Annotated in this window: 50 protein-coding genes and 2 tRNA genes (2 of these 52 running past the window's edge); 33 read left to right on the top strand and 19 right to left on the bottom strand. The window is 63.9% G+C overall.

The genetic code is table 11. From position 1 onward, the window contains the following. The 3 genes in view from ACXZ1M_RS12620 to ACXZ1M_RS12610 are tightly spaced (at most 53 nt apart) and all read left to right on the top strand, a layout consistent with a single transcriptional unit that may run on beyond the window. Positions 1-1474: the 3' portion of a UvrD-helicase domain-containing protein gene (locus ACXZ1M_RS12620; protein ID WP_459053495.1), read on the top strand. Its footprint begins 590 nt before the window's first position; the window shows 1474 of its 2064 coding nt (coding positions 591-2064); the start codon falls outside the window, past its left edge; it ends in the stop codon at positions 1472-1474. 53 nt (positions 1475-1527) lie between these two features. After that, positions 1528-1983, top strand: a complete 456-nt coding sequence (locus tag ACXZ1M_RS12615) for a cache domain-containing protein (RefSeq protein WP_459053494.1) — start codon at positions 1528-1530, stop codon at positions 1981-1983. Between the two features lie 38 nt (positions 1984-2021). After that, positions 2022-2234 carry a SlyX family protein gene (locus tag ACXZ1M_RS12610; protein WP_459053493.1) on the top strand — a complete coding sequence of 71 codons (213 nt, stop codon included), beginning with the start codon at positions 2022-2024 and terminating at the stop codon, positions 2232-2234. On the opposite strand, the gene ACXZ1M_RS12605 is transcribed toward ACXZ1M_RS12610, so the two are convergent. Continuing rightward, positions 2235-2702 carry a heme-degrading domain-containing protein gene (locus ACXZ1M_RS12605; RefSeq protein WP_459053492.1) on the bottom strand — a complete coding sequence of 156 codons (468 nt, stop codon included), beginning with the start codon at positions 2700-2702 and terminating at the stop codon, positions 2235-2237. It abuts the gene before it with no gap. Between the two features lie 124 nt (positions 2703-2826). Here ACXZ1M_RS12605 and ACXZ1M_RS12600 point away from each other — a divergent pair, with 124 nt between their 5' ends. From ACXZ1M_RS12600 to ahpF, 15 genes are all read left to right on the top strand, one after another. Beyond that, positions 2827-3945, top strand: coding sequence for a GGDEF domain-containing protein (locus ACXZ1M_RS12600; RefSeq protein WP_459053491.1), 1119 nt, complete (start codon positions 2827-2829; stop codon positions 3943-3945). 88 nt (positions 3946-4033) lie between these two features. After that, positions 4034-4480, top strand: coding sequence for an SRPBCC family protein (locus ACXZ1M_RS12595; RefSeq protein WP_459053490.1), 447 nt, complete (start codon positions 4034-4036; stop codon positions 4478-4480). Positions 4481-4597: 117 nt separating this feature from the next. Continuing rightward, on the top strand, positions 4598-5167 hold the full coding sequence (locus ACXZ1M_RS12590; protein ID WP_459053489.1) for a TMEM175 family protein: 570 nt from the start codon (positions 4598-4600) through the stop codon (positions 5165-5167). Positions 5168-5332: 165 nt separating this feature from the next. Next, positions 5333-7456 (top strand): M3 family metallopeptidase, encoded by a 2124-nt coding sequence (locus ACXZ1M_RS12585; protein ID WP_459053488.1) that lies wholly within the window; start codon positions 5333-5335, stop codon positions 7454-7456. A gap of 28 nt (positions 7457-7484) precedes the next feature. Then, positions 7485-9614, top strand: a complete 2130-nt coding sequence (locus ACXZ1M_RS12580; protein ID WP_459053487.1) for a M3 family metallopeptidase — start codon at positions 7485-7487, stop codon at positions 9612-9614. Positions 9615-9692: 78 nt separating this feature from the next. After that, positions 9693-9908 carry a VF530 family protein gene (locus tag ACXZ1M_RS12575; protein ID WP_459053486.1) on the top strand — a complete coding sequence of 72 codons (216 nt, stop codon included), beginning with the start codon at positions 9693-9695 and terminating at the stop codon, positions 9906-9908. Between the two features lie 13 nt (positions 9909-9921). Further along, positions 9922-10197 (top strand): DUF4404 family protein, encoded by a 276-nt coding sequence (locus tag ACXZ1M_RS12570; protein WP_373989609.1) that lies wholly within the window; start codon positions 9922-9924, stop codon positions 10195-10197. A 184-nt stretch (positions 10198-10381) separates the two neighbouring features. Further along, the gene (locus tag ACXZ1M_RS12565) at positions 10382-12733 is read left to right on the top strand and encodes a YgiQ family radical SAM protein (protein WP_459053485.1); all 2352 of its coding nucleotides are present in this window, start codon (positions 10382-10384) and stop codon (positions 12731-12733) included. Positions 12734-12911: 178 nt separating this feature from the next. Next, entirely contained in the window at positions 12912-14408 is a 1497-nt protein-coding gene (locus ACXZ1M_RS12560; RefSeq protein ID WP_459053484.1) for an RCC1 domain-containing protein, read from the top strand. Positions 14409-14464: 56 nt separating this feature from the next. Continuing rightward, positions 14465-17242, top strand: a complete 2778-nt coding sequence (locus ACXZ1M_RS12555) for an EAL domain-containing protein (protein ID WP_459053483.1) — start codon at positions 14465-14467, stop codon at positions 17240-17242. A 90-nt stretch (positions 17243-17332) separates the two neighbouring features. Further along, complete coding sequence (locus ACXZ1M_RS12550) at positions 17333-17527, top strand: TreTu family toxin (protein ID WP_459053482.1); 195 nt, start codon at positions 17333-17335, stop codon at positions 17525-17527. 2 nt (positions 17528-17529) lie between these two features. Further along, complete coding sequence (locus tag ACXZ1M_RS12545; RefSeq protein ID WP_459053481.1) at positions 17530-17661, top strand: TreTu family toxin; 132 nt, start codon at positions 17530-17532, stop codon at positions 17659-17661. Between the two features lie 12 nt (positions 17662-17673). Next, entirely contained in the window at positions 17674-17970 is a 297-nt protein-coding gene (locus tag ACXZ1M_RS12540; protein ID WP_459053480.1) for an immunity protein TriTu family protein, read from the top strand. 141 nt (positions 17971-18111) lie between these two features. Then, positions 18112-18675: an alkyl hydroperoxide reductase subunit C gene (gene ahpC / locus ACXZ1M_RS12535; protein WP_459053479.1), complete on the top strand. Its 564-nt coding sequence runs from the start codon at positions 18112-18114 to the stop codon at positions 18673-18675. Between the two features lie 96 nt (positions 18676-18771). Further along, complete coding sequence (ahpF, locus tag ACXZ1M_RS12530) at positions 18772-20370, top strand: alkyl hydroperoxide reductase subunit F (protein ID WP_459053478.1); 1599 nt, start codon at positions 18772-18774, stop codon at positions 20368-20370. Positions 20371-20666: 296 nt separating this feature from the next. Here the strand turns inward: ahpF and ACXZ1M_RS12525 are convergent, their stop codons facing one another. The 6 genes from ACXZ1M_RS12525 to ACXZ1M_RS12500 all read right to left on the bottom strand — a co-directional run bounded on the left by ACXZ1M_RS12525 (position 20667) and on the right by ACXZ1M_RS12500 (position 24370). Further along, a complete protein-coding gene (locus ACXZ1M_RS12525) occupies positions 20667-21797 on the bottom strand; it encodes an AI-2E family transporter (protein ID WP_459053477.1) in 1131 nt (376 codons plus the stop codon). After that, positions 21794-22276, bottom strand: a complete 483-nt coding sequence (locus tag ACXZ1M_RS12520; RefSeq protein ID WP_459053476.1) for a cyclic nucleotide-binding domain-containing protein — start codon at positions 22274-22276, stop codon at positions 21794-21796. Before ACXZ1M_RS12520 ends, ACXZ1M_RS12525 begins: the two co-directional genes overlap by 4 nt. 93 nt (positions 22277-22369) lie before the next feature. Then, positions 22370-22975 carry an ABC transporter ATP-binding protein gene (locus ACXZ1M_RS12515; protein WP_459053475.1) on the bottom strand — a complete coding sequence of 202 codons (606 nt, stop codon included), beginning with the start codon at positions 22973-22975 and terminating at the stop codon, positions 22370-22372. Continuing rightward, positions 22966-24027 carry a hypothetical protein gene (locus tag ACXZ1M_RS12510; RefSeq protein ID WP_459053474.1) on the bottom strand — a complete coding sequence of 354 codons (1062 nt, stop codon included), beginning with the start codon at positions 24025-24027 and terminating at the stop codon, positions 22966-22968. Before ACXZ1M_RS12510 ends, ACXZ1M_RS12515 begins: the two co-directional genes overlap by 10 nt. Before the next feature lie 169 nt (positions 24028-24196). Next, positions 24197-24273, bottom strand: a tRNA-Asp gene (locus ACXZ1M_RS12505). A 21-nt stretch (positions 24274-24294) separates the two neighbouring features. Continuing rightward, positions 24295-24370: transfer RNA gene (locus ACXZ1M_RS12500), tRNA-Val, on the bottom strand. A 149-nt stretch (positions 24371-24519) separates the two neighbouring features. On the opposite strand from ACXZ1M_RS12500, the gene ACXZ1M_RS12495 reads away from it, so the two are divergent. Then, entirely contained in the window at positions 24520-25782 is a 1263-nt protein-coding gene (locus ACXZ1M_RS12495; RefSeq protein WP_459053473.1) for an MFS transporter, read from the top strand. Here ACXZ1M_RS12495 and ACXZ1M_RS12490 read toward each other — a convergent pair. Continuing rightward, positions 25779-26621: a substrate-binding periplasmic protein gene (locus ACXZ1M_RS12490; protein ID WP_459053472.1), complete on the bottom strand. Its 843-nt coding sequence runs from the start codon at positions 26619-26621 to the stop codon at positions 25779-25781. The two genes, ACXZ1M_RS12495 and ACXZ1M_RS12490, sit on opposite strands and share 4 nt — an antisense overlap. Before the next feature lie 81 nt (positions 26622-26702). Here ACXZ1M_RS12490 and dinB point away from each other — a divergent pair, with 81 nt between their 5' ends. From dinB to ACXZ1M_RS12470, 4 genes are all read left to right on the top strand, one after another. After that, complete coding sequence (gene dinB, locus ACXZ1M_RS12485; RefSeq protein ID WP_459053471.1) at positions 26703-27851, top strand: DNA polymerase IV; 1149 nt, start codon at positions 26703-26705, stop codon at positions 27849-27851. Positions 27852-27897: 46 nt separating this feature from the next. After that, positions 27898-29430, top strand: coding sequence for a sensor histidine kinase (locus ACXZ1M_RS12480; RefSeq protein ID WP_459053470.1), 1533 nt, complete (start codon positions 27898-27900; stop codon positions 29428-29430). Between the two features lie 59 nt (positions 29431-29489). After that, a complete protein-coding gene (locus ACXZ1M_RS12475) occupies positions 29490-30386 on the top strand; it encodes a recombination-associated protein RdgC (RefSeq protein WP_459053469.1) in 897 nt (298 codons plus the stop codon). Between the two features lie 152 nt (positions 30387-30538). Next, entirely contained in the window at positions 30539-37354 is a 6816-nt protein-coding gene (locus ACXZ1M_RS12470; protein WP_459053468.1) for a beta strand repeat-containing protein, read from the top strand. 116 nt (positions 37355-37470) lie between these two features. On the opposite strand, the gene ACXZ1M_RS12465 is transcribed toward ACXZ1M_RS12470, so the two are convergent. Further along, on the bottom strand, positions 37471-37956 hold the full coding sequence (locus ACXZ1M_RS12465) for an asparaginase domain-containing protein (protein WP_459053467.1): 486 nt from the start codon (positions 37954-37956) through the stop codon (positions 37471-37473). A gap of 107 nt (positions 37957-38063) precedes the next feature. Between ACXZ1M_RS12465 and ACXZ1M_RS12460 the strand changes: the two genes are divergently transcribed. After that, the gene (locus ACXZ1M_RS12460; protein WP_459053466.1) at positions 38064-38831 is read left to right on the top strand and encodes an L-asparaginase; all 768 of its coding nucleotides are present in this window, start codon (positions 38064-38066) and stop codon (positions 38829-38831) included. Here the strand turns inward: ACXZ1M_RS12460 and ACXZ1M_RS12455 are convergent. Next, positions 38828-39823 (bottom strand): D-2-hydroxyacid dehydrogenase family protein, encoded by a 996-nt coding sequence (locus ACXZ1M_RS12455; RefSeq protein ID WP_459053465.1) that lies wholly within the window; start codon positions 39821-39823, stop codon positions 38828-38830. The genes ACXZ1M_RS12460 and ACXZ1M_RS12455 overlap by 4 nt on opposite strands. 280 nt (positions 39824-40103) lie before the next feature. On the opposite strand from ACXZ1M_RS12455, the gene ACXZ1M_RS12450 reads away from it, so the two are divergent. Then, a complete protein-coding gene (locus tag ACXZ1M_RS12450; RefSeq protein WP_459053464.1) occupies positions 40104-41978 on the top strand; it encodes a phosphoenolpyruvate carboxykinase (GTP) in 1875 nt (624 codons plus the stop codon). Between the two features lie 96 nt (positions 41979-42074). Continuing rightward, a complete protein-coding gene (locus tag ACXZ1M_RS12445) occupies positions 42075-42677 on the top strand; it encodes a TetR/AcrR family transcriptional regulator (protein WP_459053463.1) in 603 nt (200 codons plus the stop codon). Positions 42678-42937: 260 nt separating this feature from the next. On the opposite strand, the gene ACXZ1M_RS12440 is transcribed toward ACXZ1M_RS12445, so the two are convergent. Continuing rightward, positions 42938-44374, bottom strand: coding sequence for an aldehyde dehydrogenase family protein (locus ACXZ1M_RS12440; RefSeq protein ID WP_459053462.1), 1437 nt, complete (start codon positions 44372-44374; stop codon positions 42938-42940). 192 nt (positions 44375-44566) lie between these two features. Here ACXZ1M_RS12440 and ACXZ1M_RS12435 point away from each other — a divergent pair, with 192 nt between their 5' ends. Next, entirely contained in the window at positions 44567-46369 is a 1803-nt protein-coding gene (locus ACXZ1M_RS12435; protein WP_459053461.1) for a DUF885 domain-containing protein, read from the top strand. On the opposite strand, the gene ACXZ1M_RS12430 is transcribed toward ACXZ1M_RS12435, so the two are convergent. The 3 genes from ACXZ1M_RS12430 to uvrA are packed head-to-tail and all read right to left on the bottom strand — an operon-like array spanning position 46317 to position 50951. Then, positions 46317-47204, bottom strand: coding sequence for a hypothetical protein (locus ACXZ1M_RS12430; protein ID WP_459053460.1), 888 nt, complete (start codon positions 47202-47204; stop codon positions 46317-46319). The genes ACXZ1M_RS12435 and ACXZ1M_RS12430 overlap by 53 nt on opposite strands. After that, entirely contained in the window at positions 47201-48103 is a 903-nt protein-coding gene (locus tag ACXZ1M_RS12425; protein WP_459053459.1) for an AraC family transcriptional regulator, read from the bottom strand. Before ACXZ1M_RS12425 ends, ACXZ1M_RS12430 begins: the two co-directional genes overlap by 4 nt. 1 nt (position 48104) lies before the next feature. Continuing rightward, a complete protein-coding gene (gene uvrA, locus ACXZ1M_RS12420; RefSeq protein ID WP_459053458.1) occupies positions 48105-50951 on the bottom strand; it encodes an excinuclease ABC subunit UvrA in 2847 nt (948 codons plus the stop codon). A gap of 246 nt (positions 50952-51197) precedes the next feature. Between uvrA and ssb the strand changes: the two genes are divergently transcribed. The 5 genes from ssb (at position 51198) to ACXZ1M_RS12395 (ending at position 53974) form a co-directional block, all read left to right on the top strand. Next, the gene (ssb, locus tag ACXZ1M_RS12415; protein ID WP_459053457.1) at positions 51198-51701 is read left to right on the top strand and encodes a single-stranded DNA-binding protein; all 504 of its coding nucleotides are present in this window, start codon (positions 51198-51200) and stop codon (positions 51699-51701) included. 344 nt (positions 51702-52045) lie between these two features. Then, a complete protein-coding gene (locus ACXZ1M_RS12410; protein ID WP_459053456.1) occupies positions 52046-52444 on the top strand; it encodes a HipA domain-containing protein in 399 nt (132 codons plus the stop codon). Next, on the top strand, positions 52444-52737 hold the full coding sequence (locus ACXZ1M_RS12405) for a helix-turn-helix domain-containing protein (protein WP_459053455.1): 294 nt from the start codon (positions 52444-52446) through the stop codon (positions 52735-52737). Before ACXZ1M_RS12410 ends, ACXZ1M_RS12405 begins: the two co-directional genes overlap by 1 nt. A gap of 75 nt (positions 52738-52812) precedes the next feature. Further along, positions 52813-53388, top strand: a complete 576-nt coding sequence (locus tag ACXZ1M_RS12400) for a TetR/AcrR family transcriptional regulator (protein ID WP_459053454.1) — start codon at positions 52813-52815, stop codon at positions 53386-53388. A 94-nt stretch (positions 53389-53482) separates the two neighbouring features. Beyond that, positions 53483-53974 (top strand): hypothetical protein, encoded by a 492-nt coding sequence (locus ACXZ1M_RS12395; RefSeq protein WP_459053453.1) that lies wholly within the window; start codon positions 53483-53485, stop codon positions 53972-53974. A gap of 15 nt (positions 53975-53989) precedes the next feature. Here the strand turns inward: ACXZ1M_RS12395 and ACXZ1M_RS12390 are convergent, their stop codons facing one another. The 5 genes from ACXZ1M_RS12390 to ACXZ1M_RS12370 all read right to left on the bottom strand — a co-directional run bounded on the left by ACXZ1M_RS12390 (position 53990) and on the right by ACXZ1M_RS12370 (position 57266). Further along, complete coding sequence (locus tag ACXZ1M_RS12390) at positions 53990-54205, bottom strand: DUF2783 domain-containing protein (RefSeq protein ID WP_459053452.1); 216 nt, start codon at positions 54203-54205, stop codon at positions 53990-53992. 9 nt (positions 54206-54214) lie between these two features. Beyond that, positions 54215-55204, bottom strand: a complete 990-nt coding sequence (locus ACXZ1M_RS12385) for an SLAC1 anion channel family protein (protein WP_459053451.1) — start codon at positions 55202-55204, stop codon at positions 54215-54217. 76 nt (positions 55205-55280) lie between these two features. Beyond that, positions 55281-56240 carry a GlxA family transcriptional regulator gene (locus tag ACXZ1M_RS12380; RefSeq protein WP_459053450.1) on the bottom strand — a complete coding sequence of 320 codons (960 nt, stop codon included), beginning with the start codon at positions 56238-56240 and terminating at the stop codon, positions 55281-55283. Between the two features lie 52 nt (positions 56241-56292). Beyond that, entirely contained in the window at positions 56293-56589 is a 297-nt protein-coding gene (locus ACXZ1M_RS12375; protein ID WP_459053449.1) for a putative quinol monooxygenase, read from the bottom strand. Beyond that, positions 56586-57266: a type 1 glutamine amidotransferase domain-containing protein gene (locus tag ACXZ1M_RS12370; protein ID WP_459053448.1), complete on the bottom strand. Its 681-nt coding sequence runs from the start codon at positions 57264-57266 to the stop codon at positions 56586-56588. The genes ACXZ1M_RS12375 and ACXZ1M_RS12370 overlap by 4 nt, the downstream gene beginning before the upstream one ends. Before the next feature lie 122 nt (positions 57267-57388). Here ACXZ1M_RS12370 and ACXZ1M_RS12365 point away from each other — a divergent pair, with 122 nt between their 5' ends. Next, positions 57389-57671: the beginning of a LysR family transcriptional regulator gene (locus ACXZ1M_RS12365; RefSeq protein WP_459053447.1), read on the top strand. The gene runs 617 nt beyond the window's last position; the window shows 283 of its 900 coding nt (coding positions 1-283); it begins with the start codon at positions 57389-57391; the stop codon falls past the right edge of the window.

The raw sequence follows: 57671 nt of genomic DNA, 5'->3' as shown, positions 1-57671 counted from the left end.
ACTGTTCCGCGACCACGACGCCGTGCGCGACAAGTGGCAGCGCCGCCTGCGCTATCTGCTGATGGACGAGTACCAGGACACCAACACCTGCCAGTACGAGCTGGTGAAACTGATGGTGACGGGCATCGGCAAGAAGCCGATGTTCACCGCCGTGGGCGACGACGACCAGGCCATCTACGCCTGGCGCGGCGCGTCGGTGGAAAACCTGAAGACCCTGCAGACCGACTTCCCCGACCTGCAGGTCATCAAGCTGGAGCAGAACTACCGCTCGACCACGCGCATCCTGCAGGCGGCCAACGCGGTGATCGGCAACAATCCCAAGCTGTTCGAGAAATCGTTGTGGTCGGAGCACGGCCTGGGCGAGCCGATCAACGTGCTGGGCATGGCCAACGATGACCAGGAAGCCGAGCAGATCGCCATCATGATTTCGGCCGACCATTTCCAGCGCAAGAACAAGTGGTCGGACTATGCGATCCTGTATCGCGGCAACCACCAGGCGCGCATCATCGAGCAGGCGTTGCGCAAGGAACGCATTCCGTACACGATTTCCGGCGGCCAGTCCTTCTTCGACAAGGCCGAGATCAAGGACATCATCAGCTATCTGCGCCTGCTGGCCAACACCGACGACGATCCGGCCTTCATCCGCGCGGTGACCACGCCGCGCCGTGGTGTCGGCCAGTCGACGCTGGAGACGCTGGGCACGTTCTCGGGCCAATGGCAGTGCTCGCTGTTCGAGGCGGTGTTCAAGGGCGGCATCGAAGGCTTGCTGCCGGATCGCCAACTGAATCCGCTGCGCGACTTCTGTAACTTCATCAACAACCTGGAAGCGCGCGCCAGCCGGCCGGGGCCGAGCGGCAGCGGCGACAACGCCGCCCAGGTGCTGGACGACATGCTCGAAGCGATCAGCTACGAAAACTTTTTATACGATATGTTCGACGAGCGCGCGGCCCAGAGCAAGTGGCAGAACGTGATGGAATTCGTCAATTGGCTGAAGGATCGCGGGCGCGGCGGCAAGGACCGCGACGGCGAGGAAAAGAACGTGCTGGAGCTGACCCAGATGGTGGCGCTGATGTCGATGCTGGAAGGCCAGGACGAAGATCCGGATGCGGTGCGCATGTCGACCCTGCACGCGTCCAAGGGGTTGGAGTATCCGCACGTGTTCCTGGTCGGCGTCGAGGAAGGCATCCTGCCGCACAAGGGCGACGCCGACGCGCCGGCCGAGTCGATCGCGGCGCGGGTGCAGGAAGAGCGGCGCCTGATGTACGTCGGCATCACGCGCGCGCAGCGCACGCTGCAGATCACCTGGTGCAAGAAGCGCAAGCGCGGCGGCGAGCAGGTGCATTGCGATCCATCGCGCTTCATCAAGGAGATGAAGCTGGACGAAGGCACGGCCGTGCCGATGGAATCCGAGGTGATCACGCCCAAGGAGCGACTGGCACGCATGAAGGAACTATTAGCCACACCGAAGGCCTAGGCTGTGCTAGCATCGATTCGGGCCGGCATGGCCCGATACCGATGGAGGTGATAATGCGGACGCAATCATTTGCTGCTCTCGTTTTGGCCTGTGCGCTGCTGCCGGTGGCGCATGCGGACGATCTGGTCACCAAGCCCGAAGCCGAGGCCATGGTCGGCAAGGCGCTCAAGTATTTGAAGGGCAACGGCAAGGACAAGCTGTATGCCGAGGTCAGCAAGAAAGACGGCCAGTTCGTCGACCGCGATTTGTACCTCACGGTGTACGGCAACGACGGCGTGGTGCGCGCGCACGGCGCCAACACCAAGATGATCGGCAAGAACCTCATGGAAATCAAGGACGTCGACGGCAAGTACTTCGTCAAGGAGCGCGTCGAGCTGGCCAAGAAAAACAAGCCGTTCTGGCAAGAGTACAAATTCACCAATCCCGTCAGCGGCAAGATCGAACCCAAGGCCATGTACTGTGTGCCCGAGGACGACATGGTGGTCTGCGGCGGGGTCTATCTCAAGTAAGGCAGGTACAATGCCTGCTTTCTGGCAGGAGTAAGACCGTGAGCACGAACGAAGACCGCTTCATCGAGATAGAAATCAAGCTGGCCCACCAGGAGCACCTGGTGGAAACGCTGGGCCAACGCGTGTACGAGCAACAGCAGCAGATCGACAAGCTGGAGCAGATGTGCGCGGTGCTGGTCCAGCGCGTGCGCGAACACGCGCAAGGCAGCGGCGGCGGCCAACTCCCCCACGAGCGCCCGCCGCACTACTGATCAGGCCAATACTGCGCGCAGGGCTTCGACTACCAGCGCGTGGTCTTCGGCCTGGCGCAGGCCGGAGACGGTGACCGTGCCGATGATGCCGGTGTGCTTGAGCGTGATCGGGAAGGCGCCGCCGTTGGCCGCGTACTCTTCCGGATCGAGGTATTTGATTTCGTCGAACGCCACGCCGCGATGCTTGTGCTCGATGCCGATGTAGAACGAGCAGCGGCCGAAGCGCGCCACCACATTGTTCTTGCGCCGTATCCAGTCCGCCTGGTCGGCCGATGCGCCCTGCATCGCGTGATGGAACAACACCTTGCCGTTGACCGTGATGTTGATGGTGATGCTCTTGCCGCCGGCGCGCGCCAGATCGACCAGCTTCAGGCCCAGCGCCAGCGCGGTGTCGCTGTTGAAGGCGGTGAATTGCAATTCCTTTTCCTGCTGCGTCAGCGTGTCCAGCAGTTCTGCGTAGTTTTCCATGCGACTTTCCGTGGTTAATGACTCAGACAGGAGTGTAGCCGAGATATACTCCATCCTTTCGTCCTTCACTTTTCATCCCATGAACATCGATGTCGCCTCTCTGCTTGTCGCAATGACATTGAACATGCTGGTAGTTGCAGGTGCGTTGCTGGCGGTGATGGGAAAAGTGAAGCAGGCCGCGCGCCGGGCGCAGATCGGCGTCGTGGCGCAGGCCGCCGGCTGGGTGCTGCTGCTGGCTTCCAGCCTGATGGCGCCCGGTTCGTGGAGCGACCGCCTGCTGTCGACCCTGTCGATGGCCGGCATCGCCGGCGGCATGGCCTACAGCGCCGTCGCCTTCGACCTGTGGTGCGGCCGCCTCGCCACCTCGCGCGCGCCGGCCGTGATCGCGGTGGTGATGACGCTGGGCTATGGCATCGGCTTCGACCACTACGCTTTCCGCGTCGGCTGGGCCAACGGCCTGCTGACCCTGCAGCTGGCGATGGTGGTGGCCGCGCTGTGCCGCCAGCCGCTGGTGCCGGTCGGCCGCTGGCGCTGGTTGCTGGTGACTTCGCTGCTGGTGCAGATGGCGGTGACCGCCTGCCGTGGCGTGCTGGGCGCGTTCTATACCGAGCAGTTCCCCAGCTTTTTCGCACCGCACCCGGCCAACCTGCTGTTTGCGCTGGCCGCCAACGTGACGGTGGTGATGTCGGTGGTCGGCATCCTGCTGGCGCACCGCGACGAAGCCGCGCGCGAGCTGGAGCGGTTGGCTTGTATCGACGGCGTCACCGGCGCCCTGAACCGGCGCGCGTGGATGGTGGAATCGGTCGAGATCATCGCCGACAGCCGGCGCCTGCAACTGCCGCTGTGCGTGATGCTGCTGGACCTCGATCACTTCAAGCAGATCAACGACACCCACGGCCACGAGACGGGCGACAAGGCGCTGCAGCTGTTCGTGCGCGGCATGCACGCGGTCGGCGGCGAGCGCAACCTGGTTTGCCGCTATGGCGGCGAGGAATTCTGCGTGCTCAAGCGCGGCGCCGACCTGGCCGCCATCCGCGCCTATGACGACCGGCTGCGGGCCTGGCTGGTGGACGCCGCGCCGCGCGAGCTCGGCGTCACGCTAGGCTACAGCGCCGGCATCGCCCTCCTGCTGGACCAGCACGACACGGTGGAAACCATGCTGCGCCGCGCCGATTCGCTGCTCTACAGCGCCAAAATGCTGGGCCGCAACCTGACGCTGGATGAAGAAGCCCTAGCGGCGTAAATCAACTGGCGCCGCCTGTCGATTTCCGCTACCCTCGCTCGTCGTAGGCTATAGAGGGCTGTCCTCTGACTTCTTGAGGGAATCGATCATGACCACCAATACCGTACAACTACACCGCGTGCTCAAGTCCACCGCCGACCGGGTTTACCGCGCCTTCCTCGATCCCGATGCGCTGGCCAAATGGCTGCCGCCACATGGCTTCATCGGCAAGGTGCACGAAATGGATGCGAAAGTCGGCGGCAAGTACCGCATGTCGTTCACCAATCACACCACCGGCGGCAGCCATTCCTTCGGCGGCGAGTACCTGGAACTGGTGCCGGGCCAGACCCTGCGCTACACCGCGCAGTTCGACGATCCCAACCTGCCGGGCCAGATGCAAACCACCGTCACCCTGCGCGACATCTTCTGCGGCGTGGAAATGAAAGTGGTCCAGGAAGGCATTCCGGCCGTGATCCCCACCGAAGCCTGCTACCTCGGCTGGCAGGAATCGCTGACCCTGCTGGCGCAGCTGACCGAACCGGAAATCCGCGAGTAGACAAATCTCATGGTCATCCCACGCGTCGCCGCCTTACGCGAGGTCAACCGCAAGGCGGTTGTCGCGTGGTGCGATTTGGAACACAATGCGTTGCCGTTTAATTCTTGGGAGATGTTTGTGGGCAAAGGCAGGTTGGAAGCATTCAGCGATGGCGTCATCGCGATCATCATCACCATCATGGTGCTGGAGCTGAAGGTGCCGCACGGCGCCGATTTCGATGCGTTGGTGCCTTTGCTGCCGGTGTTCCTGAGCTATGTGCTCAGCTTCATTTACGTCGGAATCTATTGGAACAACCATCATCACTTGATCCACGCGGTGACCAAGACCACAGGCGGCGTGCTGTGGGCCAATCTGCACCTGCTGTTCTGGCTGTCGCTGATTCCCTTCGTCACCAGCTGGACCGGCGAACACCATTTCGCGGCCGTGCCGCTGGCCTGCTACGGCTTCGTGCTGTTCATGTCCAGCTTCGCCTACCTGCTCCTGGTGCGTTGTCTGGAGGCTAATAACGAGGTGCTGAAAGACGCGCTCGGCAGCGACCGCAAGGGCAAGATCTCGATGCTGCTGTACCTGGTGGGCCTCGGCCTGTCGCTGCTCGTGCCCATGCTGGGCTTCAGCGTCTACGTGCTGGTGGCGATCATCTGGTTCATCCCGGACCGCCGGATCGAATCGCGCTACAAGGAAAAATAGGCTTTTCACCAAGCAAAGTTTGGAAAACGACGGCGCTTTCCAACCAATTGCAGTGCAGCATGTTTTGCGGATGACTCGGGCACAATTCCCCTGCTATGATCTTCGCCTTCTATGCTGCGCCTCGTCGCGCGTCAGCATTTTTCCCAGTACCTGAGAAAGATACCCATGACCCGTCCTCACATGCTTGTCATCGCCGCCGCGCTCGGCGTGGCGTTTTCGCAAACCGTACTGGCCGCGCCGGCCGCCGCGCTCGCTGGCAATCCGCTGGCCACCGTCAGCAGCCTGCCGTTCCACTATCCGGCCTTCGACAAGATCAAGGACGAGCACTTCACGCCGGCCTTCACCGAAGGCATGCGCGTGCAACTGAAGGAAATCCAGGCCATCGCCAACAACAAGGCGGCGCCGAGCTTCGACAACACCATCGTGGCGATGGAAAAATCCGGCGCGCTGCTGACCCGCGTGCAGACGGTGTTCTACAACCTGCAAGGCGCCAACACCAACGACAAGCTCGACGCGATCGACAGCGCCATGTCGCCCAAGCTGGCCGCGCATAGCGACGCCATCTACCTGAACGCCAAGCTGTGGGCGCGCGTGAAGTCGCTGTACGAAAAACGCGACACGCTCAAGCTCGACGCCGAAGCCAAGCACCTGCTGGAACGCTACCACACCGACTTCGTGCGCGCCGGCGCCCAGCTGTCGCCTGCCGACCAGGAAAAACTGAAGGTCATCAACGGCGACATCGCCACCCTGCAAACCGCCTTCACCCAGAACGTGCTGAAGGAAACCAACGCCTCCGTGCTGGTGGTCGACAGCCGCGCCGAACTGGCCGGCATGAGCGACGCCGCCATCGACGCGGCCGCCGCTGCCGCCAAGGCCAAGGGCATGGACGGCAAATTCCTGGTCGCGGTGGTCAACACCAGCGGCCAGCCGCCGCTGGCCGAGCTGACCAACCGCGCCGTGCGCGAAAAGCTGATGGCGCTGTCGCTGGCGCGCGGCAGCCATGGCGGCGAATTCGATAGTCGCGAACTGGTGCTGAAGATCGCCAAGGCGCGCGCCGACAAGGCCGTTCTGCTGGGCTACCCGAACTACGCCGCCTACTCGCTGGAAGACCAGACCGCGCACGACACCGCCGCCGTCAACAAGCTGCTGGGCGAACTGGCCAAGCCGGCCGTCAACAACGCGAAGAAGGAAGCGGCCGACCTGCAGGCCGTGGTCGACGCGGAAAAGGGCGGCTTCCAGATCAGCGCCGGCGACTGGGCCTACTACACCGACAAGGTGCGCGCGCAGCGCTTCGCCTTCGACGAGAACCAGCTCAAGCCCTACTTCGAACTGGATAATGTGCTGGTCAACGGCGTGTTCTACGCCGCCAACAAGCTGTATGGCCTGAGCTTCAAGGAGCGCAAGGACCTGCCGGTGTACAACCCGGACGTGCGCGTGTTCGACGTGTTCGACGCCGACGGCAAGCAGCTGGCCATCTTCCTGGCCGATATGTACGCCCGCTCCAACAAGCAGGGCGGCGCATGGATGAACGAGTACATCTCGCAATCGGCGCTGCTGGGCACCAAGTCGGTGGTGGCCAATCACCTGAATATTCCGAAGCCGCCGGCCGGCGAGCCGACGCTGCTGACCTACGATGAAGTGAAGACCGCCTTCCACGAATTCGGCCACGCGCTGCACGGCATGTTCTCCAACGTGAAGTACCCGCGCTTCTCCGGCACCAGCGTGCCGCGCGATTTCGTCGAGTACCCGTCGCAGGTCAACGAGATGTGGGCCGTCTGGCCGGAAGTGCTGGCCAACTACGCCAAGCATTACAAAACCGGTGCGCCGATGCCGAAGGAACTGCTGGACAAGGTGGTCGCGTCGAAGAAGTTCAACCAGGGCTTCATGACCACCGAATACCTGGCCGCATCGCTGCTGGACCAGCGCTGGCACCAGCTGACCCCGAGCCAGATCCCGACCGATGTGCTGGGCTTCGAAGCGCAGTCGCTGAAGGACATGGGCGTGGACTTCGCGCCGGTGCCGCCGCGCTACCGCACCACCTATTTCTCGCATAGCTTCTCGGGCGGCTACTCGGCCGGCTACTACGCCTACCTGTGGTCGGAGAAGCTCGACGCCGACACCGTGGAATGGTTCAAGGAAAACGGCGGCCTGCAGCGCAAGAACGGCGACTGGTTCCGCGCCAAGCTGCTGTCGCGCGGCGGCACCGACGACGCCATGAATCTGTTCCGCAATTTCCGTGGCCGCGATCCCGTGATCGAACCGCTGCTGGATCGCCGTGGCCTGAAATAATAGTATAAATCGTTTATAAGGATACCCAATGAATCGTACCAACGTCATCATCGCCGCCAGCGTAGCGGCAGTTTTCAGCGTGGCCCACGCGGCCGAACCGGCCTCCATGCTGCCGGCCTCGAATCCGTTCGCCAAGGCCAGCGCCCTGCCGTTCGGCTACCCGGCCTTCGACAAGATCCAGAACGAAGACTACGCGCCGGCGTTTGAAGAGGGCATGCGCCAGCAGGCCGCCGAGATCGACGCCATCGCCAACAACAAGAAGCCGGCCAGCTTCGACAACACCATCGTGGCGATGGAAAAATCGGGCCAGCTGCTGTCGCGCGTATCGAGCGTGTTCGGCAACCTGTCCGGCGCCAATACCAACGACACCTTCAAGGCGCTGGAGCGCGAGCTGTCGCCGAAACTGTCCGCGCACAGCGACGCCATCCGCCTGAATAGCAAACTGTACGCCCGCATCAAGTCGCTGTACGACAAGCGCGACAAGCTGCACCTCGACAGCGAATCGAAGTACCTGCTGGAGCGTTACCACACCGACTTCGTGCGCGCCGGCGCGCAGCTGTCGGACGCCGACAAGCAGAAACTGAAAGCCATGAATGGCGAACTGGCCAAGCTGCAAACCACCTTCGCGCAGAACGTTCTGGAAGAAGCCAACGACTCGGCGCTGGTGGTCGATACCCGCGAAGAACTGGCCGGCATGTCGGCCAAGGCGATCGACGCCGCCGCCGCAGCCGCCAAGGCCAAGGGCAAGGAAGGCAAGTTCCTGATCCCGGTGGTGAACACCACCGGCCAGGCCAGCCTGGCCGTGCTGACCAACCGCGCCGTGCGTGAAAAGCTGATGGCGCTGTCGCTGGCGCGCGGCAGCCATGGCGGCAAGTTCGACAACACCCAGGTGGTGCTGTCGATCGCCAAGCTGCGCGCTGAAAAAGCGGCGCTGATGGGCTATCCGAACTTCGCCGCCTACGCGCTGGCCGACCAGACCGCGCACGACACCGACGCCGTCAACAAGATCCTGGCCGAGCTGACCCGCCCGGCCGTCGCCAACGCCAAGAAGGAAGGCGCCGAGATCCAGGCCGTCATCAACAAGGAAAACGGCGGCTTCGAACTGGCCGCGCAGGACTGGTCGCTCTACAGCGACAAGGTCAAGGCCGAGCGCTTCAACTTCGACCAGAACGAACTGCGTCCGTATTTCGAGCTGAACAATGTGCTGACCAACGGCGTGTTCTTCGCCGCCAACAAGGTGTATGGCCTGTCGTTCAAGGAGCGCAAGGATCTGCCGGTGTACAACCCGGACGTGCGCGTGTTCGACGTGTTCGACGCCGACGGCAAGCAGCTGGCCATCTTCATCGCCGACTTCTACGCCCGCTCCAACAAGCGCGGCGGCGCCTGGATGAATGCCTACGTCTCGCAATCTTCGCTGATGGGCACCCGTCCGGTGGTGGCTAACCATCTCAACATTCCTAAGCCGAACGAGGGCGAGCCGACGCTGCTGACCTACGACGAGCTGCGCACCATGTTCCACGAATTCGGCCACGCGCTGCACGGCATGTTCTCGAACGTGAAATACCCGCGCTTCGCCGGCACCCGCGTGCCGCGCGACTACGTCGAGTTCCCATCGCAGGTCAACGAAATGTGGTCGGTGTGGCCTGAAGTGCTGAGCAACTACGCCAAGCACTACCAGACCGGCGCGCCGATGCCGCAGGCGTTGCTGGACAAGGTGATCGCGTCGAAGAAATTCAACGAAGGCTTCCGCACCACCGAGTACCTGGCGGCTTCGATCCTGGACCAGAAATGGCACCAGCTGAGCCCATCGCAGATCCCGACCGACGTGCTGGGCTTTGAAGCGGCCGCGCTGAAATCGGCCGGCGTCGATTACGCGCCGGTGCCGCCGCGCTACCGCACCACCTACTTCTCGCACACCTTCGCCGGCGGCTACTCGGCCGGCTACTACGGTTACGTGTGGGCCGAGAAGCTGGATGCCGACGCGGTCGAATGGTTCATCGAAAACGGCGGCCCGCTGCGCAAGAACGGCGACTACTTCCGCAAAATGCTGCTGTCGAAAGGCGGCACCATGGACGCGATGCAGATGTACCGCAACTTCCGCGGCCGCGACGCCAAGATCGAACCGCTGCTGGAACGCCGTGGATTAACCGAGAAGTAATATTGCGTTAAGTACCACACTGGGGCCGGTCTCGATTTTGTTAGAATCGGGACCGGCCCTTTGATTTTTGAGTAAGATATGAACCAACAGCTGAACAACCAACTGCACGGCGTGACGCTGGAGGCGATCGTGACTCGCCTGCACGAGTATTATGGCTGGGAGCAACTGGCGCAGCGGATCGATATCAACTGCTTCAGCAGCGATCCGAGCATCAAGTCCAGCCTGAAATTCCTGCGCAAGACGCCGTGGGCCAGGGCGCAGGTGGAAGAACTCTACCTGGCCACCAAATTCTGAACAGGGGACGCATATGGACAGCAATCTGAAGACCTCGCTCAAGACCCTGCACGCCAACCTGGCCCATGCCGGCCCGATCGACGAGGAGTTGCAGGAATTGCTGCGCCAGCTCGACGGCGACATCAAGACCCTGCTCGAACGCGGCGCCGAGCCGCCGGAAGGCGAGACCTCCACTTTCGGCCTGGCCGAGCGCACCCAGGAGCTGTCGGCCAAGTTCGCCGTCAAGCACCCGCAGCTGGAGCCGGCCCTGCGCGAGCTGGGTACGATCCTGTCGAACATGGGGATTTAAGCTTAAATCGATGTGACACTGACATCATTTCTTTTAAGTGTTTGAATACTAAAAGAAAATTTATGCGGGCGTGAGCGTAGCGGGGCGCTTTCCGGTACAATACCGCCCCATGAATCCCCCAACTAATTTATTTGCGGCCGTCCCGAAACGGTCTGCACGCGCCCCTGTCGCGCCCTTCCTGCCGATGTCCCGCGAAGAGATGAACGCGCTCGGCTGGGACGAGTGCGACGTCATCCTGGTGACCGGCGACGCCTACATCGACCATCCGAGTTTCGGTATGGCACTGGTCGGCCGCCTGCTGGAAGCGCAAGGCTTCCGCGTCGGCATCATCGCCCAGCCGGACTGGCTGTCGGCCGACGCCTTCCGCGCGCTCGGCAAGCCGCGCCTGTATTACGGCGTCACCGCCGGCAATATGGACTCGATGGTCAACCGCTACACGGCCGACCGCAAGCCGCGCTCGGACGACGCCTACACCCCGGGCGGCGAGCCGAACAAGCGTCCCGACCGCGCCGTGACCGTGTACGCCCAGCGCTGTCGCGAAGCCTATCCCGGCATCCCGGTGGTGATCGGTTCGATCGAAGCCTCGCTGCGCCGCATCGCCCACTACGATTACTGGTCGGACAAGGTCCGTCGCTCGGTGCTGTTCGAGTCCAAGGCCGACATGCTGATCTTCGGTAACGCCGAGCGCGCGCTGGTCGACCTGACCCGCCGCATGGCCGACGGCGAGAGCATCAAGACTATCCGCGACCTGCGCGGCACTTCCTTCCTGGTGCCGGCCGGCTGGATGCCGGGCGAGGAGTGGGGCGTACACAACAGCACCCGCGTCGATACGCCGGGCAAGGTCGACAAGCACGTCGACCCGTACCTGATGGTCGAGCCGAATTCGCCGACCTGCGCCACCAGCAACGATCCGAACGCCAAGCCGGCCGAGGAGGCGAATCCGGCCATGGTCGAGCCGACCAAGGCCGCCGCTGCCGCCGGTCCGGTGTCCGCGCCCGAGCCGACGCCGGCCCAGTCCGAATACAAGCCGATCCGCATCATGAGCCGCGAAGAACGCCGCGCCATGGAGCTGGAAAAACACCACAAGACCGTGGTGCGCCTGCCGTCGTTCGAGACCGTCGCCAGCGATCCGGTGATGTATGCGCACGCTTCGCGCGTGTTCCACCTGGAGTCGAATCCCGGCAACGCCCGCGCCCTGGTGCAGGGCCACGGCGACCGCGACGTCTGGATGAACCCGCCGCCGCTGCCGCTGGCTATGGACGAGATGGACAACGTCTACGACATGAACTACGCGCGCGGTCCGCACCCGAGCTACGGCAACGCCAATATCCCGGCGTGGGAAATGATCCGCTTCTCGGTCAATATCATGCGCGGCTGCTTCGGCGGCTGCACCTTCTGCTCGATCACCGAGCACGAGGGCCGCATCATCCAGAGCCGTTCCGAGCCGTCCATCCTGCGCGAGATCGAACACATCCGCGACAAGACCAAGGGCTTCACCGGCATCATTTCCGACCTCGGCGGCCCGACTGCGAATATGTATCGCCTGGCCTGCAAAGACAAGGAAATCGAGACCACCTGCCGCCGCCTGTCGTGCGTGTACCCGTCGATCTGCGTCAACCTGGGCACCAACCACAATCCGCTGATCAAGCTGTACCGCCGCGCGCGCGCCATTCCGGGCATCAAGAAGATTCTGATCCAGTCCGGCCTGCGCTACGACCTGGCCGTGCGTTCGCCCGAGTACGTCAAGGAACTGGTGACCCACCACGTGGGCGGCCTGCTGAAGATCGCGCCCGAGCACACCGAGTCCAACGTGCTGAGCAAGATGATGAAGCCGGGCATCGGCGCCTACGACGAGTTCAAGGCCCTGTTCGAGAAGTATTCGCTGGAAGCCGGCAAGAAGCAGTACCTGATTCCATACTTCATCGCGGCCCACCCGGGCGCCACCGACGAGGACATGCTGAACCTGGCGCTGTGGCTGAAGAAGAACAACTTCCGCCTGGACCAGGTGCAGACCTTTATGCCGACGCCGATGGCCATGGCCAGCGCCATGTACCACTCGCGCCGCAATCCGCTGCACAAGGTCACCGACGATTCGGAAGAAGTGTTCACGCCGCGCAGCCTCAAGCAGCGCCAGGCGCACAAGGCCTTCCTGCGCTACTACGATCCGAAGAACTGGCCGATTCTGCGCGACGCGCTGCGCAACATGGGCCGGGGCGATTTGATCGGCACCGGCGAGCGTCACCTGATCCCGCCGTACACGGCCGGTGAAGAGAACTTCAAGGCTTCGCAGGGCAAGCGGGCGATGCCGATGCTGGCGCCGGGCGCCGACAAGCGCGGCGCCTCCGGACGCGGCCTGCCGATGGCCGGCGCGCGCGGCAAGCCGAACGCGCTGACCGGTTCGCTCACGGCGCGCGCCACGGTCGAGACCAAGTCCAAGCCGTCGATCCTCGACACCATCAAGGTGAAGAAGGCGGCGCCGGCCCCGGTCAAGGGCGGCAATCCCGGCCGCGCCGCCGCGCCGCGTGGTAGAAAATAAGCTTCATCTTGAAAAGCACCTTCGGGTGCTTTTTTTTCGTTCATTCCCAAAAGAAATGTTGTTAAAGTATCCGAAGTGGCTAATTGCGTGGATAATTCAGTCCTGCTCGTGCGATGCGTAAGCGCCCTGGCGGGCTACACTGCTATACCGCAGACCCCATTCTGTGAACTGGATGATCATGAAAAATTTTAAATTCTCCTCGCTGCTGTTGGCGCCGCTGTTTGCCGTGCTGGCCGCCTGCGGCGGCGGCGGCGACAAGACCACTACCCCGACCACGCCTACGGTACCGACCCTGAAGACGATTGCGATCACGGTCTCCACCAGCACTACCATTCCGGTCAGCGTGGTGGCGGACGCGACCGCCGTCGGCACCTATTCCGACGGCACTTCCAAGCCGCTGACGGTGGCCGGCGGCCTGCAGTGGGCCACCAAGAGCGGCAACGCGACCGTGGCGTCGATCGCCACCGCCACCGGCAAGATCACCGCGGTCGGCGTGGGCACGGAAACCATCACCGCCACCCAGGACAGCGTGGTCGGTTCGCTGGCGATCACCGTCACCGCACCGTGGACCCAGGTCTCGGCCGGCGGCTTCCAGACCATTGCCCGCCGCGCCGACGGTAAGCTCTATGCCTGGGGCCAGAACAACTGGGGCCAGTTGGGCGACAACAGCAACCTGGGACGCGAAACCCCGGTCGCCGTCAACAACGGCAGCGCCACCACTGCCTGGCGCCAGGTGTCGGTCGGCGAGCAGTTCGCGGTCGGCATTCGCGCCGGCACCGGCACCACCACCACCGGCGGCACGCTGTGGGCCTGGGGCCTGAACACCAACGGCCAGCTGGGCCAGGGCAACACCACCAACCGCTCCGTGCCTATGCAGGTCGGCAAGGACGCCACTTGGGTGTCGGTCTCGGCCGGCAAGTACCACGTGCTGGCGCTGAAGGCCGACGGTACCCTGTGGGCCTGGGGCCGCAACAGCGAAGGCCAGCTGGGCGACACCACCGTCATCGGACGCCAGGAGCCGGTGCAGGTGGGCGGCAGCGCCAAGACCAATACCGCCGTCTGGATCGCCTTCAGCGCCGGCGGCACCCATTCGATGGGCATCCAGAAGGATGGCAGCCTGTGGACCTGGGGTTCGAACGTGGACGGCCAGCTCGGTAACTCCTCCACCAGCTCGACCCCGGTCTCGACCCCGACCAAGATCGGCACCGGCGTGTACAACGCGGTCTCGGCCGGCGCCAGCCATTCGATGGCGATCGCCACCAATGGCACGCTGTGGGGCTGGGGCGCCAACGGTTCCAGCCAGCTGGGCAACAACGCCACCGGCGGCACCGTGACCGTGCCGCGCCAGTTCAGCCCGGACAACGACTGGAACATCGTTTCGGCCGGCGGCCTGCACACCCTGGCCATCCGCAAGGACGGTTCGCTGTGGGCCTGGGGCTCGAACGCCGACGGCCAGCTCGGCGACGGCAGCGGCACCGACGACGCCATCTCGCCCAAGCAGATCGGCGCCGAGCGCACCTGGGTGGCGATCAGCGCCGGCGACGGCCACAGCGCGGCCCTGAAGGCCGACAATTCGCTGTGGACCTGGGGCCGCAACGCCAACGGCCAGCTCGGCAACGGCAAGACGGTGACTTCGCCGGTTCCGGTGAATATCCCGAATCCGACGCCGAACTAAGCATTTTTTTCGCCACAGCATCAAAAGAACGGACGGGCAGGCGCTACACTAGAGCCATGACCTTCCGTTCAGCCCTCCTCGCCAAGCTGTGCGCCGTCGCCACCGTGTTGCTGGTCGCGGCGCCGGCCTTGGCGCTGGAAAAAGTCACCCTCCAACTCAAGCACGCCCACCAGTTCCAGTTCGCCGGCTACTACGCCGCGCAGGAGCTCGGCTATTACCGCGAGGCCGGACTCGACGTCCGCATTCTCGACGGCCAGGACGGCGATGCGCCCGAGCGCAGCATCCTGGCCGGCAAGGCCGAGTACGGCACGGGCAGCAGCAGCCTGCTGCTGGCGCGCCTGTCCGGCAAGCCGGTGGTGGTGCTGGGCGTGGTCTTCCAGCATTCGCCGTACGCGCTGGCGATGCGACAGACCGGCGGCGATCCCGATCTGCGGCGCCTGATCGGCAAGCGGGCGATGATCGGCTCGCTGACCGGGGAACTCGCCAACGCCGATGAATTGCTGGCCTTCCTGAGCAAGGAGGGCGTGCCGCCCAGCAGCTTCGAGCGCGTCAGCCACAGTTTCAATCCGGTCGACCTGGTCGACGGCAAGGTCGACGCCATGGCGATCTACACCACCAACGAGCCCGACACCTTCGACCGCCTCGGCTTCCCCTACGACATCTACAGCCCGCGCGCGGTCGGCATCGATTTTTACGGCGACAACCTGTTTACCAGCGAGCGCGAGATCGCCAACCATCCGGCGCGGGTGGCCGCCTTCCGCGCCGCCAGCATGCGCGGCTGGCAGTGGGCCATGAGCCACCACGAGGAAGCGGCCGACCTCATCCTCGATAAATATTCGCGCCGCGCCGACCGCCAGCACCTGCTGTACGAGGCGCGCCAGATGGTGCCGCTGGTGCAGCCGGTGCTGGTGGAAATCGGCTACATGAATCCGGACCGCTGGCAGCACATCGCCGATGTCTACGCCGGCCTGGGCCTGCTGCCGAAGAACGCCGGTTTCGACGGTTTCATGTACCGGGTCGACCAGCAGCATGGCGACCTGCTGTGGCTGTACCGCGCGGCGGGCGCGGCGGCGCTGCTGCTGGTGCTGGGCGCGGCCATCCACTTCAGTTTGCTGGCGCGCGAACGCAAGCGCGCGCTGCAGACCATCCGCACCGGCGAGCAGCGCTTCCGCACCATGTTCGAGGCGTCGCCGCTCGGCATCGCGCTGATCGATTCGGTCAGTTACGAGTACCGCGACATCAATGCCAGCTACCAGGCCATCCTCGGCCGCTCGCTGCACGAGCTGCACGCGATCCGCTGGCTGGAGGTCGGCCATCCGGACGACGTGGTGCAGATCAAGGCGCAGATGGCGCTGCTCGCCACGCGCCAGATCAGCAGCTTCAAGGCGCTCAGCAGGCTGTTCAAGCCGGACGGCAGCGTGGCCTGGATCGACGTGTCGGTGAACGCCATCGACACCGAGGCCGGCAGCCATCCGCACCATCTGTGCATGATCGAGGACGTCACGGCCAAGCGGCAGAGCGAGGCGTTGATCTGGCAGCAGGCCAATTTCGATACGCTGACCCACCTGCCCAACCGCCGCATGTTCCTCGACCGCCTCGGCCACGACATGCTCAAGAGCCAGCGCGACAAGTCGCGCATCGCCATCCTGTTCATCGACCTCGACCACTTCAAGGAAGTCAACGACACGCTCGGCCACCAGCAGGGCGACGTGCTGCTGGTGGAGGCGGCGCGGCGCATCGGCGCCTGCGTGCGCAAGTCGGACACGGTGGCGCGGCTGGGCGGCGACGAGTTCACCGTGATTTTGTGCGAGCTCGACAACACCGAGCATGTCGAGCGCATCGCTCAGGAGATCCTGCGCCGCCTGCTGCAGCCGTTCGACCTGGGGGCGGAGCAGGCCTTCGTCTCGGCCAGCATCGGCATCACCCTGTACCCGGACGACGCGCTCGACATCGACAACCTGCTCAAGCACGCCGACCAGGCCATGTACGCGGCCAAGGGCGCCGGCCGCAACCGCTACAGCTACTTCACGCCGACCCTGCAGGTGGCGGCGCTGAGCCGCATGCGCCTGACCAACGACTTGCGCGGCGCCCTCAAGGGCGCGCAGTTCGAGCTGTATTTCCAGCCCATCGTCCATCTGGAGAGCGGCGCCATCCACAAGGCCGAGGCGCTGATCCGCTGGAACCATCCGCAGCGCGGCGTGGTCAGTCCGCTGGAATTCATTCCGCTGGCCGAGTCGAGCGGCCTGATCGTCGAGATCGGCGACTGGGTGTTCCGCGAATCGGCGCGCTGGGCGCAGCGCTGGCGGCAGGAGCACGACCCGGCCTTCCAGGTCAGCCTGAACCAGTCGCCGCTGGAATTCCAGCGCGAGGGCGGCTCCTACCAGGGCTGGCTCGATCACCTGCAATCGCTGGCGCTGCCGGGCCAGTCGCTGGTGGTGGAGATCACCGAGGGGCTGCTGCTGGACGCCAGCAACGCCGTCAGCGACCGCCTGCTACAGCTGCGCGACGCCGGCATCCAGGTGGCGCTGGACGATTTCGGCACCGGCTACTCCTCGCTGTCCTACCTGAAGAAATTCGACATCGACTACCTGAAGATCGACCGCTCCTTCACCCGCAACCTGGCGCCCGACTCGAGCGACATGGCGCTGTCGGAAGCGATCATCGTCATGGCCCACAAACTGGGCCTGAAAGTGATCGCCGAAGGCGTGGAAACCCCCGAGCAGCGCGACTTGCTGGCGGCCGCCGGCTGCGACTACGGCCAGGGCTACCTGTTCGCCAAACCCATGCCCGCCGCCGAATTCGACGCCTTCCTGCGCGCGCCAGCCGGTAAGTAAGCTGCACAAAACTGATTTGGCGCATCGCCGGCATTTTTCAGGAGGATAAAGTGAACTGCAGTTTCTGATGCATACACCCTACCCCCCATCATGCTGCGTACTACAATCACTGTAGGTCGATGGATGTGTCGTGCCGAGTTCGCTCTGATGCTTGCGACCGGCACGGTGCAGGAAAGTTTTAGCGGCACAACGCATGTGTTGCTACCGCCTGATCCGGCATCTTTTCGGCGGCAGGCCAAATCCGGCGACCTCTATGTGGAATTCGAAGGCCCTTCGGTTGTTTGAGGATGACGGGCCCCGGCTGGGCCAAGATAATTGGTCCGCATTCTCTTCAAGGGCGCCATGCTGCACGTGTGGGCCTGCGGGTGCCGTGCATGCCGAAAGCGTTCAGGATTCGACATATTGCTACCAAGGCTTAGGAGGAGGTGTCTATGCTGAACATCTTTTGTTTATGGGCGCAGCAGACCATCGCTGCTCTGCCGGCGGGGGTAAAGGCCCAGTTGACGCTGGGCGTCGAGTCGGAGAACTCGTCTGCTCGCCTCGATTTTGATGCGCCTGCCCGCTTGGCCAGGGTGACTTGCTGGAACAGCGGTAACTTTCACCTGGAAATCCTCGATGTCGAATCCGGCCGTGATGTACTCGATCAGCATGGCAAGATTGATTCGTCCACGGCACTTAATCGCTCATTCCAATCCTTTCTAGATGCGCTCGGCATAGCCTTGCGCTGATGGCGTTAAGGATATTGCTATCCCGTTCGCCGTCGTAATAGCTAAATCCAATCGAAACTATTGGAACAATCAATTTTGCAAATAGCGCAAAAGCCCTTAAACTGGCGTCTCAATGATTCACAACCCAACGAGGAAACTACAATGTCCCTGATCAATACCCAAATCAAGCCATTCCAGGCAACTGCATACCACGCCGGTAAATTCATCGACGTCAGCGACGAATCCCTGAAAGGCAAGTGGTCTGTTCTGATGTTCTACCCAGCCGACTTCACCTTCGTGTGCCCAACCGAACTGGAAGATCTGGCCGATTTCCAACCTGAATTCGCCAAACTGGGCGTGGAAGTCTACGGCGTGTCGACCGACACCCACTTCGCGCACAAAGCATGGCACGACACCTCGGACGCGATCAAGAAAGTGAACTACCCACTGATCGGCGACCCGACCGGCAAACTGTCGCGTAACTTCGAAGTGATGATCGAAGAAGAAGGCCTGGCACTGCGCGGCACCTTCGTGATCAATCCAGAAGGCTTCATCAAAGTGCTGGAAGTGCATGACAACGGCATCGGCCGCGACGCTTCGGAACTGCTGCGCAAAGTCAAAGCAGCGAAATACGTTGCCGAGCACCCAGGCCAGGTTTGCCCAGCCAAGTGGACCGAAGGCGCCGCAACCCTGACCCCATCGCTGGACCTGGTCGGCAAGATCTAAGTCTTGAAGAAGACTGCAGCAAACAAGTAGTTACCGCGATGCCGGACCGGGCGTCCGGCCCGGCATACGCCTAAATATTTGTAAAGGAACACAATCATGTTGGACGCAACCCTCAAAACCCAGTTGAAAGCCTACCTGGAAAAAGTGGTGCACCCACTTGAACTGGTCGCTTCGCTCGACGACAGCGCCAAAGCCCGCGAGATGAAAGAACTGCTCCTCGAAATTGCCGAGTTGAGCGACAAGATCTCGCTGGTGGAACGCATCGAAGCAGGCGTGCGCACGCCGTCGTTCAGCATCAACCGCGCCGGCAGCGAGATCGGCGTGCGTTTCGCCGCCATCCCGATGGGCCACGAGTTCACCTCGCTGGTGCTGGCGCTGCTGCAAGTGGGCGGCCACACCATCAAATTCGACGAAGCCGTGATCGAGCAAATCCGCAACCTGGATGGCGATTACGAATTCGAAACCTTCATGTCGCTGACCTGCCACAATTGCCCGGACGTGGTGCAGGCCCTGAACGCCATGTCGGTGATTAACCCACGCATCAAGGTCACCACCATCGACGGCGGCCTGTTCGTGAAGGAAGTGGAAGAACGCCAGATCCTGGCCGTGCCGATGATGTTCCTGAACGGCCAGCATTTCGGCCAGGGCCGCACCTCGGTGGAAGAAATTCTCGCCAAGCTCGACACCAACGCCGGCGTGCGCCAGGCGGCCGAGATGAGCAAGAAAGACGTGTTCGACGTGCTGGTGGTCGGCGGCGGTCCCGCCGGCGCGGCGGCGGCGATCTACGCCGCCCGCAAAGGCATCCGCACCGGCGTGGTGGCCGAGCGTTTCGGCGGCCAGGTGCTGGACACCCTGGCGATCGAGAACTTCATTTCGGTCAAGGAAACCGAAGGACCTAAGTTCGCCATCGCCCTGGAACAGCACGTCAAGGAATACGACGTCGACATCATGAACACCCAGCGCGCCAGCAAGCTGGTGCAGGTTGGCAAGCAGATCGAAGTGCAGACCGCCTCCGGCGCCGTGCTGAAAGCCAAGACCGTGATCCTGGCGACCGGCGCCCGCTGGCGCGAGATCAACGTGCCGGGCGAGAAGGAATACCGCAACCACGGCGTGGCCTACTGCCCGCACTGCGACGGCCCGCTGTTCAAGGGCAAGCGCGTGTCGGTGATCGGCGGCGGCAACTCGGGCGTGGAAGCGGCGATCGACCTGGCCGGCCTGGTCAAGCACGTGACCCTGATCGAGTTCGGCGCGGAACTGCGCGCCGACGCGGTGCTGCAACGCAAGCTGCGCAGCCTGGCGAACGTCACCGTGATCACCTCGGCGCAAACCACCGAGATCCACGGCGACGGCAAGATCGTCAACGGCTTGAGCTACACCGACCGCAACACCAACGTGTCGCACAAGGTGGAACTGGAAGGCGTGTTCGTGCAGATCGGCCTGGTGCCGAACACCGAGTGGCTGAAAGGCACGGTAGCCCTGTCGCGTCATGGCGAGATTGAAGTCGATGCCCGTGGCCAGACCTCGCTGCCGGGCGTGTTCGCCGCCGGCGACGTCACCACGGTGCCGTACAAGCAGATCATCATCGCCACCGGCGAAGGTGCGAAAGCGGCGCTGTCGGCCTTCGACCACCTGATCCGCTCGGACGACGACGAAGCCGTCACCGAGTCGGCAGACCAGCAGGCGTTGACCGCGTAAGCCAAGCCCCTGCACCAAAGCCCCGACGCTGGTAACAGCCTCGGGGCTTTTTTTTGGGGTTTTAGCGTTTTTTAGTATTCCGGGACGGCCATTTTAGTAAGGAATAGAGCGCTGCAGTACTTATTAGTATGAGTTAGCAGTTTTTAGTAAAAACGCCTTTTCGGAGACCCCTCATGCTCAAGCTCGAATTCCCGCTCCGCGTGCCGTCGGAGCTCATCGATGAATTGGTCGCCTTCACCGGCAGCCCTTGCTCGGGCCTCGATCTGGAACCCTACGGCGATGCACGCCCTTCGAAGTCAGGAAGTGAGGTCGTAGCTGGCTTGCCGGGTGCGCAGGGCCATGGCGTTGCGGTGGCGCGCGCGCAGGCGCGGATCGGTGATCAGGCGGCCCAGGGTTTCGCCGATCACCATCACCACGCCCAGCAGCGGCAGCACCAGCATCAGGCCCGCCACCCCGGCCACCGAGCCGCCGATGAAGATCATCAGCACCGTGATCAGCGGGTGGATGTGCAGGCTGCGCCCCAAGGTCAGCGGCATGAAGACGAAGTCGTCCAGCAGGCGCACCCAGATGAACACGCTGATCGCCAGGTAGGCCACCGCAGGGTCGGACGGCGCGTCGGTCGAGGCCACCATCACCACGACCACACAGCCGACGATCGAGCCCACATACGGCACCCAGGCCAGCACCGCCGCGATCAGCCCCAGCACCAGCGGCGAGGACACGCCGATCACCCACAGGCCGAAGGCCAGCACCGCCGTGTCGAGCACGGTCAGCCGGAGCAGGCCCTGGAAGTAGCGGTGCGCGGTCTGGTCGACTTCGTGCAGCAGGCAAAGCGTGCGTTCAAAGAACGCGTTGGGCACGGCGCGCGCCAGGAATTTTTTGAAGCGCAGGCCGTCGCGCAAAAAGAAGAAGGTCAGGAACGGCGCCAGCAGCAGCGACGGCAGCCAGGCCGCCGTCGAGACCAGGATCTCGGTCAGGTGCGATTGCACGAAGTCGCCGGTGAAGGCGGCCATGCGCTGGTCCACCGTTTCGGCCAGCTGCACTTGCCGCAGGATGGGGAACTGCTGCTCCAGCGTGCGCAGCGTGTGGCGCACGAAGTCCAGCCCGCCTTTCAGATAGGTGCCGAGCAGGTCCTGCCACGAGGTGCTGGGTGCCGAGGAATTCCACAGCACCGCCGTCAGGATGGCCAGCGTCACCAGCAGCAGGAACACGGCGCCTACCACCAGGGTGGCGCTGTTCTGGCTGAAGCCCATGCGGATCAGCCGCTGCGTCGGCGGTTGCAGGATGTAGTACAGCACGATGCCGAGCAGGAAGGGGATGGCCAGGAACAGCATCTGCTGCAGCAGGAACAGCAGCACGCAGGTGGCGGCGATGATGCCGCTCCACACCACGGGCCCGCCGCGTTGTTGGCTCGGCAGCAGGTTCATAGCGCTTCGATCTGCGGTTTGCCGGTCATCCAGTCGCGCAGGCGGCGGCCGATGTGGCGCGCCAGGGCCAGCGAGATCTTGTAGCCGATGACCGGGTCGGTTTCCATCAGGCCCATGAAGTCGGCGCGGAAGAACACCGCCAGTTCGCAGTTGTCCAACGCCCGCGTTTGCGCGTTGCGCGGCGAGTCGTCCAGCAGCGCCAGGTCGCCGAAGAAGGCGCCGCCCGACAACTCGGCCACCACTTCGCGCGCGGCGCCGAACTGGCGGCTGATGATGACGCGGCCCGACATCACGAGATACAGGGCCTGGCCTTCCTCGCCTTCGTCAAAGATGATTTCGTCGGCCAGGTAGCGGCGCTCGTGCATCAAGCCGTCGACGATCTTCAGTTCGAGCGGCGTGAGCGAGGAGAACAGGGCCGATTCTTTCAGCCGCAGCAAGCGCGGCGACAGCTCGGGCGATTTGAGGAAACCGAAAATCAAGGGAACTCCAGGGCGGGAAAAAGTGCGTGTGCTGTCATTGTCGCCGGTTTTGCCCGCTTGTTGCCCCGATGCGCCGCGTTTGTTGCTAAGAGTTCACAGTTGCACGGTATTAACGAGCGGCAGGACCGGATCGAGGTGGCTGGTCAGTACGATGCATTGGCGCGCCAGGCGTTCCGGCGCGGCCAGTTGCTGGCGCAGGTAGGCCACCGCGTCCACATCGAGGCCGTTGAACGGTTCGTCGATCAGCAGCAAGCGCACCGGCAGGGACAGCGCCAGCGAGAGCTGCATTTTCTTGTGCTGGCCCAGCGATAGCGTGGTGACCGGCTGGTCCAGCGTCGGCAGCAGGTGGAAGGCGGACAACTGGGTGTTGAGCAGGTCGGCATCCATGCCGGCGTAGAGCGCGACATGCATGTCCAGCACTTCGCGCACCGTCAGCCACGGCAGTTGCGGCGTGTCGCCACCGCAGTAGTAGCAGTGCAGGCGGTACACCAGCGGTTGCTCGTGGAGTTCGATGTCGTCCAGCCAGATCTTGCCGCCGTGGGGCGCCAGCGCGCCGCAGGCCAGTTTCAGTAAGGTGGTCTTGCCGGCACCGTTTTCGCCGCGCAGCCAGCTGATGCCGGGGCCGAGGCGCAGGTTGAACTGGCTGAACAGCGGGTGGCTGGCGTACTCGAAGGTGAGCTGTTCGATTCTTAATTCCATAGTTCGCTTCCAATGGCGGTCAGGATGAGGATGGCGCCGATCACCAGGCCGACCCGGCCGCGCACGCTGAGGCGGCGCAGCGCGACGATGGCGAGGTGGACGATGGCGGAGAAGACCAGCCAGACCACAGCCACGGTGTGGCTGTAGCCGTCGGCCGGGCGTCCCAGCGTCAGCGCGGCGAAGCAGGCCAGCACGCACAGCGCCGGCAGCAGCGTGAACAGCATGGCCAGGCGGTACAGGCGGTCGGTGTGCAGCGGCCAACTGGCGGCTACCGGGTGCAGCAGGGCGATTTGTTCGGCCACGGCCTTGTCGCCGCGATCGGTCAGCAGCATGGACATCAGAGCGGCGCAGGCGCCCCACAGCGCTGGCGGCACGATGGGCGGATGCCATAGCCAGACGCCGATGCTGAGCAGGGAGCCTGCCAGCAGCAAGGTTTGCTGGATGCCGACCACGTTTTCGGCGCGCCAGAAGGGTAGCCAGAACAGCTGCTTCCAGTAGTAGGCATAGGCGGGCAGCGCGGCGGCAGCGGTGGCGGAGGACGCGGCCTCCGCAGCGGAAACGGCGGAACGGGCCGACGGGGCGGTGCGGGGCGCGTAGGCGCTGGGCGCGCGGCGGGTGCGGGGCGGCTTGCCGGCGGCGGGCCGGCGGTTGCGGCGCGCCAGCGTCCAGGTCGAGAGCAGCCAGGACAGCAGCAGCGAGGCCACTGTCAACAACAGCGCTTGCGGCGCGACCGGGCGCAGCCAGTCTGGCCATTGGTACAGCCAGATCGCAGTCGAGATGGCGTAGGCGCCGCTCAAGGGACCGACGATCATGGCGGCCACCGCCGCGTCCGCGCCCCACTTCCGGCGCGTGCCGATCGGCAGCGGGTGGCTCCATTGCAGCACGGCGCCCGGCAGCAGGCGCTTGCGCAGCAGCCAGACCGGCGCGCTGCACAGCACGACCTGGGCGGCGACCAGTCCCAGCGCTTCCGGCCACGGCCGGGTGGCGGCGAACAGGCCGGGCAAGGCGATCACCGCCAGCAGCCCGACCAGGACCGGGGCGAGTCCCAGCACGATGTATTCAAGTGAACTCTTCAGGCTGGAAACAAATTGCAGCAGCGCGTGCCGTGCCAGCCGGAGACGAAAGTGAAGATAGGAATTTTTCATTGCCAATCAGCTTACATCGACATTCTGAGGCGCAAATGAAAAGGGCCCGATGCGAACATCGGGCCCTTCGGAATATTGGCGGAGTGGACGGGACTCGAACCCGCGACCCCCGGCGTGACAGGCCGGTATTCTAACCAACTGAACTACCACTCCATTCGTTTTTTATAAGTTCGCTGGTGGGTGCTGAGAGGCTCGAACTCCCGACCTACGCCTTGTAAGGGCGCCGCTCTACCAACTGAGCTAAGCACCCAGAAAACTTATCAGCGTTGTCTCATTTAACTGCTACAACTGCTGAACGAGGCCGTATTCTATAGGAGCCTGATTCGGTTCCGCAAGTGGTTTTCTAATTTTTTTAGAAAATTGTTTTGCCGGACGGCAGACGGTGTCACTATCCCATCCATGAACGACAACCTTGATTCTTTGTACAAACGCGTCAGCTGGCGGCTGATGCCCTTCCTGTTCCTGTGCTTCGTGGCGGCCTACCTGGACCGGGTCAACGTCGGCTTCGCCAAGTTGCAGATGCAGGCCGACCTGCACTTCAGCGACGCCGTGTACGGCGCCGGCGCCGGCATCTTCTTCATCGGCTACTTCATTTTCGAGGTGCCTTCCAACCTGCTGATGACGCGCGCCGGTGCGCGCCTGTGGATCGCCCGCATCATGATCAGCTGGGGCCTGATCTCCTCGGCCCTGATGTTCACCAACAGCGTGGCCACCTTCTACCTGCTGCGGTTTTTGCTGGGCGCGGCCGAAGCCGGTTTCTTCCCCGGCATCATCCTGTACCTGACCTACTGGTATCCGGCGCACCGCCGCGCGCGCATGGTGGCCTGGTTCATGAGCGGGGTGGCGGTGGCCGGCGTGGTGGGCGGCCCGCTGTCCGGCTGGATCATGCAAACATTCGACGGCGCCAACGGCTGGCGCGGCTGGCAGTGGCTGCTGCTGCTCGAAGGCCTGCCGTCGGTGCTGCTCGGCGTCTGCACCCTGTTCTATCTCGACGACGGCATCCGCGCCGCGTCCTGGCTCAGCGAGGCGGACAAGCAAGCGCTGGAGCGCGAAATCGCCGCCGACGGCCAGTCGCGCCAGCACATGCCGCTGAAGCAGCTATTCCGCAGCGGCAAGGTGTGGCTGCTGGCGCTGGTCTACTTCCTGTGCGTGATGGGTTTGTACGGCGTGAGCTTCTGGCTGCCGCAGCTGATCAAGAACAGCGGCGTAAAGGATGTGCTCGACATCGGCCTGCTGTCGGCCGTGCCGTACGGTGTGGCGGCGGTCACCATGGTGCTGGTGGCGCGCCATTCGGACCGCAGCGGCGAGCGCCGCTGGCACACGGCCGTCGCCGCGCTGGCCGGCGCGCTGGGCCTGGTCGCCGCCACCCTCTACAGCGACAACACCGTGATCGCGCTGGCCGCGCTGAGCCTGGCCACGGCCGGCATCCTCAGCACCTTCCCGGTGTTCTGGAGCTTGCCCACCGCCCTGCTGGGCGGCGCGGCGGCGGCGGCCGGCATCGCCATGATCAACTCGATCGGCAACCTGGCCGGCTTCGTGGCGCCCTATCTGGTGGGCGCGATCCGCGACGCCACCAGCAGCACGGCCAGCGGCATGTATTTGATCGCCGCCAGCCTGGCGGCCGGCGCGGTGCTGGTGGTCGGCGCCGTGCGGCGTAGCTAGCGCGCGGGCTGCTGCAGGGCGTCGAGTATCTCGCGCGTGCCTTCGTTGTAGAGGCGGTTGGTGCTTTCGGCGCCGAGGTAGTGCTCGTAGAATTTCTGCATGCTGCCGTCGGCGACGATGGTGCGCAGCGCGTCCGTGTAGCGTTGCAGCACCTCCGGCGGCACTTTCCTCGACACGTACAAACCCACCATCATGCGCGGCGATTCCGCGAAAGTGGCGGCGCTCATTTGCCCGACCATGCCGAACTGGCGCTGGTTCTGCAAATGGATGGTGGCCGGCGCCAGCGTGCCGTCGGCGCGGCCGGCGATGATCTTGCGAAACACCACGCCATAGTCGTTGACGTATTCCAGCCGGCCCAGCTTTTGCAGGCGGTCCAGCTGCGCCTGGGTGTCCGGCGTGTAGATGATGCCGCGCGTGATGTTCAGCCGCGCGTTGCTGCGCTCGACGAATTCGGCCAGGCTGCGGAACTTGCCGGCGTGCTTGTTCAGCAACACCAGTTCAAAGTGGGTGTAGGTGTAGGGCAGCCAGGTGCCGTAGCGGTCGCGCTCGGCCGTGCGCAACGAGGCGCCGGCCATTTCCAGCTCAAAATTGAAGAATTGCGCGTACAGGCGGCCGCGTGGATACCAGCGCGGGATCAGCTTGCAGCCGCTGCGTTTTTGCAACTCCGCCAGCACATCGATATTGCTGCCGCGGATGGTGGCGCCGTCCAGATAGGAGGAGTAGCCGAGATCGCTGACGCCGACCACGGCCGGCGGACATGCGGCCGTCGGCCCCGCCGCCTGGGCGCAGGCGAGCGGCAGCCACGAGGCCAACAAGACGGTGGTCAGGCGCTTGGTCATCCAACCAGTCTAACACCGGCAACTTGCATGACGACGGCTTTCGGTGGATACTGTGTTTATTTACAGTATTATTCCCGTACCATGGCTGAAGCCGAGCGCCGTATCGCCCATCTCGACATGGACGCGTTTTTCGCGTCGGTTGAACTGCTGAGCTACCCGCAGCTGCGCGGCCAGCCGGTGGTGATTGGCGGCCGCAGCAACGCCCCCGAGCAGCGCGCCGACGGCTCGCTGGTGTTCAAGCGCCTGCGCGACTATGTCGGCCGGGGCGTCATCACCACCGCCACCTACGAGGCGCGCGCCTTCGGCGTCGGCTCGGCCATGGGCATGATGAAGGCGGCCAAGCTGGCGCCGGACGCCATCCTGCTGCCGGCCAACTTCGACGCCTATCGCCACTACTCGCGCCTGTTCAAGGAGGCCGTGGCCGCCATCGCGCCCGAGATCGAAGACCGTGGCATCGACGAAATCTATATCGACCTGACCGGCGTGCCCGGCGAGACGCGCGAACTGGCGGCGCGCATCAAGCAGGCCGTGCACGATGCCACCGGCCTCAGTTGCTCGATCGGCGTCACACCCAACAAGCTGCTGTCGAAAATCTGCTCCGACCTGGAAAAACCCAACGGCCTGACGGTGCTCGGTTTCGACGACATCCCTGCGCGCATCTGGCCGCTGAATGTGCGCAAGGTCAACGGCATCGGCCCCAAGGCCACGGCCAAGCTGGCAGCGCTCGGCATCGACACCGTCGGCCAGCTGGCACAGGCCGACCAGGGCTTGCTGCAGGATTATTTCGGCGCGCACTACGCCAGCTGGCTGGCGCGGGTGGCGCACGGCATCGACGAACGCGGGCTGTCCACCAGCCGCGAAAGCAAGTCGATCTCGCGCGAAACCACCTTCGAGCGCGACCTGCACGCGCGCCAGGACCGCGCCACCTTGTCCACCATCCTGACTACGCTGTGCGAACGCCTGGCGGACGACCTCAAGCGCAAGGATTACGTCAGCCGCACCATCAGCATCAAGCTGCGCTATGACGATTTCCAGATCGTCAGCCGCAACGTCACCCTGCCGGCGCCCGTGGCGGACGCGGCCGCCATCCTGCAGGCGGCGCGCGAATGCCTGAAACGGGTGCCGCTGCAACGCAAGCTGCGCCTGCTTGGCGTGCGCGCCAGCACCCTGGAGACCCCGGGCGCAACACTTGCTGTGCGGATACCGGTCCAAGGGGATTTATTCGCCTGAAACCGTTGTATATTGACGGAAGCATCTTTCGCCGGGAGTCCCCCCTATGCTGGAGCATCTCAGTATCCAACAGCGCTTCCGCCTGTTGCTTGTGGTGTCGCTCGCCTGCTTCGCCCTGTGCGGGGTGATCGTGTACCGCACGCTGGCCGAGATCCGCGTCAACGGCCCCATCTACGAACGCATCATGCAGGGACAGGACCTGGTGGCCGACATCCTGCCGCCGCCGGCCTATCTGGTGGAATCCTATCTGCTGGCGCTGCAGCTATCGGAGGCCGACGGCGAGCACGCGCGGCCGCTGTTGCAGCGCCTGCAGGCGGCGCGCCAACTGTATGAGCAGCGCTACCGCTACTGGCAGGGCCAGGGGCTGACGGGCGAGCTGGAGGAAAAATTCCTGCGGCAATCGCATACGCTGGCGCAGTCCTTCTACGCCACCACCTTCGACGAGCTGGCGCCGGCCCTGCAGGCCGGCGAGGAGGTGCGGGCGCGGCGCGCGCTGGCCCGGCTCGGGCCGCTGTATGAAAGGCAGCGCCAGGTGATCGAGCAGGTGGTGGCGCTGGCGCGCCAGCGCAATGCCGACGACGAACGCGCGGCGCGGGAACGAGTGCAGACCATGGCGTGGTCGCTGGGCCTGGTGTTCGTGCTGATCGTCGGCGTGTTCGTGCTGATCTTCAACACCGTGCGGCGCAGCATCGCCGATCCCATCCTCGATGCGTTGAAGATCACCCAGAGCGTGGCGGGCGGCAACTGGAACCAGCAGATCCGCGCCGACGCGCGCGGCGAGGCCGGCCGCCTGTTGCACGCCATCCGCGACATCGTCAAGAACACCCAGGCCGAGATCGTCAAGGCGGAAAAGATGGCGGCGCTGGGTTCGCTGGTGGCCGGTGTCTCGCACGAATTGAATACGCCGGTGGGCAACGGCCTGATGGCGGTCAGCACCCTGAGCGACGACCTGCGCGTGTTCCGGGGCAAGATGCAGGATGGCCTGAAGCGCTCGGTGCTCGACGAGTTCCTGCAATCGGTGGAAGTGGGCGCCGACCTGGCCACGCGCAACCTGCAGCGCGCCGCCGAGCTGATGACCAGCTTCAAGCAGGTGGCGGCCGACCGCGCCAGTTCGCAGCGGCGCCGCTTCCTGCTGCACCAGGTGGTGCACGAAACGCAGATGACCTTGCAGCCCATGCTCAAGCGCGCCAACTGCCAGGTGGTGCTGGACGTGCCGCAGGCTTTGCAGCTCGACAGTTTTCCAGGGCCGCTGGGGCAGGTGATCACCAACCTGATCGAGAACGCCGCCCGCCACGGGCTCGGCGACGACGGCGGCGCGATCACGCTGCAAGCCCGGATGGCCGGCGCCGACCGGGTGACGATTTCCGTGTCCGACCACGGCAAGGGCATCGCGCCCGAGCTGCACAGCCACGTGTTCGAACCGTTCTACACCACTCGGCTGGGACAGGGCGGCAGCGGGCTGGGGTTGCATATTGCCCACAACATTGTGTACCAAATTCTCGGCGGCACGGTGGAGCTCACCAGTGCGGTGGGCCAGGGCGCGCGTTTCGACGTGACGATCCCGCTGGTTGCGCCTTGATAAGCGTGTAAAATGGCGCTCCTTTTGCCATTACTTTTGAAACAGGGCCTGTCAACTTTATGTGGTTCAAGAATCTACAGATTTACCGTCTGCCGGCCCCTTGGGCCTACACCCCCGAACAACTGGAAGCAGCGCTGGCGTCGAACGCCTTCGCCCCGGCCAGCAGCAATGAATTGCTGCGCCAGGGCTGGGACAAGCCGCGTCCGAACGGCGGCCTGGTTCACGTGGTCAATAAGCAAATGTTGATCTTGCTGGGCACCGAGAAAAAGCTGCTGCCGGCCACCGTCATCAACCAGGTCGCCAAGGCGCGCGCCGCCGAAATGGAAGAAGCCCAGGGCTTCGCGCCGGGCAAGAAGGCCATGAAGGAACTCAAGGAACGCGTGGCCGACGAGCTGCTGCCGCGCGCCTTCTCGATCCGCGGCAACGTCTGGACCTGGATCGACCCGGTCAACGGCTGGCTGGTGGTGGACGCCGCCAGCCCGGCCAAGGCCGACGAAGTCATCAAGCTGCTGCTGAAGGCGGTCGACCGCATGCCGCTGGAAAGCCTGCGCGTGCAGCGCTCGCCGGTGGGCGTGATGACCGAATGGCTGCAGACCGACGAAGCGCCGGCCGGCTTCACGGTCGACATGGACACCGAGCTGCGCGCCACCGGCGAGAGCAAGGCCGCCGTGCGCTACGTCAAGCACTCGCTCGATCCGGAAGAAGTGCGCCGCCACATCGCCGCCGGCAAGCAGTGCACCCGCCTGGCCATGACCTGGGACAGCAAAGTGTCCTTCGTGCTGACCGAATCGCTGGCGATCAAGGGCATCAAGCCGCTGGACGTGCTGAGCGAAAACGAGTCGAGCGTGCGCAACGACGACGAGCGTTTCGACGGCGATTTCATGCTGATGACCGGCGAACTGGCCAAGCTGATGGCCGACGTGGTGGAAGCCCTGGGCGGCGAAGCCAAGGCCTGAGTTCCCGTCCTTGCCGTTGATTTGAAGATGCCGCGAAGTCGTTGATTTCGCGGCATTTTTTTGTGGCTTGCGGGCAAAAAATTCGCTATTGCCTTGTGGAAATTTAGGCAATTTCTGCTATAGTGAAAAGTCTTAGCAAAAGAGGAACTCCTATGAGCGGGCCGATCGGATTAAGCACCCAAGCAATCGCCAATTTGTCCGTGAAGGAGATTGCCAAGTGGACCGCCGCCGATATGACGGACCTGACCGCCGAGCAGGTGGTTGCCCTGAGCCCGCTGCAGGTGGCGGTGTTCACCAGTGTGCAGCTGGCCGCGTTGGTGCCGACCATCATGGCGGCCATGACCACGCAGGACGTGGCCGCGCTCAAGCCCGCCGTGCTCAACGCCGCCGGCGCCGCCGCGCCCGCGCTGATGGGCGCGCTGACCAACGACCAGATCGCCGCGCTGAGCACCGCCCAGGTGGCCGCGCTCGGCACCAAGGCCTTCACTAGCCTGGCGCCCGGCGCCATCACCGCCTTTGAACCGGCCGACATCGCCGCCCTGAGCAGCGCCAACATCGCCGCGCTGGACGTGGCCGACATCGGCATCATGCTGACCCAGCAGTTCGGCGCGCTCGGCAGCCGCCAGATCGCCGCCTTCTCCACCGACGACATCCAGGCCATCAGCGACGACGGCTTTGCCGCCCTGAGCACGCAGGCGGTCGCCGCCCTGGCCACGCGCCAGATCGGCGCGCTGAGCGCCAGCCAGACCGTGGCCCTGACCACGCGCCAGGCGGCGGTGCTGACCTCGCAGCAGCTGGCCGCCCTGAGTTCGGACAACTTCGCCGTGCTGGAAGCCGAAGACCTGGGCGCCATGCGCACCGCCACCCTGGCCGGCCTGTCCACGCGCCAGCTGGCCGCGCTCAGCGCCGACCAGTTGGCCGGCCTGAGCAGCACCCAGATTTCCATGCTGAGCACGCGCCAGGTGGCGGCGTTGAACAGCGATGCGCTGATCGTGCTGCCGACGGCCGACATCGCCGCCTTCAACACCGGCGTCATCGCGCAACTGGGCACGGCCATCCTGTCGCTGCTGGACAACGATCAGATCCGCGCCCTGACCACGCAGCAGATCGCGGCCCTGAGCAGCGCCCAGTTCGCCGGCCTGACGGCAAACCAGATCGCCAACCTGCGCACCGCCCAGCTTACCGTGCTGAGCTCGCGCCAGCTGGCCGGCCTGTCGAGCGACGATATCCTGGTGCTGGACGGCGGCGACCTGCCGTTCCTGAACACCGGCGCGATCGCCGGGCTCAGCACGGCGCAGTTCAGCGCCCTCGGCGGCGCCGATTTCAGCGCCATCGCCAGCCTGACCACCAACCAGATCAGCGCCCTGCGCACGGCCACCCTGGCGGCGCTGAGCGGCGACCAGGCGGTGTGGCTGACCACGCGCCAGGCCGCCGCCCTCAACAGCGCCCAGGTGCGCGCCCTGTCGACCGCCGCGCTGCAAGCGCTGCCGGGCGGCGACATCGCCGTGCTCAAGACCCAGGCCATCGCCGCCCTGTCGACGCAGCAGATGGCGGCGCTGACCAGCGACCAGTTGGCCGCGTTCAGCACCACCCAGTTTTCCGTGCTCAACAGCCGCCAGCTGGCGGCCCTGAACAGCGACACCCTGGCCGGCCTGTCGAGCGCCGACCTGGCCTCGCTGACCACCAGCGCCGTGTCGCTGCTGAATCCGCAACTGTTGGTGTCGCTGAGTACGGCGCAATTGAGCGGCCTCGGCTCGCGCCACCTGGCGGTCATGAGCAGCGCGCAGATCGGCGCCTTCACCACCGACCAGATCGCGTCCTTGAGCACGCGCCAGATCACCGGCCTGGGCGCGCTGCAGGCCGCCGCCCTCGGCAGCAACGGCGCGGCCGCGCTGGGCAGTGGCGCCCTGCGCGCCCTCGGCACCAACGCCATCGCCGCACTCAGCTCGTCCCAGCTGTCGGTGCTGGGCAACGATGCCAGCCTGTTCCGCGTGCTCAGCACCGCGCAGATCGCCGCGCTGCGCACCAGCACCCTGGCCGGCCTCACCACCGACCAGATCGTCGCCCTGACCACGGCCCAGGCCGCAGCCCTGAGCAGCAGCCAGACCAGCGCCTTGTCGCTGAGGCTGATCCCGGCGCTGGAAACGGCTGATTTCGGCGCGCTCAGCACCGCCGTGATCGCCAGCCTGGGCACGGCGCAAATAGCGCTGCTGGAGTCGTCCCAAGTGGCGGCGCTCAGCACCGCGCAGGCCAGCGTACTCAGCGCCAAGCAGTTCGCGGCGCTCGGCTATGCCGCGCTGCTGGGCATGGAGAGCAACGACCTGGGCGCGCTGTCCACCGCCACCGTCGCCGCCATCGCCACCGACGCGCTGCTGGTGATGGCCACCAGCCAGCTGGTGGGGCTGGCCACGCGCCAGATGGCCGTGCTCAGCGCCGGCCAGCTGAACGCGTTGAGCTCGGAGCAGATCGGCAGCCTGCGCTCGGCGCAGGTCGGCGCCCTGACCTCGCGCCAGGTCGCCGGGATGGGGCTGGACGCCGTGACCGCCCTCAGCAGCGCCGGCGTGGGCGCCTTGAGCACCAGCGCCGTTGCGGCCCTGAACTCGGCCCAGCTGAGCGCGCTTGAACTGGACGTGCAGGCCCTCGGCACGCAGCAAATCGCCGCGCTGCGCCCGACCAGCCTGGCCGGCCTCAGCTTCGATGCGATAGTGGCGCTGAGCACGCGCCAGGTCGGCGCCCTCACCAGCGATCAGGCGCGCGCGCTGCTGCCCGAGGTGCTGGCCGTGATGGAGGCGGTCGACTTCGCCGCCCTGCAAACGGGCGCCGTCGCCGCCTTGAGCACGCAGCAGATCGCGGTCCTGACCGGCGAGCAGTTGCTGGCCATGACGCCGGCCCAGTTCGCCGCTCTCGGCAGCCGCCAGCTGGCCGCCCTGTCGCCCGACGCGGTGGCCGTCCTGGCCAGCGACAGCCTGTCCGCGTTGAGCCCGGCGGTGATCGCCGCCTTGTCGCCCGAGGTGCTGGCCGGCCTGACGCCGGACCAGCTTCACAGCCTGAGCTCGCAGCAGTTCGCGGTCCTCAGCAGCCGGCAATTGCGCGGGCTCAGTCCGGATCAGGTGGCGGCGCTGGCGCCGACGCAAATCGCCGGCCTGACCACCCGCAGCCTGCCGGGCCTGGAGCCCGACGACATCGCCGCCATCGGCAGCGCTGGCCTGCGCGCGCTCGGCACGGCCATGCTGGTTGCGCTGAGCCCGGCGCAGGTGGCGGCCTTGGGCGGCGACCCGGCCGGCAATCTGTTCGGCGCGCTGAGCACGACCCAGTTCAGCGTGTTCGGCACGCGCGCCATCGCGGCGCTCACCACCGACCAGATCGTCGCGCTGAGCACGGCGCAGGCGGCGGCCCTGAGCAGCCTGCAGTTGAGCGCGCTGGCCACGGAAGACATCGCGGTGCTGGAAACGGCCGACCTGGCGGCCTTGCGCACGGCCACGCTGAGCGCGCTGAGCGCGCGCCAGGCGGCGGTGTTCAATAGCGACCAGGTGACGGCGCTGACCAGCGGCCAGATCGCCGCGTTGTCGGCGAGCCAATTCTCCGCGCTCAGTTCGGACGGCCTGCAAGGGCTGGAGCTGAGCGATATCGCGGTGCTCAACACCGGCGTCATCGCCGGCCTGAGCAACCGCCTGCTGGCCGCGCTCACCACCGACCAGGTGGCGGCGTTCACCACGCGCCAGATCGGCGCCCTGAGCGCCAATCAGCTCAACGCGCTGAGCACCAACCAGATGTTCAATCTGCGCTCGGCCCAGATCGCGGCGCTGAGTTCGGCGCAAGTGGCCGGCCTGTCGCTGCGCGAAATCGGCGCCATCAACACCGACAACCTGGTGGCGCTGAAACCGGCCGTGATCGCCGCGCTCAGCGCCGCCCAACTGGGCGTGCTGGGCAACGATCCCGAGGGCAGCGGCGAGAGCGCCATCTGGGCCCTGAGCACGGCGCAAATCGCCGCCTTGAGCACCGACGCCTTGCCCGGCCTGCGCACGCGCCAGGCGCAAGCACTGAGTTCGGTACAAGTGGCGGCGCTGAGCAGCGCCCAACTGGCGGCCCTGCCGAGCGCCGACGTGCGCGTGTTCGATCTGGAAGACATCGCCGCGCTCAAGACCAGCACGCTCAAAGGCCTCTCGGCCACGCAGCTGGCCGCCCTCACCGGCGCCCAGTTCGGCGTGCTCGGCAGCGCCCAGTTCGGCGCGCTCAGCACCAGTGCGCTGGGCGGGCTGACCAACGCGCAGGTGGTCGCCATCAGCCCGGTGCAGGCGGCGGCGCTGAGCAGCATCCAGCTGGCCGCGCTGTCGCTGAATGTGATCGCCAGGCTGGAAGCGGAAGACGTGGCGGCGCTGCAGACGCGCGCGATTGTCGGCCTCGGCACGGCGCAAATGACGGCGCTGACGGCGGGCCAGCTGGACGCGCTGACGGACGCGCAGCTTTCCGTGCTCAACAGCGGCCAGATCAACGCCCTCAGCGATACCAGGATTGCCGGCCTGGCCGGCGCAAGCCTGGCCGCCATGAACACCCAGGTCATCGCCGCCATGCGCACCAGCGTGCTGGCGCGTCTGAACGCCGACCAGCTGCCCTCCCTGACCACGCGCCAGATCGCCACCCTGTCCTCGCAGCAGATCGCCGCGCTGGCCCCGGCGCAGATCGGCGCGCTGGTCGGCGAGCAGGTGGCGGCGCTCGGCGCGCGCCATGTGCCGGCCCTGTCGCTGGCCGCCATCATCGCGCTGGACACCGATGTCGGCGCGCTCAGCACCCAGGCGGTGGCCGCCCTGATGGCCGCGCAGATCGGCGCGCTGGGCGTCAACGCCGCCGGCGCGGCGGTGCATGTGGACTTGCTGACCAGCGCGCAGATCGCCGCGATCAACCTCACTGCCATGCAATTCCTCAGCGGCGTGCAGCTCAAGGCCTTCAGCGCCGAGCAGATCGGCGCGTTCAGCATCAAGCAAATCGCGGCGTTGTCGCCGACCGTCTTGTACAACCTGAGCGGGACGCAGATCGCGGGCCTGGGCACGGCGCAGGTCGGCGCGCTGTCGACCCTGCAACTGAACAGCCTGAGCATCGGCCAATTCGCCATGCTGCGGCCGGAACAGGTGCGGGCATTGACCGCCCCCCAACTGGCCAGCCTGCCGCCGGCCAACGTCGGTGCGCTCACCCTGGCCGCGCTGCCGTCGCTGAGTTTGGCGGCGATCGCCAGCCTGAGCGCCGAGCAGTTGAACGCGCTGGGCGGCAAAGGCCTGGGCATCTCGGTGCTCGGTACGGCGCAGATCGGCGCGCTGAGCGTCAAGGCCTTCAGCGGCCTGAGCACGGCGCAGGCGGTGGCGCTGACGATGGAACAGGCGGCGGCCGTGAGCGGCGTGCAACTGGCCGCGCTGCCGCTGACGGTGGTGGGGGCGATGCAGGCCGAAGATATCGGCGCGCTGAAAGTATCGGCCGTCGCGGCGCTGCAAACGCAGCAGCTGCTGGCGCTGAAAGGCAGCCAGATCGCGGCGCTGAGCGCCGGGCAGGTGGCCGCGATGGGCAGCACCCAGCTGGCGTCGCTGTCGGCGGCGCAGGTGGCGTATCTGGACCTGGAGGACGTGGCGGCGATCAGCCCGACGCTGCTCAATGCGGCGGCCAAGGACGGCAACCTGCTGGCGGCGATGAGCACGGCGCAATTGCAGGCGCTGACCGAAGCCCAGTTTGCCGTGCTCAACTCGGCGGCCATTGCGCGCCTGCGGCCGGCGTCGCTGGCGGCGGTGGAAGTATACGATCTGGTGATGCTGAACCCGAACGTCATGCGCTCCCTGACCGACGAACAAGTGCTGGCGTTGACGCCGCAACAAATCTCGGTCCTCACGCTGGCGCAAGTCGCGGCGCTCACGCCGAGCGACAGCGCCAGCCAGTTCACGGCGGCGCAGATGGCGGCGTTTGCCGGCGCCCAGCTGGCGGCGTTGAGCACGGCCATGATCGCCGACCTCAGCGTGTCGAATCTGAAAGCGATCGAAGTGGCCGACATCGCCAGCCTGGCCGTGCAACAGATCCGCGCGCTGACCCCGTTCCAGATGACGGCGTTCAGCAACGCGCAGCTGGCGCAGCTGACGACGACGCAAACGCACGTCATGACCTCGACCCAATACCATGCGCTCTCGGCCGCGCAGCAGGGCGCCTTCAGCGCCGAGCAGAAAGCGGCCATGACCTTCGTCACGCCGCTGGTGCTGGACCTGGACGGCAACGGCGTGCGCACGCTGGGGCTGGAAGCGGGCGTGCAATTTGACCTGGCGGCCAGCGGCGCACCGCGCGCGACCGGCTGGGTCGGTTCCGGCGACGGCTTGCTGGCGCTGGACCGCAACGGCGACGGCGTGATCAACGACGGCGGCGAACTGTTCGGCTCGGCCACGCGCCTGGCCGACGGCCGCACGGCCGGCAATGGCTATGAGGCGCTGGCGTCGCTGGACGACAACGCGGACGGCAAGGTCGACGGGCAGGACGCGCGCTTCGGCGACCTACGTGTATGGATCGATGCGGACGCCGACGGCATCAGTCAGGAAGGCGAGCTGAAAACGCTGGCCGACTTGCACATCAACAGCCTGAACCTGGACGTCCAGCGCGGCGACGCGGTCGACCACGGCAACTTGATCGGCCTCACCTCAAGCTACACGACCGAGGACGGCGCATCGCACGCGGCGGCCGACGTCTGGTTCGCGCAAGGCCTGAGTAGCAAGGTCAGCGGCCTGACGCAGGCGCTCTCGACGTTCGACGGCGGCGCGGCGGCGGCATCGGCAACGCCGTCCGGCGGCCAGCTGACGGCCAGCGTCGCGCGCCTGGGCGACGCGCTACAGCAATTCTCGGCCCCGTTGCCGGGCGGCGACGCGGTCCACACCGAGCACGAAAGCCTGCGCCTGAAAGCCCTGCAAGGAGGCGCAGCGCCAGGCCTGCTGGCCTTGCCGCGCTAATTGCCCACAATTCAGGGTCAGCTCTGTCATTTGGACAAACGGGAACTAAATAACTTGTAATTAGTTCCGCCAAACGGACCAAATGTCCAAATGACAGAGCTGACCCCGAAGTAGGGTTAGAGCGGCTGGAACACGCCGGCCGCTTTGTTTTTCTGGACGTTGTCCCAGGCGAAGATCTGGCCGTTCATGGCGACGTAGACGCCCGGCGGCAGGGTCTGCGCGACGCCGGCGGCGAAGCCGAGGTTGAACAAGGCGTCCGAGTTGGCGATTTCATAGGGGATCATGGCGCCGGTCAGGACGATGGTCTGGCCCAGGCCGGCCGCGCCCAGCACCGCCGCCGTTTGCGGCATGGTGTCGGTGCCGTGGATGATGACGATGGCTTTTTCCGCCGCCGCCCGGCACGACGCCAGGATGCGCTCGCGGTCGGCGTCCACCATGTCCAGCGAGTCCATCAGCGGCAGTTGTTCCAGGGCGACGTCGATGGTCAGGCGGCAGCGCTTGAGCACGTCCGGCACGTGGCTGTCGGCGAAACCCAAGGTGCCGTTCAGTTCGTTGTAGTGTTTGTCGAAGGTGCCGCCGGTGGCGAGGATGCGCAGGGTCATGGTAAGAGCTCGGACTGGTAGAAAATGATGTGCATCATAACCTATACGCCGCACTGGAAAACTGGGCGTACTATGTCTACACTGGTTTCTTTGTTCGTTGGCAGACTATGAAAGCGCTCGCTCCCGGCACCGTTATTTTCCACCGCCACCGTGGCTATGGCGTCATCACGACCGTCAATTTATTGACCGGCTGGATTTCCGCCCGCTTTGGCAGCGAGTCGCGCACGCTCGACCTGAATTTGTCCACCGACGAGGTACAGTTCGCCGACGGCGAGGCCATCCTGTTCCGCCGCGCGCCGCCCGACCGCATGCCCCACGCGCGCTTGATGGCCATGGTGCGCGCCCTGCATCAGGCCGGTTATCAGAAGCTGTACCTGTATTCCTGGCCCAAGCCCTCCGGCCTGCACTGGCGCTGGCATTTGTTCACCGGCCAGCGCGACTGGATGCAGCGGCCCTGGCGCGAGGGGTGGTATGGCTCGGGCGCCGATTACAACAGCAATCCGGTGATGGGCTGGGGCGACGTGCCCGGCGCCAGCACCGAGGAGTTGATCCATGCGTTGGCCAAATTCGATCCGCACGGCCTGGCGCAGGCGCTGGGCCGCGACGAGGACCACACCGCCTGGTTCGCCGGCGTGTGCGATGCCTTGTTGCCGGGGTATATGTACAGCCTGGACATGCAGCGTCCCGACGGCGGCCCGCTGATCGACATGCCGCCGGTGCCGGTGATTCCGGTGCGCGCTTCGCTGCCGCCCTATCCGGGACCGGACATCACCTGGCCGCCCGGCTGGGCCGGCCTGTGGAGCAAGGTGCATGTGATGCCGGCGCCGCGCATCAATCTCACCGGCCTGCCGGAAGTGCCGGAGCAGACCGACTAGCGCGCCCTGGCGGCGTAGTCCGGATTGTGGATGTTGGCCGGCTTGCCGTCGGCGAAATCGGCCACGTTCTGCAAAGCATGCTGGAAGTACAACTCGTAGCTGTCCTGCTCGACGTAGCCCAGGTGCGGCGTCGCCAGCACGGTCGGTATCCGTAAAAGCGGCGAATCTGCTGTCAACGGCTCCGAAAAGAACACATCCAGCGCCGCGTAGCCCGGCCGCCCACGCGTCAAAGCCTGTTCCAGCGCATCCGCCTGCACCAGTTCGGCCCGGCTGGTGTTGACGAACAGGGCGCCGGGCTGCATGCGGGCCAGGTCGTCCGCCGTGACGATGCCGCGCGTGGCCTCGTTCAGCCGCAGATGCAGGCTCAGCACGTCCGCTTCGGCGAAGAATGCCTCGCGCGAGGCCGCTGCGGTATAGCCGTCCGCCAGCGCCTTGTTGCGGCTGGCCTCGCTGCCCCAGACCATCACCCGCATGCCGAAGGCGCGGCCGTAGCCGGCCACGGTCTGGCCGATCTTGCCGTAGCCCCAGATGCCCAGCGTGCGGCCCTTGAGCACGAAGCCCAGCCCGTTCAGCTGCGGGTTGACGGAGGCCGTCTGCCACAGCCCCTCCTTCAGGTTATTCGCATACGGCACGATCTTGCGCGCGGCCGCCATGATCAGCGCCCAGGTCAATTCGGACGGGGCGGTCGGCGAGCCGACGCCTTCGCTGATGGCGATGCCGAGCTCGGTCGCGGCCGCCACATCGACGTGCCCGGCCAGCCGGCCGGTTTGCGAAATCAATTTTAAATTCGGCAACTTCGACAGCAAAGCCCGGTTCAGCGCGGTGCGCTCGCGGATCAGCACCAGCGCATCGAAGGGCGCCAGCCGGATGGCCAGTTGGCCCAGCCCACGCGTAGTGCTGTTGAACACTTTTACTTCGTGGTTTGTCAACAACCCGAAGCATTTCAAGCTTTGGGTTGCATTTTGGTAATCATCGAGTATGGCGATTTTCATGAAAGATAGACGACGTTTTGGTGAATTTCGTAGGGAAATAACAGCTTCTAACGTAAGGCGAATAGCTTACTACTTTAGTCAACCAATTCTCCTACATTTTTGTATGGAACACTTGTTGAGGGGTGTACAATCGGCCGACAACCAAGGCCCGTCGACCAGATCCGGGCCGCCGCACGACCGCCGTATGACCGCCGATCCATTTCGAATGGACCTCTGAGCGCCTAGCCATAAGCTGACGACGATCCTGCTGCTACGAATCTTAATTAGCATTGGAGTTACCATGAATCAGCCTGTGATGGGTGGCGTCGCACCATTGACCGCCCCAGCTTACATCAAACAGCAAAAGCTTATCAATTGGGTAGCAGAGATCGCCGCCCTGACCAAGCCGGACCGCATTTACTGGTGCGATGGCTCGCAAGAAGAGTACGACCGCCTGTGCGCCGAAATGGTTGCCGCCGGCACCATGAAGAAGCTGAACCAGGAAAAGCGTCCGAATTCCTACCTGGCCTGCTCGGACCCGACCGACGTCGCCCGCGTGGAAGACCGCACCTTCATCTGCTCGACCACCAAGGAAGAAGCCGGCCCGACCAATAACTGGATGGACCCGTCCGAAATGCGCGCCACCCTGCACCCGTTGTTCGACGGCTGCATGACCGGCCGCACCATGTATGTGGTGCCATTCTCGATGGGCCCGCTGGGCTCGCCGATCGCGCACATCGGCGTGGAACTGTCGGATTCGCCATACGTGGCCGTCAACATGCGCACCATGACGCGCATGGGCAAGGCCGTCTACGACGTGCTGGGCACCGACGGTGAATTCGTGCCGTGCGTGCACACGGTGGGCGCTCCGCTGAAGGCCGGCGAAAAAGACGTGGCATGGCCATGCAATTCCACCAAGTACATCGTGCACTACCCTGAGACCCGCGAAATCTGGTCCTTCGGTTCGGGCTACGGCGGCAATGCGCTGCTGGGCAAGAAGTGCTTCGCGCTGCGCATCGCTTCGAACATGGGGCACCAGGACGCCCAAGCCGGCAAGGGTAACGAAAGTGGCTGGCTGGCCGAACACATGCTGATCCTGGGCGTGGAATCGCCGGAAGGCAAGAAGCACTACATCGCGGCGGCCTTCCCTTCGGCCTGCGGTAAAACCAACTTCGCCATGCTGATCCCGCCAGAAAGCTTCAAGGGCTGGAAGATCACCACCATCGGCGACGACATCGCCTGGATCAAGCCGGGCGCCGACGGCCGCCTGTACGCGATCAATCCGGAAGCCGGCTACTTCGGCGTTGCCCCTGGCACCAACGAAAAAACCAACTACAACTGCATGGCCTCGCTGCGCGAGAACACCATCTTCACCAACGTCGCGCTGACCGACGACGGCGACGTCTGGTGGGAAGGCCTGAGCAAGCCGGCCCCGCAACACCTGATCGACTGGCAGGGCAAGGACTGGACGCCTGAGTCGACCGGCAAGGCCGCCCACCCGAACGCCCGCTTCACCGTGCCGGCGACCCAGAATCCGGTGATCGATCCGGCCTGGGACGATCCGGCCGGCGTGCCGATCTCGGCCTTCATTTTCGGCGGCCGCCGTTCGACCACCGTGCCGCTGGTGACCGAAGCACGCAACTGGGTGGAAGGCGTGTACATGGCCGCGACCATGGGCTCGGAAACCACCGCCGCCGCCGCCGGCCAGATGGGCATCGTGCGCCGCGACCCGTTCGCGATGCTGCCGTTCATCGGCTACAACATGAGCGACTACTTCCAGCACTGGCTGAACCTCGGCGAAAAAGTGGGCAAGATCGACGGCGCCACCCTGCCGAAGATTTTCTGCGTCAACTGGTTCCGCACCGACGAACAAGGCCATTTCGTCTGGCCTGGCTTCGGCGACAATATGCGCGTGCTGAAATGGATGCTGGAACGTATCGAAGGCACGGCCGGCGGTATCGAAAACATCTTCGGCACCACCCCGCGCTTTGGCGACCTGAAATGGGACGGCATTCCGTTCTCGCCGGAAGAGTTCGAAACCATCACCTCGATCGACAAGGATGCATGGCGCGAAGAGCTGGTCCTGCACGAAGAATTGTTCACCAAGCTGGCCTACCACCTGCCTGAAGAACTGAAAGCGGTCAAAGCCGACCTCGAGAAGCGCCTGGCAAAATAAGCCGGCCGGAGGAGACGGGAACGGCGCGCGGCGGTCAAACGCTGCGTGTCGTTTTTTTTTGCTTGAGATTTCGCACAGGTGTGCTAAAGTTCATCCATGGATACTTTGACAGCAAAAAGCGAGGCAACCTACGCCACCATCATCGACGCCGCGCTGGACATGGCGGCCGCTGAAGGCATAGGCAAGCTGTCGCTGGGCGAATTGGCCAAGCGCACCGGCATTAGTAAAAGCGGGATATTTTCCCGTGTCGGTTCTTTGGAAGCTTTGCAAGCGGCGGTACTCGACGAATATGACCGGCGCTTTGCGGCGGAGATATTTCTGCCATCGCTGCAATTACCCAAGGGCCTGCCGCGATTAATCGCCCAGGTGAATGCCTGGTCGCACCGTGCGGCTGGCGAAGGCTTGCGTAATTCATGTTTATACAGCGCCGGCGCTTTTGAATTCGACGACCAGAGCGGGCCATTGCGCGACCGTTTGCAACAAGGCGTGGATGGATGGCGCGCATCGCTGCGTAAAACCATATTGCAGGCGATTGAATTAGGCCAGCTGCATCCCGATACCGAACCTGGTCAATTAGTATTTGAAATATATTGCCTGATCATAGGATTAATCCACGATACCCGTTTCTTGCGTGACGAACCGTCCGAACGATATATGCAGCGTGCTTTTAGCAGATTAATATCGGACTATAAGATTTGAAATAGTGTCCAGCGCCGCAGGTTCGTCCTGCGGCTTTATTTAAACTATTTTCGCACACCTGTGCGAAATATGGAGAGTGCCATGCTGACCTTATTACTGATTATTCCCGCCGCACTGTATCTGGTCCTGCGCAGCGACTTATGGCAGACCTTGCGCGCGCTGCCCGACAACAACGACGATCTGGTGTATTACTAGGCGCCATGCTGGATTTTGGCCTTTTCGTGCCAATTTATGGCATGAAAAGACCTGTTTCATGGGCATTAACGTGGATATTGGGCTTCCGTACCCAGAATCGCCTTCGGTTCAAGATAGCTGTCCAAGCCATACGGACCGAACTCGCGGCCGATACCGGACTGTTTGAAGCCGCCAAACGGTGCGATCAAATCGTCATGGATGCCGTTGATATGAACGCGGCCCGCGATTAATTCCCGCGCTATCCGGTTGGCGCGCTCCAGATTGGTCGAGCTGATATAGGCTTGCAAGCCATATGGTGTGTCGTTGGCGATTTCAATCGCCTGCTGCTCGGTTTTGTAGCTAATGATGGAAAGAACCGGGCCGAATATTTCCTCACGCGCTATCGTCATATTATTGGTGACATTCATGAATGCCGTCGGCCGGCCGAAGTATCCGGATTCCAGGCCGTCAGGTTTCCCCACGCCACCTGCGATTAATTCCGCGCCTTCGTCGATGCCGATTTGAATATATCGCTGGACACGTTCAAATTGTTTTTGATTCACCAGCGGACCAAGCGTGTTATCAGGGTGATGCGGGTCGCCTACTTTAATCGCCGCCACAGCCGCTTGCACCAAGTGCCTTACCTGCTCCAGTTTATGTTCAGGCACCAGCAAGCGGCTGCCTGAAATACAAGCCTGGCCATTATTCATGAAGCAGGCTTGCACCGCCGCAGGAATGGCTTTTTCAAAATCGGCATCGTCGAGAATAATATTGGCGCTTTTCCCGCCCAATTCCAATGTGACGCGTTTCATCGTATCGACGCCCAGCCGGGCAATACTTTTACCGACCGCAGTCGATCCGGTGAAGGAGATCTTATTGACGTCCGGATGCGCGCTCAGCTCGGCACCCACCACATCGCCACGGCCATTGACGATGTTCACCACGCTTGGCGGCAGCTGTGCCGCGTGGAAACATTCGGTCAGGATCTGGTTCTGTCGCGCGCTCAGTTCGCTGGGCTTGACCACCACCGTGCAGCCGGCGGCAATGGCCGTGGCCACTTTATTGGCGATGAACCACGCGCTGGAATTCCACGGTGTGATGATGCCGACCACGCCCACCGGCTCCAGCACGACTTTGGCGGTATTCACGGTTTTGACGAAGGCGTGTTCCTCCATGACCTTTTTGACATCCAGGAACATGGCGGCCGTGTAGCGCGAGCGGGCCGAGCTGGTGTTGACCGGACCGCCGTATTCCTCGACCTGGGCAATGGCCGAGTCGCCGGCGCGTGCCAGCACCGCGTCGTGCAATCTTTGCAATATTGCGCCGCGCTCTGCCTTGCTGGTGCGCGAGAACGCCGGAAACGCAGCCTTGGCGGCGGCAATCGCGCGGCGCGCGTCCTCTGCGTCGCCCAGCCGCACCCGCCCGTCCAGCTGGCCGGTGGTGGGATTGATCAGGTCGAACATTTCCTCGCCGTGCGGCGTGACGAACTGGCCGTTGATGTAGATGTGATCGATGGTATGCATGATGGTTCCTCGGTAAGTTGATGGAGCCATTCTAGAAATCCGCCGCCTACGCATCAGTGCGGTTCCTGCAGCATGGTTGCCTGATTCTGCAATCCAGCCCCAGGTTTTAGCATTTCGTCACAATTGGCCAACGGCTTGCTGCGCCGGCAGCTACAGTGCACGCTCACCATTTTTTTCACAAGATAGGCCAACATGACAACGACTACCCGTATCGGCGCCGCCAGCGCCTTGTTGTTTACCCTGATCCTGGGCGTGGCCCATGCCGATACCGCCGCTCCCGACCTGGAAGCGCGCCGTGCGACCCTGAACAATCTGATCAAAGAGCAGTGGGAATACACCATGCGCAACAGCCCGGAATGGGCCTCGCTGCTGGGCGACAAGCGCTACAACGACAAATGGTCCGACTTCTCGCAGGCCGGCATCGACAAGGACATCAAGGCCAGCGCCGATTTCCTCAAGCGCTTCGAGGCGGTGGACACCGCCGGCTTCCCGCTGCAAGAGCAGCTGAACCGCGAACTGATGGTGCGTCAGTTGCGCCAGAGCGTCGACGGCGCGCGCTTCAAGGATTGGGAGATGCCGCTGGCGCAAAATTCCGGCGTGCATATCGACACGCCGCAAATCGTCTCCGCGCTGCCGTTTGAAACGGTGAAGGATTACGAGGACTACATCAAGCGCCTGCGCACGCTGCCCAAGCTGTTCGACCAGACCCGCGTGCAAATGGACAACGGCGTCAAGGACAAGCTGATGCCGCCGCAGTTCCTGATCCCGAAAATCGTCAAGCAGTGCGAGGATGTGGCGGCCATGAAGCCGGCCGAATCGCCGTATGCCGAACCGCTGAGACGCTTCCCGAAAGAGTTCTCGGCCGCCGACAAGGCCCGCCTGAGCAAGGAGTTGCTGGCGGCGGTGAAGAACGACGTGGTCCCGGCGTACAAGAAGCTGGCCGTCTACACCAAGACCAAGTACCTGCCGCATGGCCGCAAGGACGTCGGCATGTGGTCGCTGCCTGATGGCGATGCGCGCTATACCTTCAAGGCCCGCTCGTCCACCACCACCGATATGACGCCGGAGCAGATCCACCAACTGGGCTTGTCCGAAGTGGCGCGCATCGAAGGCCAGATGCTGGACACCGCCAAAAAGCTGGGCTACAGCGATCTGAAGTCCTTCAACAAAGCGCTGGCCGACAATCCTGCGCTGCGTCCGAAATCGCGCCAGGAGATCATCGACCTGTATCAGAAATTCACCGACCAGATGTACACCCAGCTGACCAACCAGTTCGGCGTGCTGCCGAAGGCCAAGGTGGAAATCAAGCCGGTGGAGGAGTTCCGCGAGAAGGGCGCTTCGGGCGCGGCCTACATGACCGGTTCGCCGGACGGCAAGCGTCCGGGCCGCGTCATGGTCAACACCGGCGATTTCGAGCACCGCTCCACCATCAGCATCGAAACCACGGCCTTGCATGAAGGCGTGCCTGGTCACCACATGCAGCTGACCATCGCGCAGGAGATCGAAGGGCTGCCGGACTTCCGCCAGCAAGGCGGCTACACGGCCTACGTGGAAGGCTGGGCGCTGTACTCGGAACGCCTGGGCGAAGAGCTGGGCTTCTTCCAGGACCCATACAGCTACTACGGCCATTTGCAGGATGAGATGCTGCGCGCGATCCGCCTGGTGGTGGACACCGGCCTGCATGCCAAGAAGTGGAACCGCCAGCAGGTGGTGGACTTCTTCCACGACCATTCAGGCATCGAGGAAGTGGAAGTGCAGAGCGAGACCGACCGCTATATCGTCTGGCCCGGCCAGGCGCTGGGCTACAAGATAGGCCAGCTGAAGATTCTCGAACTGCGCGACTACGCCCGCAAGGAGCTGGGCGCCGGCTTCGACATCCGCAAGTTCCACGACCAGGTGCTGGGCGCGGGCGCCCTGCCGATGGACGTGCTGGAAACCCACATCAAGGATTGGGTAACGGCGGAGAAGAAGCGCGTCGCAGGTCTATCTTCGTAACCCACCAGGCCTTGTTCCGGAAGGTGAAGTCAAGGGCGTGCAATGCGACGACCTTGCCTTCACTGGCGACGACTTGGCCCGGCTTGGGCAAGGTATCCTGGCCGGCGCCGCTGTCGGCCAGCGCATCGAGCGCCTGCAGCAGCCGCATGTCGTCGCGCTTCATGGCGGTGCACACGCCATACTGATCGCACACCTGCACCGGGAAGGCGATGAAGCGCACCACGCGATCCAGCGTGTCGTCGTTGCGCAGGTAGTTGAATACCCAGCCTGCCGCATCGGCCAACTCGCTGGCGCGCGCCACAATGGCCTGGTTCTCGCGCGCGATCTCCTGGCGCATCGAGCGCCCCTCTCCATACAACATGTCGTCCACGCGCCAGCCCGGGTCTTCATCGACCAGCACGAAGCGGATGTGGCGTTCATGGGCCGCGTCCATGTCCGGATGGATGTTGAAGGTGGCTTCAACGAGTTGATCGCCGACCCGTTCAACACTGAAGTGCGACTGTTCGAAATCCAGGCTGGGCGGGACTTCCTGCGCGTCGAGGAAGACATCGCCGTCGGCCCCGTAGCCGCAGATATCGTCGCCGCGCGACAGGCTGTCGCACAGCTGCAGGTTGGCGTCGACCAGCGCTTCCAGCTCCCTGGTGTAGAAGGAGCCTGTTGGCACCTGGCTCGCCTGCCGCTTGTCCGGCCGCGACAGATGGTCCCTGTAGAAGTTGGTAATGAGGTCCAGCTGCTGCTGTCTCACCGTCCACGCGATGTCGGCGATCAGCCCGCCGATGGCCAGCACGAACAGCACGACGCCTATCGGCACCACGCGTTTCTTGTTGATCTTCATGGCATAGTCCGAAGTTTTTTGATGTCCTGCATCGGCGGTGCGCCGAACAGGCGGCGATATTCACGGCTGAATTGCGAAGCGCTTTCGTAGCCGACCTTGTAGGCGGCCGTGGTGGCATCGACGTCGCCGTTGAGCAGCAAGGTACGCGCCTGCTGCAGGCGCAGCTGCTTTTGATACTGCATGGGCCCCATGGTGGTCACGGCCTTGAAGCGGTGATGCAGGCTGGAGACGCTCATGTTGGTGGCCTGCGCCAGCTCTTCCACCTTGATCGATTGGTCGTAACGCTCCTTGAGCCAGGCGATGGCTTTGCCGATGCCGCGATCCTGCTGGTCCAGCACCACGTTCTGGTACAGCTGGCGGCCGTGCGCGCCGGTCAGCAGGCGATAGATCAGCTCCCGCTTCAGGCCGACCGCCAGGAATGCCGCCTCCGCCGCCGGAGCCTGCAGCAAGCGCACCAGCTGGAATAAGGTCTCCTGCAAAGCCGCGTCGGTGGCGCCGACGAAGGCGCCGCGCACCGGTTCCTGCGTGTCGATGGCGACTTGCGCCTCTAGCACGATGGCGGCGATTTCCTGCGGATCGAGTTCGATGTTGAGCAGCAGGTAGGGTTCCTCGGCCGAGGCGTTGACGATGTGGCCGGAGGCCGGCATGTCGATCGAGACGACGAGGTATTCGCCGGGGCCGTAATCGAGAACCTCGTCGGCCAGATGCACGCGCTTGCGACCTTGCAGGATCACGCAGCACGAAGGCTTGAGCACGCCGCGCGTGACCGGCGTGGGATGGGAGGAACGCAGCAGCGACAGGAAGGGAATCGCCGTCGCCACCCGCTGCTCGTCCAGCGCATGCTGCTGGACGATGTCGATCATGTGATCGAGCCGCGTGGTGGCAAGGTCGCGTTTCATTTTACTTCAGCAGCGGCACCAGGTATTTGCCGGTGACGCTGGCCGGGTTGGCCGCCACGTCTTCAGGCGAACCGCTGGCGATGATCTTGCCGCCGCCCGCGCCGCCTTCCGGACCCAGGTCGACCACCCAGTCGGCGGTCTTGATCACATCGAGATTGTGCTCGATGATGACCAGCGTGTTGCCCTGGTCGCGCAGGCGGTGGATCACTTTCATCAGCAGGTCGATATCGTGGAAGTGCAGGCCGGTGGTCGGCTCGTCCAGGATGTACAGCGTGCGGCCGGTGTCGCGCTTGGACAGTTCTAGCGAGAGCTTGACGCGCTGCGCTTCGCCGCCCGACAGCGTGGTCGCACTCTGTCCCAGCTTGATGTAGCCCAGGCCCACGTCCAGCAGCGTGTGCAGCTTGCGCGCGATCAGCGGCACCGGCTTGAAGAACTCGTGCGCGTCTTCGACGGTCATGTCGAGGATCTCGGTGATGTTCTTGCCCTTGTACTGCACTTCCAGCGTTTCGCGGTTATAGCGCTTGCCGTGGCAAACGTCGCACGGCACGTAGACGTCCGGCAGGAAGTGCATCTCGACCTTGATCACGCCATCGCCCTGGCAGGCTTCGCAGCGGCCGCCCTTGACGTTGAACGAGAATCGGCCGGCGCTGTAGCCGCGTTCCTTCGCGGTCGGCACGGTGGCGAACAGGTCGCGGATCGGCGTGAACAGGCCGGTGTAGGTGGCCGGGTTCGAACGCGGCGTGCGGCCGATCGGCGCCTGGTCGACCGAGATGACTTTGTCGAAGTGTTCCAGGCCGCTGATGGTGTCGTGCGGCGCCGGCTCGGTCTGCGAACCATACAGGTGGCGCGACAGCGCCGGGTACAGCGTGTCGTTGATCAGCGTCGATTTGCCGGAGCCGGAGACGCCGGTCACGCAGGTCATCAAGCCGACCGGCAGCTTGAGGTTGACCTTTTTCAGGTTGTTGCCGGTGGCGCCGGTGATCACCAGCTGCTTGTCCGGATCGGCCACGTGGCGTTTCTTCGGCACTTCAATCTTCAGCGAGCCGTTGAGGTACTGCGCGGTCAGGGACTTCTTGTTCTTCAGGATGTCCTTGAGCGAGCCGGAGGCGATCACGTCGCCGCCATGCACGCCGGCCCCAGGGCCCATGTCGACGATGTAGTCGGCGGTGCGGATCGCGTCTTCATCGTGCTCCACCACCAGCACGCTGTTGCCGATGTCGCGCAGGTGCTTCAGCGTTTCGATCAGGCGGTCGTTGTCGCGCTGGTGCAGGCCGATGGACGGTTCATCGAGCACGTACATCACGCCGGTCAGGCCGGAGCCGATCTGCGAGGCCAGGCGGATGCGCTGCGCCTCGCCGCCGGACAGGGTGTCGGCGCTGCGGTCGAGCGACAGGTAATCGAGGCCCACGTTGTTCAGGAACTGCAGGCGCGAGATGATCTCTTTCACCACGCGGTCGGCGATCTCTTTTTTCGCGCCCTTCAGTTTCAGCTGCTCGAAGAAGGACAGTGTCTCGCGCAATGGCTTCTCGGCGATCTCGTAGATCGCGCGTTCCTGCTTGCCGCTGCCGACCTTGACGTAGCGCGCTTCCACGCGCAGGCGCGCGCCGTCGCACGACGGGCACTTCTTCTCGTTGATGAACTTCGCCAGCTCCTCTTTCACCGCCATCGAATCGGTTTCGCGATAGCGGCGTGCCAGGTTGGTGACCACGCCTTCGAACGCGTGCTCCTTGACCACGGTGCGGCCGCGCTCATTGATGTAGGTGAACGGGATCTGCTGCTTGCCCGAGCCGTGCAGGATCACTTCCTGCGACGCCTTCGGCAGCTGCTCGAACGGCAGGTCCAGGTCGAACTCGTAGTAGGCCGCCAGGTTGGACAGCATCTGGAAGTAGAACTGGTTGCGGCGGTCCCACCCTTTTACCGCGCCGGAAGCCAGCGACAGGTTGGGGAAGGCGACGATGCGCTTCGGATCGAAGAACTCGATGTGACCGAGGCCGTCGCACTCCGGGCAGGCACCCATCGGGTTATTGAAGGAGAACAGGCGCGGCTCCAGCTCCTGCAGCGAATAGCCGCACTCATTGCAGGCGAACTTGCTGGAGTAGACGTGCTCGGAGCCCGTATCCATTTCCAGCGCCACGGCGCGGCCATCGGCCAGGCGCAGCGCGGTCTCGAAGCTCTCGGCCAGGCGCTGCTTGATATCGGCGCTGACCTTGACGCGGTCGATCACCACGTCGATGGTGTGCTTCTCGGTTTTCTTCAGCTTCGGCAGGTCTTCCACTTCATAGATCTTGGCGTCGTGCGTGCCGCTCTGCACGCGGAAGCGGATGAAGCCCTGCGCCTGCATCGATTCGAACAGGTCCAGATGCTCGCCCTTGCGGTTGGCCACCACCGGCGCCAGGATCATCAGCTTGGTGTCGGCGGGCAGCGACAGCACGGCGTCCACCATCTGCGACACGGTCTGAGCGGCCAGCGCGTGGTCCGGGTGGTTGATGCAGTATGGCGTGCCGACGCGGGCGTACAGCAGGCGCAGGTAATCGTGGATCTCGGTCACGGTGCCGACGGTCGAACGCGGATTGTGCGAGGTGGCCTTCTGCTCGATCGAGATGGCCGGGGATAGGCCCTCGATCAGGTCGACGTCGGGCTTTTCCATCAGCTGCAGGAACTGGCGGGCGTAGGCCGACAGCGATTCCACATAGCGGCGCTGGCCCTCCGCGTACAGCGTGTCGAACGCCAGCGAGGACTTGCCGGAACCGGACAGGCCGGTGATCACGATCAGCTTGTTGCGTGGCAGATCAAGATTGATGTTTTTCAGGTTGTGCGTGCGTGCGCCGCGGATGCGGATCTGTTCCATGGAGTTTTTGGCCTTTAGAGTCAACCCGTCACTATAGCCGGGTTTGATTACTTGCGCCGGGCTTGCGCTAGATCGTGCTCGCGCGGCTGTACACTGTATATAATACCAGTATTCCATTGCGCCGTTTCAACTTGATCGCTACGGAAATTTGTAGGCGCTCCGGTGGCTTCGTCTATAATCGTCGTTTAGTTTTTCCATACATTGCCCGTCCTACGGGACGGCCGTCGTTACTCAGGAGTTTCACACATGGCATCAGTCAACAAAGTCATCATCGTCGGCAATCTGGGTCGCGATCCGGAAATTCGCTACATGCCTAGCGGTGACGCGATCGCCAACATTGCAGTGGCGACATCGTACAAATCGAAGGACCGCAACACCGGCGAGCAGAAAGAGCTGACCGAGTGGCACCGCATTTCGTTCTTCGGCCGCTTGGCGGAAATCGTCGGCCAGTACCTGAAAAAAGGTTCGTCGGTCTACGTGGAAGGCCGCCTGCAGACCCGTAAATACACGGACAAGGATGGCGTAGAGAAGTACGCAACCGACATCATCGCCGAGCAGATGCAAATGCTGGGTGGCCGTCAAGGCATGGGCGGCGACGGCGGCATGGACGACAGCGGTGGCTACGAAGCCCCGCCACAGCGCCAGGCTCCAGCCCCACGTCCACAAATGGCGCCACCGGCACCAGCCCCACGCCCGGCACCACGCCCAGCACCGAACTTCTCGGACATGGATGACGATATTCCGTTCTAAGCTACACCGTCCGTTGGGAATATCAAATCCCTGCAACTTTCGAAGTTGCAGGGATTTTTTTATGCACTAAGCTGATAGCATATTTGCACATCAAACCACCCTAAGTAAGTCCTATTCTCTCTGTTTTAGTGATACTAAACTGTGTATATGGACAAAGAGTGCACTTTGCAGATCTTCCTGGAGGGAACATGGCATGACGCAGCCGCGCTTACGCTTGTGGGGGATGTCGAGCTTGGCATCAGAGCGCAAACTCTCCTGAGTTATGAGGCGAACTACGCCTACGAATATTTTTTCCACGCCGACGCCTCGGCGCTGTCGGTCAATCACAAGGTGGGGCGTCCAATATGGCAAAGGAAGCTATTGAATACGTCAAGCGCGATATTGCCAACCTTGTTCTGGGCAATACCGACAACCATGCCCGCAACACGGCCATCCAGCGCCGCGACGACGGTTATGTCGGCTTGACGCCGTTGTTCGATTTCACACCGATGTTCATGCATCCGGATGGCATCGCACGGCGTATCCGCTGGGAGCATGGCGATGCGGGCGCACCGCAATGGGCCAGCGTCATCAAGCAGGCCGCCTTCTTCGCCTCCGAGAATAGCCTTACGGCGGCACTGAAGGAAATGATCGAGCCGCTCGGCACGTTGATGGATGAAGCTTACGCGCTCGGAATCGGCGAGCTGATCGAAAGCAAGCGCGTCACCATTGAGAACAACCTGAACCAGTTGAGGCGGCTCTGATGGATAAGCGTTACACCACCTTATCTCCAACCGAGCAGAACCAATTGCGTTGGGAGTTGATGGAGCGCTTGGCCGCTGCCCCGGACACGCCGATTCCCCATGTCATACGCGATATCCGCAAGACTCTGCGCTTTACGATTCCCGAGTACGCGAAGATCTGCAATGTTTCTCCCCGAACCCTGCAAGATATCGAGCGCGAGGTCTCCAGCCCTACGCTGGAGACGGTGGAAAAGTTGCTGCGTCCCATGGGCCTGCGCGCCGGCGCCGTGCTCGCGGCCAAGCCCGCGCGGTAGGGCTGGCGCTGGCCGCAGCAAGCTACGCAAAAAAATCGCTTGCGTGCCAACCTACTAGTTGGTATATTGAGTTGCATGAGCTCCGATACCGCCAACCGCATCCTTGACACTGCCCAGCGCCTGATTGTGACGCGGGGCTTTAATGCGTTCAGTTACGCCGACATCGCGGAAGTGGTTGGTATCAGCAAGCCCAGCATCCATTTTCACTTCGCCACCAAATCCGAGCTGGTGCGGCAGTTGTTGCTGCGCTATCGGGATACGGTGAAGGTCAGCCTGGAGCAGCTCTCGGTGCAGGTGCCCGATCCGGTGGCGCAGCTGCGCGCCTACGCCGGCTACTGGGAGCAATGCATCCGCGACGACACGGCGCCGTTCTGCCTGTGCGCGATGCTGGCGTCCGAATTGTTGTCGCTGCCGCCGGACGTGGCGGCCGAAGTGAAGGGGTATTTCGGCGATCTCTCGACCTGGCTGACCAGCACGCTGGAAAAAGGCGCTGCGCAAGGCCAACTGAGCTTGCCGCGCGGCGCGGCGTTCGAGGCGGAGTCGTTCATGGCCAGTGCACATGGCGCCATGCTGTCGGCGCGCGTGTATGGCGATGCCGATGTTTTCGCCCGCATCGTCGGCACAGCGATTGACCGGTTGCATAGCAAGTAATTCGTTTCAGGCAGTAATTTCTCGGCCATGCATGCCATGGCCTTTTATTGAATCTCTTAACCTACCAACTAGTAGATCAAAAAGGAGTTTTACCATGGCCCATCCTATGTCCGCCGTCGGCGTTGTTCACACGATATTGAGTCTGATTCCCCTGGTGGCCGGCCTAGTCGCCTTCAAGCGCTACGGCAAGATCGATCCGACGACCGGCGCCGGCAAGGTGTACTGGATCGGCATGGCCGCTTCGGTGTTGACCGCCTTCGGCCTGTCGAGCACGGGCGGCTTCAATCCGGGCCACGCGCTGGGCTTGATGGCGCTGATCGTCATGGCGATCGGCACGCTGGCCACCCGCGTCGCCTTCCTCGGCCGCGCCGCCAAATATGTGCAAGTGGCGCTGATGTCGTTCAGCTTCATGCTGCTGATGGTGCCGGGGACCAACGAGACGCTGAGCCGCCTGCCGGCCGGCCACCCGATCGGCAATGGCCCGGACTCCCCACCGGTGCAAATGGCGCTGGCTGGCGTGTTCGTGCTGTTCGTGCTCGGTACCATCTATCAAATGGTGCAGCTGCGCCGCAGCGCCGCCCGTTAATCGCAAGATCGCTGCTTATCGCGGCAGCGCCCGCTCCACGTTCACGCGCGCCAGGGCAAACGCCTGGCGCAGCACGTTCAGGTCGCCGATGTGGTTGGACAGCAGCAGTACCAGCTCGGCGTCCAGCATCCGGCTTTGGCCGTCGTCGAGATCGTTGTGCGAGTCGCTCAGCATGTCGTAGAAATCCTCGTAGTTGTCGAGGTTCTGATTAAGGTTCAGTTGCAGGCTCATATCGGTCCTTTAAGCGGTGAGGAAGCGGCCGGAACACAACGCGTACAGCGTGCGCGCGGCGAGGGCGACGATTACTACCGTCAGCAGCATCAGCAGCAGGAAGGCGATCAGTCGCAGGCCGGTGCCGCCGGCGGCGCCGGCATACATCGTGGCCGCGCAGCTCAGCGCCGCCAGCGGAAAGCCGATGGCCCACCACGCCGGCGAGAACGGCGCCGGCCGCCGGACCAGGCGCCAGGCGATGATGACGAACAAAAACAGTCCGAAGTAAAACAGCAGCGCGGCAAACATATCGATCCGTTGCACCAGGTTGGCGTAGGCGATGAAGCCCACCGCAAACGGCGCCACCAAAATCATTTTCGATGGCCGCATCGGCGCCGCCAGCGGTTCCTGGTGGATCAGCCGCGAAAAGATCAGCACGAAGAAGACGATGGCGCTAACGCCGCCCACTGCGGCTGCCAACAAATTGATCTCGTGCGTCCACTCCGCCTGCAGCGCGGCGCCGGTGACCACGATATCGAGGCTGCCGACGCCGGCGATCAGCCACGCCGGCGCCACGCTGGCCGGCGCCGCGTTGCCGTTCAGCAGACGCGAGATCATGACCGCGCTCAGCGTCAGCGTGGCCAGCGTGCCGACGCTCCATGCCGCCAATTGCGCAGCGGCGCTGTAGGCGCCAAGCACGCTCGACAGCAGCAGGATGCTGATGCCTATCGTGCCGAAGAAGCTGCCGGCCACGGGGTGGTTGAATTCCTGCCGCACCAACTGCGGATGCCTGATGACTTTGCCGAGATAAGCGGCGGTCAGCACCGCGAACAGCACCAGCGCGGCCACGCCGACGGCGTTCGATATGGCCGCGCCCGCGCCATAGCTGACGGCGGCCAGGCGCCAGGCCAACGCCAGCCCGGCCACGCTCATCACCGAGCCGAACAGACTGACAGGAAGGTAGCGCAGTGAAGGCAGCGCGCGTGCCGCAGGCGCGGCGCCGAGGGGGACAGATTCCATGATGACTCCTTGCATGATTGGATGCAGGGATACTGCCCGAGGCCCGGGCCGCCGTGCGCGTCATGGCCCAAAACCGCTACTGCTTGTCCCGAAAACGCTCCCGGTAGAGTTTAGGCGTGGTTTGCAACTGGCGCGAGAAGATCATGCGCATGCGCGTGGGATTGTCGAAGCCGCAGCGGAATGCGATGGTTTTGAGCGGCACGTCGGTCTCCTCCAGCAGCTTGCGCGCGAAGTCCACGCGCACCTGGTCGACAAACACCGACGGCGTCACGTTTGCGTGCTTGGCAAAGGCGCGCGAGAAGGTGCGGCGGCTCACGCCCACCGCGTCCGCGATGTCTTCGATGGTGAGGTCGTCGCCGATGTGGTCGGTCACGTATTTCAGCACCCGCGCCACCAGCGAATCCGGGTCCGGCCCCACCGCCAGGTAAGGGCTGTATTGGGACTGGCCACCGTCGCGGCGGATGTAGACGATCAGCTGCTTGGCGACCTTGACCGCAAGATCCTGGCCCCAGTCCTCGGCGATCAAGGCCAGGCAAAGGTCGATGCCGGCGGTGACGCCGCCGCAGGTGAACAGGTTGCCGTCGCGGACGAAGATTTTATCGGGCCGGACCCGCGCATCGGGGAACTGGCCGGACAGGCGTTCCGCATGGTCCCAGTGGGTGGTGATTTCGCGTCCCTCCAGCATGCCGGCGTGGCCCAGCAGGAACACGCCGTTGCAGACGGCGCCGACGCGGCGCGCGCCGTGGGCACGCTGGCGCAGCCAGTGCGAGAAGTCCGGCTCCGGCCGGTACTCCGGATAGCGCGGCCCGCCGGCAACGAGCAGCAGCTCGCCGTCGACGGGATAGTTGCGGTAGTCGTGGTGAACTTTGAATTCCATGCCGCTGGAGCACATCACCCCGTCCGGCCGTCCGCCGACCAGGGTGATGTCGTAGTGGTCTTTCCTGGGCAGGAAGCGGTTGGCTTCCGCAAACACGTCCAGGGGACCGGCCACATCGAGCGCCTGCACGCCGTCCAATACCACCAGGGTTAGCTTCATCTTGCTCCAGTCCTCACTTGCTTTGCTGGGCATCAAAGTACCATAGACCGGCTCAGCGCGCCTGCAGCACCTCGACCTGACGCTCCGCCAGCAGCGGCACGACGCGGCCGATCACCAGCGACTGGTAGTGCTCGGACTGCTTGTGCGCTTCCAGCGCGGCGGCGTCGCTGTAGTGCTCAAGCAGCAGCAACTGATGCGGCAGGTCCACGCCCCGGTACACCTCGTAACCGAGGCAGCCCGGCTCGGCCAGCGACTTGGGCCGCATTTCAGCGATGATCGCCAGCACCTCGCCGAGCTTACCCTCGGCCGGCTGCCAGCGCGCCGCTACCGTGATCACGCCGGCGCTCATGCTGCTTCTCCTTGGAGGGCCTTGACCATTTCCTTGGCCAACGGGCCGCCGGAGGCGGGATTCTGGCCGGTCATCAAGCGGCCATCAACCACCACTTTCTCTTGCCACACATCGGCCGAGACGTACTCGGCGCCTTCGGCGCGCAGCGCGGTTTCCAGGTTGAAGGGCACGTCGGCCTGGGCATAGCCGGCTTCCTCGTCGTTGGAGAAGGAGGTCAGCTTGCGGCCGTAGACCAGCGGCGTACCGTCTTCCAGCTTCACGCCGAGCAAGGCTGCCGGGCCGTGGCAAACGGCGGCGACGATCTTGCCGGATTCCCATGCGGCCAGTACGGCTTGCTTGACGTCCGGATCGCCGGCGATGTCCACCATCGGGCCCAGGCCGCCGGGGAAGAAGATGGCGTCGTAGTCGCGCACATCGACTTCGGACAGCTTGCGGCTGTGGTTCAGGCGGCGGATCGCGGCGCTGTTGCGGAAGGCGACCTGTGCCGGATCGGTGGCGTCGTAGCCATCTTCCGGAATCACGCCGCCCTGCGGCGAGGCGTATTCCACGGCGATGCCGGCCTGGTCGAATACCTCATACGGATGGGCGACTTCCGGGAAGAAGTAACCGGTGGCGCGTTTGTTCGGGCCGATCTCGGCGGCGTTTGTCAAAATAAACAGTACGTATTTGGTTTTCATGGCGAGCTCCTGAATTTTCAAGTTGGCCCTTTCGTTCCGGGCATGTGTCCAATATAGGCCGGTTTTTCACGCACCAGTAGATGCTGCTAAGATGACGCAATGTCAAATGGAGTAATACAATCATGAGCGATCCATCGCCTATCCTCGACGAATTGCGCGCCATGGCGGTGTTTGCCACGGTGGTACGCGCCGGCAGTTTTGCGGCGGCCGCGCGCTCGCTGGGCCTGACGCGCGCCGTGGTCAGCCATCACATCCGCGCGTTGGAAGCCAAGCTGGGCGTGCCGCTGGCCCAGCGCAGCACGCGCAGCTTCAGCCTGACGCCGGCCGGCGAGGCTTTCCGCGTCCACTGCGAGCGCTTGCTGGACGAAGCGCACGACGGCATCCGTGGCATGGAACTGCTGCGCG

The sequence above is a fragment of the Duganella paludis genome, assembly GCF_054461335.1.
Note: the sequence above shows the minus strand (reverse complement) of the source record. Positions and strands in the feature narration are given on the sequence as shown.

Coding starts and splice junctions, on each gene's coding strand:
- ACXZ1M_RS12480 (WP_459053470.1), top strand. CDS start 27,898: ATGCTGGAGCATCTCAGTATCCAACAGCGCTTCCGCCTGTTGCTTGTG.
- ACXZ1M_RS12490 (WP_459053472.1), bottom strand. CDS start 26,621: ATGACCAAGCGCCTGACCACCGTCTTGTTGGCCTCGTGGCTGCCGCTC.
- ACXZ1M_RS12605 (WP_459053492.1), bottom strand. CDS start 2,702: ATGGAAAACTACGCAGAACTGCTGGACACGCTGACGCAGCAGGAAAAG.
- ACXZ1M_RS12550 (WP_459053482.1), top strand. CDS start 17,333: ATGCTGCGTACTACAATCACTGTAGGTCGATGGATGTGTCGTGCCGAG.
- ACXZ1M_RS12470 (WP_459053468.1), top strand. CDS start 30,539: ATGAGCGGGCCGATCGGATTAAGCACCCAAGCAATCGCCAATTTGTCC.
- ACXZ1M_RS12580 (WP_459053487.1), top strand. CDS start 7,485: ATGAATCGTACCAACGTCATCATCGCCGCCAGCGTAGCGGCAGTTTTC.
- ACXZ1M_RS12440 (WP_459053462.1), bottom strand. CDS start 44,374: ATGCATACCATCGATCACATCTACATCAACGGCCAGTTCGTCACGCCG.
- dinB (WP_459053471.1), top strand. CDS start 26,703: ATGGCTGAAGCCGAGCGCCGTATCGCCCATCTCGACATGGACGCGTTT.
- ACXZ1M_RS12375 (WP_459053449.1), bottom strand. CDS start 56,589: ATGAGCGCCGGCGTGATCACGGTAGCGGCGCGCTGGCAGCCGGCCGAG.
- ACXZ1M_RS12560 (WP_459053484.1), top strand. CDS start 12,912: ATGAAAAATTTTAAATTCTCCTCGCTGCTGTTGGCGCCGCTGTTTGCC.
- ACXZ1M_RS12555 (WP_459053483.1), top strand. CDS start 14,465: ATGACCTTCCGTTCAGCCCTCCTCGCCAAGCTGTGCGCCGTCGCCACC.
- ACXZ1M_RS12545 (WP_459053481.1), top strand. CDS start 17,530: ATGACGGGCCCCGGCTGGGCCAAGATAATTGGTCCGCATTCTCTTCAA.
- ACXZ1M_RS12525 (WP_459053477.1), bottom strand. CDS start 21,797: ATGAACCTGCTGCCGAGCCAACAACGCGGCGGGCCCGTGGTGTGGAGC.
- ACXZ1M_RS12570 (WP_373989609.1), top strand. CDS start 9,922: ATGGACAGCAATCTGAAGACCTCGCTCAAGACCCTGCACGCCAACCTG.
- ACXZ1M_RS12405 (WP_459053455.1), top strand. CDS start 52,444: ATGGATAAGCGTTACACCACCTTATCTCCAACCGAGCAGAACCAATTG.
- ACXZ1M_RS12575 (WP_459053486.1), top strand. CDS start 9,693: ATGAACCAACAGCTGAACAACCAACTGCACGGCGTGACGCTGGAGGCG.
- ACXZ1M_RS12595 (WP_459053490.1), top strand. CDS start 4,034: ATGACCACCAATACCGTACAACTACACCGCGTGCTCAAGTCCACCGCC.
- ACXZ1M_RS12515 (WP_459053475.1), bottom strand. CDS start 22,975: ATGGAATTAAGAATCGAACAGCTCACCTTCGAGTACGCCAGCCACCCG.
- ssb (WP_459053457.1), top strand. CDS start 51,198: ATGGCATCAGTCAACAAAGTCATCATCGTCGGCAATCTGGGTCGCGAT.
- ACXZ1M_RS12390 (WP_459053452.1), bottom strand. CDS start 54,205: ATGAGCCTGCAACTGAACCTTAATCAGAACCTCGACAACTACGAGGAT.
- ACXZ1M_RS12565 (WP_459053485.1), top strand. CDS start 10,382: ATGTCCCGCGAAGAGATGAACGCGCTCGGCTGGGACGAGTGCGACGTC.
- ACXZ1M_RS12395 (WP_459053453.1), top strand. CDS start 53,483: ATGGCCCATCCTATGTCCGCCGTCGGCGTTGTTCACACGATATTGAGT.
- ACXZ1M_RS12455 (WP_459053465.1), bottom strand. CDS start 39,823: ATGAAAATCGCCATACTCGATGATTACCAAAATGCAACCCAAAGCTTG.
- ACXZ1M_RS12435 (WP_459053461.1), top strand. CDS start 44,567: ATGACAACGACTACCCGTATCGGCGCCGCCAGCGCCTTGTTGTTTACC.
- ACXZ1M_RS12465 (WP_459053467.1), bottom strand. CDS start 37,956: ATGACCCTGCGCATCCTCGCCACCGGCGGCACCTTCGACAAACACTAC.
- ACXZ1M_RS12615 (WP_459053494.1), top strand. CDS start 1,528: ATGCGGACGCAATCATTTGCTGCTCTCGTTTTGGCCTGTGCGCTGCTG.
- ACXZ1M_RS12585 (WP_459053488.1), top strand. CDS start 5,333: ATGACCCGTCCTCACATGCTTGTCATCGCCGCCGCGCTCGGCGTGGCG.
- ahpF (WP_459053478.1), top strand. CDS start 18,772: ATGTTGGACGCAACCCTCAAAACCCAGTTGAAAGCCTACCTGGAAAAA.
- ACXZ1M_RS12540 (WP_459053480.1), top strand. CDS start 17,674: ATGCTGAACATCTTTTGTTTATGGGCGCAGCAGACCATCGCTGCTCTG.
- ACXZ1M_RS12410 (WP_459053456.1), top strand. CDS start 52,046: ATGGCAAAGGAAGCTATTGAATACGTCAAGCGCGATATTGCCAACCTT.
- ACXZ1M_RS12450 (WP_459053464.1), top strand. CDS start 40,104: ATGAATCAGCCTGTGATGGGTGGCGTCGCACCATTGACCGCCCCAGCT.
- ACXZ1M_RS12380 (WP_459053450.1), bottom strand. CDS start 56,240: ATGAAGCTAACCCTGGTGGTATTGGACGGCGTGCAGGCGCTCGATGTG.
- ACXZ1M_RS12370 (WP_459053448.1), bottom strand. CDS start 57,266: ATGAAAACCAAATACGTACTGTTTATTTTGACAAACGCCGCCGAGATC.
- ACXZ1M_RS12430 (WP_459053460.1), bottom strand. CDS start 47,204: ATGAAGATCAACAAGAAACGCGTGGTGCCGATAGGCGTCGTGCTGTTC.
- ACXZ1M_RS12475 (WP_459053469.1), top strand. CDS start 29,490: ATGTGGTTCAAGAATCTACAGATTTACCGTCTGCCGGCCCCTTGGGCC.
- ACXZ1M_RS12495 (WP_459053473.1), top strand. CDS start 24,520: ATGAACGACAACCTTGATTCTTTGTACAAACGCGTCAGCTGGCGGCTG.
- ACXZ1M_RS12400 (WP_459053454.1), top strand. CDS start 52,813: ATGAGCTCCGATACCGCCAACCGCATCCTTGACACTGCCCAGCGCCTG.
- ACXZ1M_RS12460 (WP_459053466.1), top strand. CDS start 38,064: ATGAAAGCGCTCGCTCCCGGCACCGTTATTTTCCACCGCCACCGTGGC.
- ACXZ1M_RS12425 (WP_459053459.1), bottom strand. CDS start 48,103: ATGAAACGCGACCTTGCCACCACGCGGCTCGATCACATGATCGACATC.
- ahpC (WP_459053479.1), top strand. CDS start 18,112: ATGTCCCTGATCAATACCCAAATCAAGCCATTCCAGGCAACTGCATAC.
- uvrA (WP_459053458.1), bottom strand. CDS start 50,951: ATGGAACAGATCCGCATCCGCGGCGCACGCACGCACAACCTGAAAAAC.
- ACXZ1M_RS12600 (WP_459053491.1), top strand. CDS start 2,827: ATGCTGGTAGTTGCAGGTGCGTTGCTGGCGGTGATGGGAAAAGTGAAG.
- ACXZ1M_RS12385 (WP_459053451.1), bottom strand. CDS start 55,204: ATGGAATCTGTCCCCCTCGGCGCCGCGCCTGCGGCACGCGCGCTGCCT.
- ACXZ1M_RS12445 (WP_459053463.1), top strand. CDS start 42,075: ATGGATACTTTGACAGCAAAAAGCGAGGCAACCTACGCCACCATCATC.